Source organism: Bifidobacterium tibiigranuli (genome assembly GCF_022655035.1).
Taxonomy (GTDB): domain Bacteria; phylum Actinomycetota; class Actinomycetes; order Actinomycetales; family Bifidobacteriaceae; genus Bifidobacterium; species Bifidobacterium tibiigranuli_A.
In genome coordinates, this window is record NZ_JALCUA010000009.1 from 57,672 (window position 1) to 100,256 (window position 42,585).

Sequence of the window (42,585 nt, forward strand, 5' to 3'; positions counted from 1 at the left end):
CCAACAGGAATCCGGTCGTGGGCGCGACGGTGACGCTATCCGGCAAGGAAAGCGCCACGACGACGACCGACGACACCGGCAAGTGGGCGTTCAGCGTCACGGCCGACGGAAAGTACACGGCGACCATTGACGCCGGGGTGGCAAAGGACCACGGCCTTAAGGCCAACGCCGAAACGGTGGACATCGAGAAAAGCGACTTCTCCAAGCAGCGCGGCGTCGTACGCTTCGACAAGCCGGGCGAGACGACTTCGAGCCCCAGCGCAAGCGGCAGCGCCTCAGCGAGCTCTGGATCTTCCTCCAGTTCCAGCGCTTCCACGCAGAGCAGCTCAGGCAACTCCGCAGGTGCCAATTTCGGGGCACGCGTATGGCAGCAGCTGTATTCGGGCATCATCTTCGGTCTGATGCTCGCGCTGATGAGCGTAGGCATGAACCTCGTCTACGGCACCACGGGCCTGAGCTCCTTCTCGCACGGCGAGCAGGTGACGCTCGGCGGCCTTATGGCCTACGTCGGCGTGCAGATGATCCATATGCCGCTGTGGGCTGCGGCCATCTTCGCGATCATCATCGGCGCGGCCTCCGGACTGCTGCAGAACGAGCTGGTCTGGGCGCCGTTGCGGCGCAAGCATGTCGGCACCATGCAGCAGATGATCGTCACCATTGGTCTGTCGATGGTGCTGCAGTATCTCTTCCAGTTCTTCTTCGGCGGCAATGTCAAAGGCATCACGACCGCGGTCGACCAAGGATTCCAGCTTGGCCCGATCACCACTGATACGGCCACGCTGGTATCGGCGGCGATAGCCATCATCGTCATTATCGGCGTCACCTTCTTCCTGTACCGCACGCGGCTGGGACGCGCCACCAGAGCCGTCTCCGACAACGCCGCGCTGGCCTCCGCCTCCGGCATCAACGTCGAGCAGGTGGTCCGCGTCGTGTGGATTCTCTCCTGCGCGCTCGCCGCCCTGTCTGGCGTGCTCATGGGCATCTACCTCAACGGCATCGCATGGAACACTGGCGCTGTACTGCTGCTGCTCATGTTCTCCGCAGTCACGCTGGGCGGCCTGGGCACGGCGAACGGCGCATTGGTCGGCTCGCTGATCATCGGCATCGTCGCGGATATGAGCTCGCTGTTCATTCCCAACGACATGCGCTACGCGAGTGCGCTCGCGATTCTCATCATCGTCCTGCTGCTGCGGCCGCAGGGTCTCTTCGGTAAGTTGCAAAGGGTGGGCTGATCATGGATTTCATGAACCTGATATCCAATTCACTGGGCGAACTGATCGCCCCGACCACGGCGGCATACGCCTTGGCCGCCATCGGACTCAATATCCACTTCGGCATGACCGGCATGTTCAACATGGGCCAGGCGGGCTTCATGCTGCTGGGCGCCTACGGCTTCGCCATCAGCCAGTCGATGGGCTGGAACCTGTTCGCCTCGGTGTGCATGGCGCTGCTGCTGGCAGGCATCTACGCGCTGCTGCTGGGCATACCGACGCTGCGGCTCGGGCCTGACTATCTCTCGATGGTGACGCTGGCCGCCGCCGAGATTGTGCGCATCGTCGGCAGATCGACCTCGATGACCAAAATCACCGGCGGCTCGGGCGGCATCTCCCCGCAGAACTTTACTACGCAGTTCGAGGGCGCTTCACCCTTCCCTTCGGGCCGGTCGACCTTCCTGCTGTGGACGTATTCAAATAATGTCGCCGATTCCTGGTGGATTCGTCTCGTCGGGTGGGCGCTGGTGCTCATCGCCGCGCTGCTGACCTGGCGCTGGTTCAAATCGCCGTGGGGCCGCGTGCTCAAGGGCATCCGCGAGGACGAGAACGCGGTGCGCTCGCTGGGCAAGCCGGTCACGCGCTTCAAGCTGCAATCGCTCTTCCTCGGTGGCGCGTTCGGTGCTCTCGCAGGCATCCTCTTCGTGCTGCCGAGGTCGGTGCAGCCTGATTCGCTGGGCCGCCAGGTCACCTTCTACACCTGGACGATTCTGCTCATGGGCGGTGCGGCCACAGTGCTCGGGCCTATCCTGGGCTCGTGCCTGCTGTGGGTGAGCCTGACCTTCATCAAGGAGCTGATGCGCGACACGATTCCCGACACCATCATCTCCTCCAACCAGGTCGAGGCGCTGGGCTGGGTGATCATGGGCATCGCGCTGATGTGCCTGGTGATTTTCAGACCGCAAGGATTGATGGGCGACCGAAGGGAGTTGGCGTTCCATGGCTGAGCAAAACATTCCATTCCACGATCTGGCCAAGTGGGCGACGAAGGCGCCGGAAGGCGAGGAGCTTATCTCCACGGCCTTCGGCGACAAGGTGGAAAAGGACCTTGCATTCGTCGACAACACGCCGGGCGTGCCCAAGCCGGATCCGATTCTGGTGGCCGACTCCGTCACCCGCAAGTTCGGTGGCGTCACCGCCGTCGACGTGCAGCATTTCGAGATCGAACGCCACGGCATCACGGCTCTGATCGGGCCGAACGGCGCGGGCAAGACCACCTTCTTCAACCTCATGACCGGCTTCGACACGCCGAATTCGGGCGCCTGGCAGTTCGACGGGCATCCGCTTTCCTCGGTCTCGCCTGAAAAGGTGGCCCGCATGGGCATGGTCCGCACCTTCCAGCTGACCAAGGTCATGAGCCGGCTCACCGTGCTCGACAACATGCTGCTCGGAGCTCCGGTGCAGCCGGGCGAGGGCATGCTCACCTCGCTGTTCCCGGTGCGGTGGCGCAAATACGAGAAGCAGAACATCGAGAAGGCCGAATCGCTGCTCGAACGCTTCCTGCTCATCAAGAAGAAGGACGATTTCGCCGGCTCGCTTTCCGGCGGGCAGCGCAAGCTCCTGGAAATGGCCCGGGCGCTGATGCGCGACCCGCAGCTGGTCATGCTCGACGAGCCGATGGCCGGCGTGAACCCAGCGCTCAAGCAATCACTGCTCGACTGCATCATGTCGCTGCGCGAGGACGGCACCACGGTGCTGTTCGTCGAGCACGATATGAACATGGTGCGCCATATCGCCGATTGGGTCACGGTTATGGCCGAGGGCAAGATCGTGGCGGAAGGCCAGCCGAAGAGCGTGATGAACGATCAGGCCGTGGTCGACGCCTACTTGGGCGCGCGTGCCAACATCGATCTGGGCGATATCGAGGATATCGAAGAGGTGGAGCAGCCTCCGGCAGCTACGCAGGCGGAAGGAGCCGAACTATGAGCGAGACAGCAGTAGTATCCCGCGCCGAAATCCACGTCGGCGAACCTGAGGGCGAGCCGCTTATGGACGCCATCGACTTGGTGGCCGGCTATCTGCCCGGGGTCAACATCCTCGACGGCGCATCGCTGACCCTGCACGACGGCGAGATCGTCGGCATCATCGGCCCCAACGGCGCTGGCAAGTCCACGCTGCTCAAGTCGCTCTTCGGCCTGGTGCACGTATCGTCGGGCGAGCTGATGCTGCGCGGCGAGAAGATCACCAATATGCGCGCCGACAAGCTCGTGGCCCGCGGCGTGGGCTTCGTGCCGCAGACCGAGAACGTCTTCCCCTCGCTCACTATCGCCGAGAACATGCATATGGGCGCCTTCCAGGCTCCGAAGCTGTTCGCTGAGCGCTTCGACTACGTCTGCTCGATCTTCCCCAAGCTTGCCGAGCGCAAGGACCAGCTCGCCGGTTCGCTTTCCGGCGGCGAACGCCAGATGGTGGCCATGGGCCGGGCGCTGATGATGAAGCCTTCCGTGCTGCTGCTTGACGAGCCTTCGGCAGGCCTGTCGCCGATGCTGCAGGACGAGACCTTCATCCGCGTGCGCGAGGTCAACAAGGCCGGCGTCTCCGTCATCATCGTCGAGCAGAACGCATCGCGCTGCCTGCAGATCTGCGACCGCGGCTACGTGCTCGACCAGGGCCGCAACGCCTACTCGGGCCGGGGCCGCGACCTGCTCAACGACCCCAAGGTGATTTCGCTCTATCTGGGCAACCTTGAAGAGGAAGTCGAAGAAGAAGGGCGCTGAGAGCGCTGAGAATTGAGAATGCTGAGAGCGCAATTGGGCGACGATATCGCCTTATTCGTTCGTTACGGCCAAGCGGCCCGACGGGATTGCCCGCCGGGCCGCTTCGTTGTTGTGCAAGCCGTTATGGCCGATCGCGCCGCTGTACCTCTGTACTGATGTGTTCCTGTACCGCTATGTCTTTATGCTGATGTGCCTCTGGGCTGCTGTCTCTCCGCTGCCGTGCTTCTCTACCGCTGACGCATCCATGTGTCGGCAATGTTTCGGGCAGTTTACCAGCATCACTGGGTGGAAACATTCGGCACACGCCCTCGTTGCATCGCCCGCTTACATTCATCACCAAGACCGGCGGCCGTATGCGCTGCCGTTCCCGAACCATCGCCCGCAGATGCGGGCCTGAAGAGGAAAGATAGGGTGATTGCTGATGAATAATGCCCGTTACAAGAAGTTGCCGCTTATCGCGACGGCCGCGGTGGCTGCTGCGCTTATGGCCCTGGCTGGCTGCGGCTCGTCGTCGTCCGGCTCCAGCTCGAGCTCGTCGTCGTCCGGCGCCTTCGTGCTGGGCGCGCTGTTCCCGGAGACCGGTTCGCTGGCCTACCTGGGACCCGCCGAGACCTCGGCATTCAAGCTGGCCACCAAGGATATCAACGCCGCAGGCGGCGTGCTCGGCAAGCCGATCACGACAGCGACCGCCGACGTCTCCGACGCCGATCACGCCGATCAGAACACCTCCGGCGCGCAGTCGGTGCTCTCCAAGAATCCTTCGGTTATTCTGGGGCCTGCTTCCAGTTCGGTGGTGAAGAACGTCTACAAGTCGATCAGCGAGGCCAAGGTCCCGGAGATCTCGATGGGCGCTACGTCGCCCAGCCTCTCCGGCGTCAGCCCGTACTTCTTCCGCACCGTGCCGCCGGATTCCGTGCAGGGCGCAGTGCTCGGCAACGTGATCGCGCAGGATGGCGTGCGCAAGCTGGCCATCGCGGTGTTCAACGATGAGTACGGCACCAATCTCCGCGATGTCGTGGTCAAGACGGCCGAAGCCGCGGGTGTGCAGGTCGTCTATGGCGAGAAGGACACCTTCGACCCGACTGAGACCAACTTCGCGCCGCTGGTCAGCACCATCAAGGCCACGAACCCCGATGCCACGCTGGTGATTGCCTTCGACCAGACCAAGCAGCTGGTCAAGGAGATGTCCAGCCAGGGCCTGAACACCGGTTCCAAGATGTACATGACTGATGGCAACACGGCCGACTACTCCAAGGACTTCACGCCGGGCCTGATCACGGGCGCCACCGGCACGATTCCTGGCGCTCACCCGAGCGATGCCTTCCAGGCCAAGCTCAAGGCCATCCAGCCCGGGCTGTCGGACTTCACCTACTCCGCCGAGACCTATGACGGCTCGATTCTCGCCGCGCTCGCAGCCCAGAAGGGCGGCGCCGTGGACGGCGTGACCGTGCAGAAGAACCTCGCGGCGGTCTCCGGCGCGAAGGGCGGCACCGAGTGCAAGACCTACAAGGACTGCCTCGCGCTGCTCAAGGAGAAGAAGGAGATCCATTACGTGGGGCAGGCCGGCATCGGCCCGTTCAACAGCAATGGCGACCCGAGCAAGGCCAGCATCGGCGTCTACAAGTTCAGTGCAGACAACAAGCCGGTGTACGACCACTCCCAGCAGGGTGCTGTGCCGAAGAGCTGAGCCAGCTGAGGTTACCGGGCGCATCAGCAGTGCAGTTGCAGAGCAGCTGCATTGAACACGCCCGTTAGCCGCCGCCAATCCGATGTGCGCCCGCAGTGCTTCACGCCTGCGGGCGCACTCGTATGTCTGTGTATATTCGCGTGTATCTGCGTTGTATAGCTGCGTATGGTTGCGTGGCTGCATATCGGCAGTACGTGTGCGTTTGCACGAGCGCCGACACGCCAGTAATGTCCACTATGTGGACGCCCTGGCGTGCTTCTGACCAATGCGTCCTATGTTTTCAACCAATCGGGCAGACAGCCCGTCAAGAACCGTACGAAGATGAGAGGAGGTCCGCCACGATGACCATGAATATGACGCTATGCGCCGCAGCTGCGCACGTTACTTCTGAATGCAGTGTCTTTGCACACAGTTTCTCTGCACGCAGTGTTTCCGAACGCAGTGTTTCCGAACGAATTATTATTCCGTCTTCGTTGGCGGATTGATTCGACATTCGTTTCGGCCCCGTCAATGAAGGCAGGGCCGCGATATCGCACATCATGTGACAAGCCCTGCACGAGTTGCGGGGCTTTTTTGTTGCGCCTCACAAGGTCAACGCTCCAAAGAAGCCGAAAGCAAGCAGTACGCAGTACGCATACGTGGTCGCCGCGCAGCCGCCGAGAGCAGTCTCGGTGCGTCGCGCAACGTTTCAGGAGAGATATCGCAAATGACTACAGCACATGTCATGGCAGGCAGCAGGCCGGCAGGGCAGTCCGCATCGGCAGGGCAGCACGAGCCTACGGCCATCGCAAAACTCGGCACTATGGCCCGAGACTCGGTGAGAACCGTCATCGCGGCCTCTATGGTCGGCACCGCCATCGAATTCTATGATTTCTATGCCTATGGGACGGCGGCGGCGAATTACTTCCCCAAGCTGTTCTTCTCGCAGAAAACCAACCCCACCGTGGCCTTGCTCATGAGCCTGCTCACCTTCTCCATCGCCTTCATCGCCAGGCCTTTGGGCTCGCTGGTGTTCGGGCATTTCGGCGACAGGCTCGGCCGCAAGACCACGCTCGTGGTCTCGCTGTTCACAATGGGACTGGCCACATTCCTGATCGGCTGCCTGCCGACGTACGCGCAGTGTGGCGTGGTCGCAGTCGCCGTGCTGTGCCTGTGCCGTTTCGTGCAAGGCATCGGGCTGGGCGGCGAATGGTCCGGTGCGGCGCTGGTCGCCACGGAGAACGCGCCTGAAAGCAAACGGGCCCTCTACGGCTCCTTCCCCGAGCTGGGCGCTCCGATCGGGTTCTTCCTGTCGAACGGCACCTACTTCGTGCTGGAAGCGACCACCAACTCCGCGGCGATGCTCGCCTGGGGCTGGCGCGTGCCCTTCCTGCTCTCGTCGGTGCTGGTAATCGTCGGCCTCATCGTGCGCGTGCGCATGGAGGAGACGCCGATCTTCCGCATCGCCCAGCAGGAGCACCGCGTGGTCAAAGCTCCGCTCACCACCGTGCTTACCAAACATTGGAAGCAGGTGCTCCAAGCGACGTTCGTCGTGGCTGTCACCTACACGCTGTTTTACACGCTGGCCACATGGTCGCTCGCCTGGGGCACGAAAAGCGTGGCGCAGGGCGGTGGCGGACTTGGCTTCACCAATCAGGAGTATCTGCTCATGCTCATGGTCGCGATCTGCGTGTTCGCCGTGTTCATCGTGCTCTCCTGCCTGTACGCCGACAGGGTCGGACGCCGCCGCGTGCTGATGCTCTCCTCGTGCGCTCTCGTGGTGTTCTCGCTGGTGTTCCCGTATCTGCTGATGGGCGAGGGACGGCGCGATTTCGTGCAGGTGATGGTGTTCCTGTGCGTCGGCTTCGCTCTGATGGGCATCGCTTTCGGGCCGATCGGCGCGTTCCTGCCGGAGTTGTTCGACGCGAATGTGCGCTATTCCGGCTCCGGGCTGGGCTACAATCTCGCGGCCATCGTTGGCGCGGCCTTCGTGCCGACTATCGCTACGTGGCTTTCTCACAATTGGGGCGTGCGCTCCGTCGGGCTGTATCTCGCCATTATGGCGCTGTGCTGTCTGGTGGCGGTGGCGACCTGCCGCGAGACCAAGGACGCCGATTTCACCAAGTAGACGTCCCGTGCAGCAATGCGCAGATCGTGCGTCCTGCGACGGCATCACGCCCGAAACGACATGGCGGCACAGTGCCGTCGGGGTTTCGAGTATGATGGGCAACGGTTAGTAGGACAAAATCCGATTGCATACGCCGCTTGAACGGCGGCTGGCCCCGTGTGGGGGCCGCCATGACCTGAATTTTCAACAGCACAAATAAGGAGTGCATATATTATGGCAGCACAAATCTGGTACGAAGACGATGGCGATCTCTCTGTCCTCGCGGGCAAGAAGGTTGCGATTATCGGCTACGGCTCGCAAGGTCACGCTCATGCGCTGAACCTGCGCGATTCCGGCGTCGATGTCGTCGTCGGTCTGCGCCCCACCTCCAAGTCCGTGGAATTCGCCAAGGAGCAGGGTCTTGAGGTCAAGAGCGTGCCGGAGGCTTCCGCCGAGGCGGACGTCATCATGATCCTGGCGCCCGATCAGTTCCAGCGCACCATCTGGGCCAACGACATCGAGCCCAACATCAAGCCGGGCGCCGCAATCGCCTTCGCCCATGGCTTCAACATCAACTACGGCTACATCAAGCCGTCCGCCGATCACCCGGTATTCATGGTCGCCCCCAAGGGCCCGGGCCACATCGTGCGCCGCGAGTACGCTGCAGGCCGCGGCGTGCCGGTCGTGGCTGCCGTTGAGCAGGATCCGCGCGGCGACGGCTGGGCCATCACCCTGGCCTATGCCAAGGCGCTGGGCGCGCTGCGTGCAGGCGCCATCAAGACCACCTTCCAGGAAGAGACCGAGACTGATCTCTTCGGCGAGCAGGACGTCCTCATGGGCGGCATCAACCACCTCACTGAGATGGGCTTCCAGGTCCTCACCGCCGCTGGCTACCAGCCGGAGATTGCCTACTTCGAAGTGTTCCACGAGCTCAAGATGCTCGTCGACCTCATGAACGAAGGCGGCCTGAACAAGGCTCGCTGGAGCTGCTCCGACACCGCCCAGTACGGCGACTTCACCTCCACGGTAATTGACGAGCACACGCGCGCCAACATGGAATACCAGCTCAAGCGCATTCAGGATGGCTCCTTCGCCAAGGAGTTCATCGACGACCAGAACGCTGGCGCTCCGAAGTTCAAGGAACTGCAGGAAGAGTTCTCTCACCCGCAGCTCGAAACCGTCGGCCCGAAGCTTCGTGGTATGTTCTCTTGGAACAAGGGCGAGGCCGCTGACGCCGACGAGAACGAGTCCTTCACCGGCAAGATCGTCCGCGCGCAATCTGAGTGACTGTTAGAGCCGCTACTGGCATCTAAAAAACCGCCGTTCCTTGACCATCGAGGTCAACGAACGGCGGTTTTTGTGTCCCGGTGTGGTTTCCGCGCGACACGCCCGGGCTGCAATACGCAAGTCGGGTGATAGCGATTTCGACCCGCGGAATTCCGCCATCGAAAATCGCTATCACCCGACTTGCGTATTCCCTTATGAGGCTACATCTCCTTGGCGAGCTTATACCCCACGCCGCGCACGGTCCGGATCCATTGGTTGCCGCCGGTGTTTTCGCCGAGCTTTTTGCGCAGGTTCGCGAGATGCACTTCAATCGAACGGCATTCGGCATCGGTGACGACGTAATTGGTCACGAATTTCTTGCCAGTCCGCAGCTCCAAGGCCAGATTCGCCCGTGAACGCACCCGGCTGCCGCTCTGCAACAGCAGGGTCATGAGATTGAATTCGGTTTTCGTCAGCTGCACTTCCACATTGTTCACCAGCAGCTCGCGGCTCAGGGTGTTGAGGCGCAGACCGTTGTATTCAATCCAGGAGCTCTCGTATTCCTGCATATCGAACGCGGTCGAATCGGTCGTCTCCCCAATGTCCACGCGTTCCAGCACCTGGGTCGCTGCGGCGCTTGCGCTTGCTGCGGGCTGCAGCCTTGGCACGGGTCGAAGCTTCGGCATGGACCACGATGTGACGGGGCCGCCGATCGCCTGCTCGAAGCCAGCGTCGGGGTATGTGGGCTGATCCGCTCTGCGCAGGTAGGCTTTGAGCGAGGCCCTGAACTCGTGCGGCCTGAATGGCTTGCGGATGTACTGATCCGCGCCGGCGGCGAGCCCCTCGACGACATCGTTCTCTTCGTTCAGCGAGGTCATCATGATGATATAGGCATCGCTCAGCGCGCGGACGCGGCGGATGGTCTCGAAGCCATCGATGCCATTGCCCAGCATGACGTCGATCGTTACGATGGCGAGACTCTCCGGTCGCTGCTGCAGACTCTCGATAGCGTCCTCGCCGTTGGTGTAGATACGCGTGGTGAAACCCGTGTGCTGGAAGATATCGCTGATAAGCCTGCCGATATCCGGGTCGTCCTCGATAATCATCGCCGTGCGTGCCTGTTGCGGTGCTGTGCCGTTGCTGGACATGAGTATTCCTCTCTCAAACCTTGCTGTGGGGCGAGCCGTGGGACCCGGCCAGTGCGTGTAGTTTCTGTGTGATTCCATTGAACGGCAGATTGGCGTACGCTACTAAAGAAACTGCAAAGACTATCTGACGTGGATAGTGCTTTTGGCTGATAGGCTATCCGCATGAACACTGTCGCTTATCCCTCGCTTCCCCCGGAGGAACAGCCTGAAGCGGTTGCTGCGCGGCTTCGGGCAGGCGGCAGCGAACTCGTTTCGGTGACAGGGCTTCCCGGGGTGGGCAAGACGACCTGGCTGCGGCAGTTTGAACAGGCAGCCGACCGCTTCCGCGTGGTCTCGGTGAGTGCCGACGCTTTCGAAGCTGATTTTTCGTTCGCCCTTATCGACAAGGTCGCACGGGCTGCGGGCGAGCGCACCGGAGTGCTTGCGGGGGTGGGCGAGGCGACCGGCCTTGAATTCTCGGGCGTGGTGCGTTCGCTGCTGTCTGTGCTTTCACGGGGCACCTCGGGGACGCGACGCTTGCTCGTCGTGATCGACAACGCGCAATGGATCGACGACAAATCATTGCGCGCGCTGCGTTTCGTGCTGGGTCGTCTTGCGTTCTCCGGCGCAGGCGTGGTGCTCAGCGGGCATGAGCCGCGCACTGGTGAGATAGCCCAGGAGATTTTCGCCGCCGAACCTGACGCTTGGGCGCGCAGACAGCAGATCGAACTCGCGCCGCTCGATGCCCGTGCGCTGCGCGGATACGTCTCCCGGGTGCATGGCCTTGAAATATCGCTGCGGCTGGCCAGCCGCATTCGCGAGCTTTCCGGCGGTCTGCCGCTCTATATTGACGCGGTCGTTGCCGCCATGGAACCAGCGCCCGGCGCGACCCGCTCGCATTGGGATTCGGGGGTGCATCTGCCGACTTGCCCTGGGCAGGCATTCGCGCAAGGCAGCGCCGATGCGACGCCTGCGGTGCGTCACGCGCTCGAGATTGCCGCCTTGCTTCGTGACGGCGTGGGCGCTCGCGAAGTGGAGGCGATCGCACAGTGCCTCGGCGACACGGTCGATGTGGAGGCCGCCATCGCCGCAGGCCTGCTCGTGCGTTCCGCGCCTGGGAGCGTCCGCCCGTTCCATAGCCTTTTTGCCGCCGCCATCGCCGAAGGGCTCGACGCCCAGCGACGCATCGCCATTCTTGAGGCCGCTTCCGCACAGGTCGCCAACCCGCACCGCGCTCTGCTGTGTCGGCTTGATGCGGCGACGGCGCGCGGCGACGGCCTCACGGCGGATCTCCTGCAGCGTGTGCGGGCGGCGGCAAGCGCTGCCGAAGCGTCCGGCGACCCGGGGCGCGCCATCATCTATCTGCGGCGGGCCGCCATGCTCGTCGACCCGGCTGTGCGCGGCGAGCTGATCGTCGAAGCCTGTGTGCTTGCCGGCGCGAACTTCATCAGTCCCATCGTGCTCGATCTGCTGCCCGAGCTTGAGGCGCTCGACCCCGATCCGGTGCGCGACTTGGCTTTGCTGCAGACCCGGCAGATCACCGGAGACGTGCCGTGGGCGCTCGCGTTCGTGCATGAGCTGCTGGCGCGCGAGCCGCAGCACCCGGATGACACTGTGTTGCGCATGCATATCACGATGATGGCGGTTATGGTACAGCTCACCACCGATGATTACACGCCGGTGCTGGGCCTGCTTGACGATGTGCGCGAACTTGCGCATCGTGTGCAGGATGAGGCGATGCCGCTGAGCGACGCGCGGCTCGCCGTGATGCCTGGTGCCGGGCAGATTCTGCTGCGCGCCACAGGGCTTGCCGTCACCGCAGCCGCCCGCGTGCGCGACCTCGAACGGGTGCAGCGCGAGGTTGGCGCGCTTTCCGGCCTTATTGCGAACGCCAAAGCGTCGCCGGCGCTCGCTGATGCGCTCACCTGCCGTGGCGGCGTGTATGCCGGCATCGGAGCCGTGCAAGCGGCGACGGCCGATTTCGAAGCGGCGAACGCGCTGGCGGCGGATGGCATCATGGGTTGGAGCCTAGGGCATGCAAGAGTGCTGCTGGCCTATTGCTGGTGGCTTGCCGGGCGCACCTCCGAGGCCGGATCGATGCTTGAAGAGGCTGCGGTTGGTGCGCTCGACAGCATCGACGTCTCCTCGCGCCCGCTGGTCTTCCTGCTGCGTGCGGTGCTGGCGGCCCAGGCCGGCGACGAGGACGCCTATGCCGAGAACAGGCGCATCGCGCACGAGGTCACCGTCACCGATTATGACACCTTCGGCGCCGAGCTCGAGCTGCTTGCCCAGGTGCAGCACGCCCGCATGCATGGCGATGCGCAAGCCGTGCTCGATGCGCTCTCGCCCGAGGCGCTGCAAGGGCGATGGCTTGCCGGACGCTCCATCTTCACCTATCGGGTCGATGCGCTTGCCGCGCTGGGCCGGGCCGAGGAGGCCGATCGCGAGCTCGCCGAACTGCACAAGCACGTCGGTCTGGATTGGTCGCCGATCTATGGTTCGATGAGCTGGCTTGAAGGGCGCGTGGCGGAGGCCTATGATATGCCAGAACGTGCGCTGCGCGCCTACCGCGCCGCCGTTCGTGGCGCTGACGATGCCGGGGCGCCGGCCCCGCGCGTGCGGGCTCAGGCGCTCAGCGACGCCGGACGGATGCAGCTGAGTCTGGGCGATGCAGCGGGCGGGGCGCGTACGCTGCGGCAGGCTGCGGAGCAGTTCCTCACCCTTGGTGCCAGACCGGCCGTGCGCCGTGCCCTGGCGCTTATTGACGATACGGATCCGGCGGTGCTTTCGGGCATCGAATCGCTGAGCACCCGTGAACGCGAAATCGCCATGCTCGCGGCCCAGGGCCGGACCAATGCGCAGATCGCGCAGTCGTTGTATCTGGCGACACCTACCATCGCCTTCCACATGCGCAAGGTGCTCGCCAAGCTCCGGCTGTCCTCGCGGCGCGAGCTCAGCAGCGTGCTTTCATAGAAGCACTGCGTCGTAGGGACCCTACGCACTACGCATAGTGCTAACTGCGTAGTGCGCACTACGCGCTATACCATGCCCAGCGCGCGCTCATTCCACCACGTGCCCGCAGCGGGCCCGCCGTTGCATGGGCCGTCGGATTCCCCGGGCGGCTTGATCCACATGAATGCGTCCTGGCTGCCGTATGGCGCTGCCCCTGGAGCCGTGCCGATGCGCGCCCCGTTCGGATTGCACCATGCCGAGGCGGGTTCGTTGCCATGCCCCGCGCCGTTGCGCCCCGAGTCGATAATGTAGTGGGAGCCGGTGAGCTGGCTTATCGCATCCCCATAGCGCTGCTCGTCGGCGTCACTGTTGTAGTTCGACACGTTAAGCGAAAATCCCCGGACCTTGCCCAGGCCCACCCGTTGGAGCAGGGAGGCCATCTGGCGCGCGGGAACCCATGCGGAGTGTCCGGCGTCAATGTAGATCGAGGCGCCGCTGGTCGAGAGCCAGTCCACGGCGATGCGCAGCAGTGGCAGATTCGCGGCGATGGGCCGGCATTGGGTGGAAAGCGCCAGTGCGTCGGGTTCGAGGATGAGGATTGGCGCACTGGCGGATTGTCTGAGCGCGAGCGTGATTGCCTGCACCCATTCGAGGTATTCGTCCGCCAGAATCCCATTGCCTGAGTAGTTGCCGCAGTCACGATTCGGGAAGCCGTACACGACGAATACGGCGGTCTGGTGCGCTCGTTGCGCATCGGCAAGGATCTTGTGCAGATACGGTTCGACGGCGCTCGCAGGGACATGGTCGGGTGTGAGCCATATCGCGGTCGGCGTGCTGGCGAGCACGGAAAGCTGGCTTTGCTGGCTGCTCGAAGCGCTCCGGTAGGCCCGCGCCGCCTGCGAGTCCGGATACACGTAGAGTCCGGCCCCGGCGAAGGGATTTTGGTCGGTGGAAGCATAGCGCGGCGGTGCTTGGGCGAACTGGGCATTCGCCCTGATCGCGGTCCAGGCGCAGGTGACCAGCACGAGGACCAGCACGGTCGCAGCCGCAATCGTCGTGCGCAAGCCGTTGGCGAAGCTGCGCTGGCCAAGGGGGCTACGCTGACCGGACGGTTTGCGCCCGCCGGAAGCACCGTGCCCGTCGAAGAGGCGATGCCTGCCGGACGATCTGTGCCCGCCGAAAGACTTGTGCCCGTCGAAAGACTTGCGCGTGCCGGAAACACTGCGTTCACCGGAAACACTGCGTTCACCGGAAACGACGCGCCTGCCGCGCCTGTTATTGTGCGATGGGAACCAGCGCATATCGCACCTCCTTCCAATCCGCGTTCGCTTGCTGTCTAGAGCTAGGGTGCCCATGTTGTGTTATGTCACAGTATGTCATGTCACGCTATGTCATAGGATGCCATACCGTGACATGACATGCGCCCACGTCAGAAGGCGTCGACCGGCACCGACTTTGAAACCGTGGCCTTCGTCGATGGGGTGATGCCGATCGGCACGTCCATGCCTACCGTGCGGTCATCGTAGAGCGGACTGCCGGCCGTGCGCTGCACATGCACCGAGAATTGCATATGGAGCGTGATGCCGATGGTGTCCAGCGGCAGGTCGCCTATGGTCTGGTTGCGCATGTCGAAAATGCCCTTGGGCGACATCAGCAGTATGCCAGCGTTGCCGTTGACCAGGGGCTCCGGGTCGAAGGTGAGCTGCGCGGCATTGCCGTGGCGTACGAAGGAGGACGAGGAGCCGGTGGCCCCCGACATCGTGGTGAGGGTGCTGGTGATCGATACGGTCGACAGATATACCATGCGCTTGTTGAGATATGGCGCCCGCAGGTCCGTCGACAGGTCGTAGGCCTGCAGGTTCATCGAGAACAGCTTGTCTCCCTTCGGATACCATGCGCTTGGGTCCGGCGTGGTCTGCGAAGGGTAGACCGCCAGCACATAGTCGATGCCTTCGATATTCGTATAGATATGCACGGCACCGTTGGCGCTGAATGGCGACAGGAAGCCGGTCTTGGAATGCTTGCCGCTCGCGTCATCCGGGGTTTTGGAGGTCGCTGCGGCATCGCTTGCCGTGGCGGATGGGCTGGAGCTGGGCAATGACAGCCCGGTCAGGCTTTCCAGACTGGCGCAGCCGGACAAGGTTCCCAGGCCGAGTGCCACCGTAAGGCTTGCAGCGGCGATGGTGAAAATTCTCTTCTTCATGGTTCACTCCGATCGTGTCGAAAATCGTGTCGAATCTTGGGTGTCGTTCGATTGCTCGATTGACGGTTGGTTGTGCGGTTGCTGATAAGTGTTTGTGGTGCTTGGGATGTTTGTAGTGCGCCGCTCGGGTTGCGCCGTGGCGGTTCAGCGGCTCAGACCTTGGCACCGTGTGTCGGCCGCAGCAGCGACACGAGCATGATGCAGGTCTGGGTGACGGTCAGCACTGCCAGCGACCACCATCCCAACGGCAGGATGACGGCGGTCTGCACGGCAATCGGCAGCTTGAACTGGACGAACAGGCACACCGCAAGAACGAGGACCTCGATGATCGGCGCGACCAGGTAGGCGTTGCCGCGGCCGCGTTCGGCCTTGGCCTGAGCGGCCCAATTGTCGCTTTGCCCGCCGAAGAGCGACTTCCACCACGATCGCACGAAATGGCCGATGCGAACCCACAGATAGAGTTCGGCCGGCACGAACAGCACGGCGAACAGGATGTCGCGGAAGTTGCGGCTGCGGATTTTCAGCGCGATCTTCAGGTTCAGCAGAATCGCGACGACGGTGGGCGCTATCCAGATCGGGTAGAACTCGAACGCGCTGATTGAAAGTGAGGAGATGAGCAAAAACGCGAAGGCGAAGCGATTGTAGCCGTTGAAGAACATGGAGATATGCTCCATCCAGCGCTGCGTCAGACTCGGATGCCTCGGATTGGAGCGCATGAGCTCGACGGCGCCGGAGTTCCATTTGACCTGCTGGCCGTCAAGGGAGCGCAGCGTGGTCATGCCGCCGACGTACGCCCGTGCGCTGGCGCTGAGCATCGTCTCATAGCCGGCGGATTTGATCTGCAGCGAGAGCAGGGAATCCTCCACCTCGCTTTTCATGATCCACGGGGTCGCCTGATTCTCCCGCTTCGCCACCTCTTCGAGCGCCCGCACTGAGAAGAGCGAAAACTGGCCGCCGAGCACAGGAATGACGCGATGATGCTGCATCGCCTTGATATTGAACGCCGCGAACTGCGCGCGCTGCCCGGCGACGAGCCACGAGGCGATAGGGCCCTTGATCTTGGAATCATCGACGGTGAAAATTGCCGAGACGCCGCCGATCTTGGGGCCGGACTCGATCTCCTTGAGCAGCGTGGCCACCGCATCCGGCTCGGCCACCGTGTCGCCGTCGACGCCGAGCACGTAGTCGAAAGGCGCGATCATGGAATAGCCGTAGTTGAGCGCGCCGACCTTCTTCTCCGCGTTCTTGCCGATGTCGTGAATGTACACGGCGCACACCATGGTGCGCTCGGCATTCGATTTTCTGTGCACCCCGGCGAATTCACGGGCTTTTTGCAAAGTCCGGTCGTTGGAATTGTTGATGACGACGTGGATTTCGTCGGGGGTGAGCGTCTGGTCAAGCAGGGACTGAATCACGTCCCCGATGGTGCTCTCCTCGTTGTAGGCGGGGATGACGCACCCGATGAGCGGGTGCTCGACGTGGGCGAAGTCTTCGCGCAGCAGCGAAAGGTCGTCGTCCAGATCATGCAGATCGTCATCCTCCGTGGGGACGTTCCAGCCGGCAAAACCATCATCGATGGATGTGACGGGCGTCAGTGTGCGGTCCATGTCAGGTCCTTTCAACAGTGCCTTTTTCAGTGCTTTGTTCAGCAGTGCAACGCTCGGGGTTTGCAACTTAAGACCATGAAAGGATTGTGCTGTTTCGGACGTGATACGAGGCGCTCAGGTTTCGCGCAAATGTCGCGCAGCCTCGCCGCAACTGTGCAGGATTCGCCTAGGATTTACGCAAGGGTGGCGCAGTGTCGGCGCATAAGCGCTGCAAATCCGCAGGCTTCGCTCAGGATTTGCATAAGTCTTGAGCGCGCACTGACCGCTGACGCGCGCGAGCCGATGATTGCGAGAGGCAATGCCTCAGGAGCATGCCGGGGGAATGGGGGAGAGATGCCGGCTGCCTCGCCTCAGGCCTGCTGGGGCGTGAGGGCCTCGCTCGCGCCGAACAGCTGCGGCGATGAGGGGAATCTGACGGTGATAGTGGTTCCCTTGCCTGGCTCGGAGGTGATGTCGAGACTGCCGTGCAGGCGGCGGACGATCATATCGCATGTGTACAGGCCGATTCCGCTGCCATCGACGTCGGAGCCCTTCGCATTGCTTGCGCGATAGTACATGCTGCGGATGCTGTCCAGCTCCTCGTGCGGTATGCCGACTCCGGAATCGGAGATTTCCACGAGAATATTGCCCGAAGCGGTACTGGCGCTGACGAAGATGCTGCCGTTGGCCTTATTGTATTTGACGGCGTTCGAGACGAGATTGGACAGCAGCAGCCGGATCTGGCCTTCGTCGGCTACCGCGATGAGGCTGTCGTCGAGCCTGGTGCGCAGCCGAATGCCGCGCTCGTTCATCTGCCAGCCGAATGATGCCAGCACCTCGTTGATGATCGGGATGATGTCGGTGCGCTGGGCCGTTTTTTCGGCATCCTCAGCCAAGCCGAGTCCCCGGTTGACCATCGTCTGCGGCGCAAGCATGGAGTTGAGGCGTTCGGCGTTGCGCAGCGCGATGTCGAGGTGGGAGCGGGTCTCATCGCTGATCTGATCGCCGTCCAGCTCAAGCGAAATGTACCCGATGATGGAGGTCAGCGGCACTCGCAGATCGTGCGATATAAGGGCATATCTGTCGATGGCGCTGTGGTCGATGGCGCTGTGATTGATAGCGGCGCTGCGGTCGAATTCCCTAGGGTCAGTGGCGGCACTGTCGGAATCGTAGCGGTCGTAGGCGGCGGCATGGAGCGCTTCGGGGCTGCTTTCCGGCCCCACGGCGGCACCGGTACGCTCGGCCGCGGCGGCCGGATTGGCGGCGTTCTCGTCGCCTCCGCGCCTGCCTCCGGTTGCGCCGTTGTTGCCTGCGCCGCCGGCACTACTTGCGCCATCGCGTATATGCCAGATGAATATGGTGATGGTGGCAACAATCAGCATAATGGGGAGCAGACTGGGCAGCCGCAGCAGCATGATGGTGGCTGATGTGCCTTGGAACAGCCCGGTGATCACGATGATGACGGCCGCCAGAGCGATGCACAGGCCGACCTGTCGGCTCATGGCGCGCGCCGACCACAGCACCGGGAATACGACAAGCAGCCACGGCCGGGCAAGCGGAATCGCTATGGACAGCGCCGCCGCCGACAGCAGCATGATCGCGCATATCACGATGCCGCCCACCGGGTGCGCACCGATCGCGGGCACGACGATGCACACGAGCGTGGTGGCCAGCGCCACGACGCCTGCGATCAGCAGCACGCCGGCATTGCTGACCCCGACGCCGATGAAAACCATCGACAGCGTCGCCGCTGCCCCGGCAAGGAACCATGCCAGCACCAAGCCGACGAACTCGCGCTGCAGCGAGGTCGAGGCAGCGTAGAACGGGAATCGCCTGCTGCGTTCCTTCGTGGCCGGAGTCGGCTGCGCCGGTCGCCTGTCTGTTGTCGTGGTCATCGTTTGCCCCGCCTTCTCGCGCAAGGGTGAATGAGTGCTGATAGCTACTCTACTATGAACAGGTTTTGCGTTCCTCGGCTATTCTTCGTCGCTTCCCCTGTGACACGCCCGGGTTAAGGTGCACAGGTTGGGTGATAGCGATTTCTACTCGCGTCAATTGCGCCATCGAAAATCGCTATCGGGCGACTTGTGTATTCCAATCCGGGCGTGTCGCATGTGACGTGGCGCGGTTGTGCGCGATGCCCTGAGCGTGCTAGGGTGTGGCCTTGCAAGACACGGGAGCTGGAAAGCTGAGAGGGAGATAGTATCTCCGACCGTTGAACGTGACACGGCTAATACCGTCGAACGAAGTCAATGCCTATCTTGGTATTCCTTCTCGTGATACCTATGTCTGCCGGTTCCTTTTTGGGGCGGGCGGGCAGCAGCATCGGAGGAGAATAATGTCTGCAAGCAACAATAACCATCAATCTGACGGACAATCGTCTGTGCCATCGTCTGCAAACAACGCGGCGGGCAGCACGGCGCAAGGTCGCGGCGGCAGCGTCGTTACGCGCAGCCGCCACTGGTATCGCTGGCGTCCAGTCGATATTACCGTCGCCTCGGTTATCGGCGTGGCATCCGGCCTGGTGTTCTGGGCCTTCGACCTGATCGTCACCGCCCCAACCGCCGTGCTGAAAGGCTTCGTCCCCGGATTGGAAGGCGCGCTGAACGGCTTCTGGTATTTCGGCGGCGTGCTGGCGCTGATCATCGTGCGCAAGCCCGGAGCCGGGCTGTACGCCGAAACCGTGGGCGCGTTGCTTGAGCTGGCGCTCGGCAACCAGTGGGGCGCGGCCGGTTCGCTGGTCGCCGGAATCGTCCAAGGCGTCTTCGCTGAAATCGGCTTCCTGATCGTGGCGTATAAGCTCTGGAACGTCTGGACCGCAACGCTTTCGGGCGTCATGACCGCAATCGGCGGCGCGGCCTGGTCGCTCGTGACGGCCTACGCCGGCATGGACAGCATGGGGGACTTCGGCATCATATACATCGTGGCCAGCTGCGTTTCCGGTGCCATCGTCTCCGGCGCACTGATGTGGTTCCTCTACCTTGGCATCGCCCGCACCGGCGCGCTGTCGCGCTTCGAATCGGGCCGCATCGCCACTGCTAGGTCGTAAACGGAACAAATCGGCCGCTGACGAGCAATCAGCGGCGTATTCCTGCCAGTTGCCCCAAGGGTGACGCTATACAACGGATGCTGCGCTGATGCCCAGACAGGCACCAGCGCAGCGCGTGCTCTCAGCCGATATAATCCGAGGCGTTGGTGGGACTGGACGGGACCGCGTGGCCCTCGGTCACCGTGCCGAGGCCGGAGCGATATGAGGCCCGGCCGGCTGCGATGGCGTGCTTGAAGGCGCGGGCCATGAGCGGGATGTTGCCCGCGCTGGCGATCGCGGTGTAGGCCATCACGGCGTCGGCCCCCATCTCCATTGCCTCGCAGGCCTGGCTTGGCCGGCCGATGCCCGCATCGATGATGACCGGCACCCCAGCATTGGCGATGATGACCTCGATGAAATCGCGCATGCGGATGCCCTTGTTCGAGCCGATCAGCGAGCCGAGCGGCATCACGCAGGCCGCGCCCGCGTCCTCCAATTGGCGTGCGGCAATCGGGTCGGGGAACATGTAGGGCATGGCGACGAAGCCTTCGTTGGCCAGTATCGCCGTGGCTTTGATGGTTTCTGCGTTGTCGGGCAGCAGATAGCGCTGCTCGTGCTCGATTTCGATTTTCACGAAATCGGTATGGCATACCTCGCGTGCCAGCCGTGCGATGCGCACCGCTTCCTCGGCGTTGCGCGCGCCGGAGGTATTCGGCAGCATGGTGATGCCCTTGGGAATGTAATCGAGCAGATTGTTTTCGGTCGTGCGGCACCGGCGCAGCGCCATCGTCACGATTTGCGTGCCGGCGTTCTCGATCGTTGCCTTGATGAGGTTGAGATCGTAGCGGCCGGATCCCAGGATGAAACGGCTGGTGAAGCGGTGCCCGCCGAGTATCAGCGGATCGCCGTCGCCGGTTTCGATCGCGTCATAGGCGTGTGCGTCCGGTTCCGGCAGAATCGCCGTGTTGGTCGTGGTGCCGACCAGAGCATCAATGTCGATGGTGGTGTCGGATTCGGGTGCCGTGCTTATATTCGTGCTGCTCATAATGCGGTCCTACGCTTCCTGCTCGCCCAGAATCAGGCGGGTGATCATATTCGCCTCATGGCAAGCCACGATTCCTACTCGCGGTGCCATAAGTCCGGCACCTGGCTTCGGGGCAGTGACGCCGTCGCCGCAGAAGTAGAAGTTGCTCGACACCCGCCGCGTCTCGACCAGGTTCGAGCTGCGGAAGCCCGCCATGCCAGAGGCGGAGACCAGCTTCTTGCCGGGCAGCTGCTCAAGCACGGCGTTGACCAGCAGCGTCTTGTTCTCCGGCACATCGAAGGCCTCGCAGATGATGTCGTCGTTGGCGAACAGTGCGCTCACGTTCTCGTCGCTGACTTTCGTGGTGTCGATAGTGACCTCGACAAAGGGATTGATCTGGGCGAGATTGGCCCGCAGCGCCTCGGTCTTGTACTCGCCGACATCCTTGAGGAAGTACTGCTGGCGGTTGAGATTGGTCATGTCGACGCGGTCGAAATCGACCAAGTGCAGATGCCCCACGCCGATGCGAGTGAGCGCCACCGCGATGGTCGAGCCGAGGCCGCCCAGTCCGGCGATGGCGACGTGCGCCGCGTCGAGTTTGGCCTGCGTGGCTGCCGAATGGCGTTCGGTCAGCGCATCGCGCACCTCGCTTTCGCTGACCATAGTCAACGGGTTGGGTGGGGTGATGAACGCGGTGCGGCGCGCTTCGAGCTGCGTTTGCGATGCTGATGGGGTGAATCCCTGTGGTATCGGCATGTCAGCCTCCCTGCACGAAAGTGACGATTTCGAGCGTGTCGGTGCCCTTGAGCGTGGTCTGCGCACGCTGGGCTCTGGGCACGATGGCGCCGTTGAGCTCGACGGCGACCCGGTTGGCGTCCAACCCTTTGCTTGCGATAAGGTCGGCGACGCTTATCGGCGTCGCGACCTCCTCCTGTGTTCCGTTGACGATCATGCGATCTTCCCTTCCGTTGCGCGTATCGTGGCAGCTTGTACTGCGCGGAGCAGCGCGGTGCAAGCCGTCATGATACGAAAAAAGGGTCGCTGGAAAGGCCGTACCCTGTGAGGTGGTGCGCCCCTTCCATGACCCTAATCATGTGATATGCGATATTCAGTTATCGCGAACGGCGGCGCGACGGCAGGCCATGTATGGCATGGCACTGCCAGAATACAAGGATGCGGAAAGCCGCCAGCTATGGCGACATCAACAACTCGTTTCCTTACGGCGGCATTACCCGCGTCAAGTTCTCGGTCGAAGTCCGCGACTTCCTCTCAGCCCTTTCGAGCTCCCGTTCGGTTGTGCCTTCATCATGGCCGCGCCCGCGGACAAAAGTGTCGATGAAAGCGGTGCGGTGCGGCGAACTGAGAACTGCTGCGCTGCGGCGGCTATGCTATGCCCGTCCACCCCTATGCCATGATGGAGGCATGGCAACTGACGATGACGTGCGGCGCGCACGCAACCGCGCGACGGTTGAGACTTTTCTGCATTCCGGTCATGGCGATGCGCTGCTGCGTCGGCATGAGCTCTTCTGCGAGGATGGAATCTCGGGGCTGTGGACCTCCGACACCGGCGAACCGGTGTTCGTGCAGGGGCGCGAGTCGATTGCACGCTACGACCTGTGGTCGGCCAAGCATTTCCCGGATTGGCAATGGCACGATATCGCTATCTGGACAACCAACGACGCCGATGTGGTCTGGGCGGAATGCGACGGTTCGGGCACGCTGAACCTACCCGGGCATGATCCGGTGCAGTATACGAATCATTTCCTGTATTGCTTCGATATGCGCGACGGACTGATCGCCCGCGAACGCGAATTCATGAACCCCGTCGTCGAGATGAAGGCGCTGGGGCTGGCGACGCCGACGATTGACCTCGGCGATTTTCCTGACTGATCAGCAGTTAACCAGCAACTAACCAGCACTGCCAAACAATATTGTGGCAATTGTGGCACATATCGCCAGAAGATTAGGTGAAATTTTAGAAGGGCGCTTCATGCAGCAGGAACAACAGCAGAACGCAACAGATCGCGGTGGTACGGCTGAGCTTTCGGGCTTCCGGGTCCCGCGCATCGGGATGGGCCTGATGGCATTGTCAATCGAGGGGCGCCCGAGTTCGCGTGAGCAAGCCATCGACACGATTCACGCCGCGCTGGATGCGGGCGTGCGTTACCTCGATACCGCGTGGTCGTATTACCTGCCGAGTCAGCCGGGCATCGGCGCGCCGGAGGATATGGGCTACGGGGAGTTCTTGCTTCGTGATGCCCTGCGCTCTTGGGACGGTCCGCGCGATGAGGTGCTGGTCGCCACCAAAACCGGGTTCCGCCGCACCTGCGATGCTGGTGCGGCGTTTGCGCGCGGGGCGGAGAGCGGCGAGAAATCAGGGAATGCCGGCGATGCTGCTGCCTCACGCCAGCAGTTGCAGACTGCGGGCAGCCGCTATGGCTGGCTGGCCGATTCTCGGCCGGAGACGATGATTCGCGACGCGAAGGAATCCGCCCAGCGGCTCGGCGTCGAAACGCTCGACCTGCTGTTTTCGCACGGCCCTGATCCGGCGGTGCCCTACGAGGACCAGATGGGCGCGCTGCGGCAACTGATTGATGAAGGAGTCGTGCATTGCGCTGGAATCTCGCGGGTTGACAACCATCAGATCGATATCGCCGCATCGGTGCTCGGAAGCCATCTCGTCGCGGTGCAGAACCAGTTCTCGCCCTCCTGCCGTGACGGGGAGGGGACCATGCGGCATTGCGCCGAACTGGGTCTGGCCTACATCTGCTTTTCGCCTTTGGGTGGTTTCCTTGACGCCTTCGACCACGCAGCCTACGACCCCTTCCGTGCGGTCGCGACCGAGCGCGGAGTGTCTTACCAGCGCGTCGTGCTCGCCTGGGAACTGACGCGATATCAGCGCCTCTTCGTCATTCCCAGCGCCCGCAACCCGCACGAGATTCGCGATTCCTTCGCGGCCGAAGATTTTGAATTGAGCGAGCAGGAGCTTCGGATATTGTCCGGCAAGTGACATAAGGCTGACCTTTACATAAACAGCCCGATGGGTTGTTCACAGGTGAGGTCAAGCACCTGCTAAGGTGCGGGGAACGGGGCCGTAGACGAGTTGCGAACCAGATAGCTATGGAATCTGGTCTGCCGGTTTAGGTGCTCTGCGAATTTATTAAGCAGATTTGCGGGAATCATAGGTTTTGTGCGCCGAAATGATTATGTGATATTGCCAAAGAATGGCAGTATTCCGCCGAAGTGCTGCACGCTGTATTCGATGTCTACTTTGCCAAGTGCTTAATAGGCGAAAAAAGTGCTGAATAAACGTATTGAATGCCCCTTGGAGAGCTCACAGTGGTATCGGTGCACGATGCAACAGAAATCTTCGGTCGTAAGACAGGCTGACAGTGGCAGCGGCACCCGATCAGCGGGTTCTTATCGTCTATTAAGCATTTTTTTCGTCTATTAAGCAGTTGCACAAGTATGGGCTCATTATGCTTGTCGTGCAATCCTTGCAATTCCGCCGATTCTAAGCGTACGGCAAGTCCTCGGGAGACCGTGTGCAGAGGGCTTCGCAGGGAAATGTGCTTAATAGATGACGGGTGAGCGAGGGGGAACAGCAATTTGCGCGATTTTCTATTATTAATGATAATCGTTTGCGATTTATGAATTTTGAGTGTATGCTCCGAAAATATGACATTTTCAGAGCAGCCGTACGAAGCCGTAGCCAGCCGTCGCGGCAGTCGTGAGACGAGGCGAATCATGGCATCGGGCCATCCGCAGGCGCAGCAACGCGACGGTTCGGTCATTGCTGCGCGCGAATCGCGCAGCAACTTGGCTCAATCTGCGCCAATTGTGCCAAACCGCAGAATCAGTAAACCTGCGAAGCGGCGTGGCGCTGGCAGACCTCCGGTGCTGTCGCCGGAGGAAATCGGCCGTGCGGCGTTGGCGATGGGGATTGAAGGGCTGACGTTCCTGGCATTGTCCAAGCGGCTTGGCGTCTCGCAGGCGACGCTGTATCGCTATGCGCCCACCAAGGATGATGTGCTGCAATTGGCGCTAGAGGTGGGGCTGACTGGGCTCGAGCTTAATGTGCGCGCTGATGACAGCTGGCGCTCGCTGTTCACGCGGACCGTGGAGCGGGTGTGGGATGTCCTCGGTGCCATGCCCGGTGCAGCCGATGCGATCAGCCGAGGCGTCGTGTGCGCCAAGCTGGTGCGTTCCTCGCAAATGCTTGCCGATGCGCTGGCTGCGCGAGGCTTTTCCGTGGCCGATGCGGCGTTCGCCGTCGATATGGTATTCGATATCGTGCTTGATCAGCGGCGCGGCACCGATATGCTCGATCTTGACCACTGCGCCAATGATGGCGATGCAGAGCGTGCATGGGCGTCGCGGCATGTCGATCGCGAGCGATTCAAAGCCGATTGGGCGAAAATGGGGCAGCCTGATGACGCAGTGTCGTCTCACGCTGTGCCAGCTCACCCAGTGTCATCGTCTCAATCGGCGGAATCTCGGTCAGCCGGATCGCAGCCAATGGAAGCTGTATCGGTGTCATCCCCGTCGGCACCGTCTTCTGCGGCAGCCTCGCAGGCCTTGATTGCAGCCGATCAGCGTGCGGTGATGCTGCGCAAAGTCGATATCGCGCTCACCGGGTTTGAAGCTTCGGACATGATTCGCAGTTCCTAGTTTACGACGCATACCTCCAGAAAAGCGGTTGTGAAAGCGGTTATCGAACAACGTGAAAACACGAGAAGCGGTTGAAGAGAAAAGAGCAGGAATGCAAAGGCAAACAGCTGTGGTGACGGGCGATTCCGTTGCCGCGCAAGGAGTTGCGCCCACGCGGCGCAAACGAGAGGCTGCCGTTCGCCAGTCATCGAACGGCAGCAATTCCCAGCGAAACGGCAACGCACAGGCCAAGAACGCGCGAGGCGGCAAGAACGCGAAATCCAGCCAAAGCCAAGCCTCGCTGATGCAGTTCTTCCGCCCGGTGCGTGGCAAGCTGATTGCGGCCATCGCACTGCAGATCATCGCGTCGCTGTTCAGCGTCATGCCATATATCGCGCTGCTCTGGCTCGCTGACGCTATGGCGGTGCCGGCCAGGCCCGATGGGCATACGGCGTGGAATGCGGTGATGCTCTACCTGATCGCGGTGAGCGTGGAATCGCTTATCGCGGCGCTCGGCATGCTGCTCACGCATATCGCCGACATCGACTTGCAGGCGCGGACGCGAATCAATCTGGCCGATACGCTGGGCCGCGTGCCGCTGGGGTGGTTCGATGCGAACGGCGCGGGCCGCGTGCGCAAGGCGCTCAATGACGATGTCGAATCGCTGCACCATCTGGTTTCGCACAGCGTTTTGGATATCATTTCAGCCGTGGTCACGCCGCTGGTGGGCGTCGTGTTCTGCTTCGTGATGGATTGGCGCATGGGGCTGATCGCGCTGATTCCGGCGGTGCTCTACATGGCCACCTTCTCGCTGATGTCGCCGCGCGACAATCGCGGGGTAATGGACGAGATCGCGGCAAGTCTCGCCGCGGTGAGCGAGGCGATTGTCGACTACGTCGGCGGCGTGGCCGTGCTCAAGATTTTCGGGCGTGCCAAGGAAGGTTCGTGGCGATTCAGCAAGACGAGCAACGCTTTCATCAGTGACTTCGCGCGGCTCGTCGGCCCGCAGATGCATGCGCAGGCCGTGGCGCTCATCTGGCTTTCCGCACCGGTTGTGACCTTGATGGTCGCTCTGGGCGGCGTGATATTCGTGGGTCAGGGAAGCATCGAACCGGCCAAGGCGCTGGTCGTGGCGCTGGTGGCGCTTTCGCTGCCCGGTGCGCTGATCACCTTGGCTTCCGGCAATCAGGCTTACAGCGAGGGCCGCGAAGCGGTGGAGCGCATCACCGGACTGCTGAACGAGCCGCCGCTGCCGCAGCCCAGTAAGCCGTTGCGCCCGGCGAATCGGACGGTTGAATTCGACGACGTGCATTTCAGCTATCCGCAGGTGGATGGCGCTGATGGTGCCGGTGAAGATGGCAATAGCTCTGCCAGTGAAGATGCCGTCACAACGAACGGCTCCAATGCTTCTGATACGAGCGAGCCTGCGAATGAAGCCGTCGCAGGCGTCAGCTTCACCGTGCCCGAAGGCGGCACCGTGGCGCTGGTCGGTCCATCGGGAGCCGGCAAATCCACGCTGGCCTTGCTGCTGGCGAGATTCCACGATGTGGACGCTGGTTCGATACGCATCGGCGGCGTCGACGTGCGCCAGATGACGGAGCCGGTGCTGCGGGCGAACGTCGGCCTCGTGCTGCAGCAGGTGCAGCTTCCATCGCTGTCGTTGAAGGAGAATATCGCGCTGGGACGTTCCAACGCCTCGATGGACGATATCATCGCCGCCGCCAAAGCTGCGCATATCCACGAGCGCATCATGGCGCTGCCATGCGGTTACGATTCGGTTATCGGCGAGGATGCGCTGCTCTCGGGCGGCGAGGCGCAGCGTGTGTCGATTGCGCGCGTGATTTTGCAAAACACGCCGATTCTCATCATGGACGAGGCGACTTCGGCCGCCGACCCGGAAACCGAGACGGAGATTCAAAGCGCGCTGTCGGATCTGGTGGTCGGCCGCACGGTTGTCATCATCGCGCATCGCTTGCAAACCGTTCAGCATGCGGACAATATTCTGGTCATCGACCGTGGCCACATCATCCAGTCCGGCACGCACGCGCAGCTCGCCAATGCGCCCGGAGCGTACGCCGATATGTGGCAGGCACAGCAAAGTGATAAGGGCGTTCAAACCAGCGTCGCAAGCAGTGACATAGACAGCGCTACAACCAATACCGCAAGCAGCGCCGCAGCGCCCAACGCAACCACCGCTATCAGCAAGGAGGATCGCTCATGATCAAGGCATTGATGGCAATTGGCGACAAGTCGTCCAGGCGTGCGCTCAAAGTATTTCTCATCCTCGCCGCGATCAACGGTCTGACGCAGGGCGCGGCGCTGGCGGCTCTCGTGCCGCTGCTCGTCTCGATGTTCCGGCGCGATACGCACGGCATGTGGCTGTGGCTCGTGGTGCTCGCCGTGGCCGCGCTCATCAACGCAGTTTTCGTCGTGCTCTCCTCGAACCATTCGTTTGCCGTCACGGTTGATGTCATCCGCGATATGCAGGGCCGGCTCGCCGACCATATGGTGCGGCTGCCGCTGGGCTGGTTCGGCGGCAACGCGCAGGCGGCGGCGTCGGGCATCGCGGTGAGCGGCACGATGTCGGTTGCGCTGACCATATCGGATGCGCTTATCCCGGTCGTCACGGCGGTGACGGTGCCGATCGCGGTGGCGATTGTCGCGCTGGCGTTCAATTGGCAGATTGGGCTGGCGCTCGTCATCGCCATTCCGGTTGTCGCGCTGGTGACGCGGTGGGGCGAACGGCGCAACGCCAAGGCCGAGGCGGGCATACATGAGGCCGAATTCGAAACCGACCGGCGGCTGCTCGAATTCGCCGACCAGCAGGTGGTGCTGCGCTCGGCGGGTATCCACGGCACGCAGTACCAGCCGCTTGCCAGCGCCATCGCGGCGCGGCGCAAGGCCGGCAGGAAGTCGCTGTGGTCATCGATAGTCAGCATGATTCCCCAGCGCATCGTGATCGATTTCGTCTTCGGCATCGCGGCGGGCCTCGGCGTGCTGCAGGCCGTGTCGGGCGATGTGGACCCGGTGGCGATCATCGCCGTGATCGCGCTCACCTCGCAGGTCATCAACCCGCTGCGTGTGCTCGCCGAACTGCTGACGACATTGCGCCGTGCCGAGCTACAGCTCGACGAAGTCGCCGACGTGTTGAACGAGCCGGAGATGGCCGTTCCCGAGCTTTCCCGCGCGCAGCCCGCAGACAACGCCGTGCAGCTGGACCATGTGATCTTCGGCTATGGCGACCGTGCGCCGGTGCTCGACGGCGTGGATCTGGAACTCGAACCTGGCACGGTCACCGCGCTCGTCGGGCCGTCCGGCTCCGGCAAGACGACGGTCACGCGGCTTATCGCGCGCTTCTGGGACGCCAATCAGGGTGCGGTGCGCATCGGCGGCGTCGACGTCAAGGATTTGAGTGACGAAGATCGTGCTGCTCAGCTTTCGCTCGTGTTCCAGGATGTGTACCTGTTCAACGAGTCGCTGCGCGAGAATATCGCGCTGGGCGACCCGGACGCCAGCGAGTCGGAGGTGCTGCACGCGGCCGAACTTGCGCAGGTCACGCCGATTGCCGAGCGCATCCCCGGCGGCTGGGCTGGTTCGGTAGGCGAAGGCGGGAAGCTGCTTTCGGGCGGCGAACGCCAGCGCGTCTCCATCGCCCGTGCATTGCTCAAGAAGGCGCCGATTCTCTTGCTTGATGAGGCGACCGCCGCGCTGGATGGCGTGACCGCCAAGGCCATACGCACCACCATCGAGTCGCTGCGAGGCCAGGTTACGGTGCTCATCATCGCGCATCAGGCCGAAACCATCGCCAACGCCGACCGCGTCGCGTTCCTGGAGCATGGCTGCATCTCCGCGCTCGGCACCCACCAGGAGCTGTTCGCCAGCAACCCGCGCTACGCCGCCTTCTGGTCCGGCCGCGCGCAGGCACAGCAGTGGCAGCTTGGCTGAACCGTTAAGCAGACAGCACTGCGCTGAGCTGTTACATGAGCAACGCAGTGCGTTGCTCATAGGCGAAGTGAGGCCCCGCCAAGGGGCCGAAGGACGATGACGCTGTCATCGTCGCTCCGTAGGTGAGGTGAGCGACCCTTAAGGTCGCGAAGGACGGTGCCCTATTCGGCACCGTCAGTGAATTAAGGGCCGCAGTCCTCTTTGTGCATCTCTACACAAGTCGGGTGATAGCGATTTCGACTGGCGGAATACCGCCAACTGAAATCGCTATCACCCGACTTGTGTATATCATCCCGGGCGTGTTGGGCTTGACCTGATAATTTGATTCCTCGAATAGCACATACTGTGAAAAGTTTATAGTGTGAGGTAATATATCAAGTATATGGAGCTTTGCATGCCGTATATGCGGGGTTATGCATATGAATGGCACGGCCGCTGTGGTGCAAGCAACGTGGCGGCAGGCAATGTGGTAGCAAGCAATGCGCAGTGCATGCCAAACGGCCATGCGCCACACGGGCACATGCTAGAGCTGTATGCCACGAAAAACGGGAAGAGGGAATTCGTATGGGGTTCGAGCAGGAGGCGTACGAGACGCTGCTCGCCAATATCATGAGCAAGCGTTCGCTTGCGGCCAAGCATTACCAGCGGTACTCCAGCGGCGAGCCGTTCGTGCTGCGCCATCTGCGCAAGCAGGGCACGTCGACGCCCTCCCAGCTCGCCTCGGCGCTGCGGGCTAGCTCGGGTCGCGTTTCCGCAGTGCTCTCGTCCTTGGAGAAAAAGGGCTTCATAACGCGCGAGGTCGATGTCAAGGATCGGCGCAATATCCTTGTTTCCATAACCGACGCCGGGCTTGAGCAAGCGCTCAAGGACCGTGACGAGGCCCGGTCGGCGATCTGTTGGATCTTCACGCAGATGGGCGAGCGGCGGACTCGGGATTTCGTCGATCTGGTCACCGAGTTTCATGTCTATATGTCGATCTGCAAGCCAGGCGAGCCGCGCCCGACGCGCGAGGATATCGAGAAGGCCTTCGCGAGCCTGCCGCATGACGAGTAGGGCGCTAGCCGGTTGACAGACCGAGTCGGCATAATCCCGGCAAGACGTCCCTCAATTCGGCACTAGCCAATATCCCCACCGGACATAGCGTCGCAAAAATACGCGCTGGGAGAATTTCATGACGTTTTACCGGAAACGGTGTTTCTTCTCGATTTCCACGCGTATTATCTAACACCGTGAGAAATTAATAAACGAAGCAAATTGCGAATAGAATTTTCAAGAATCAATATTCAATAAGAATCCAAAAGAATCATCACAATCCTTAAGGAAGGATAATACATGCTGCGCATCTGCAAATATCTCTCCAAATCGGAGATCGGGCAGCTGCTGATCGGACTCATATTCATCGTGAGCCAGATCTGGTTTGATCTCAAACTTCCGGACTATATGTCCGATATCACGCGGCTCGTGGAAACCCCGGGCAGCAACATGCACGACATCTGGGTGGCCGGCGGCAAGATGCTGCTCATCTCGCTGGGCTCCGTGCTGTGCGCGATCGCAACCGGCTATGTCGCGGCGCGGGTCGGCGCCTCATTCAGCCAGCGTCTGCGCTCGCTCGAATTCCGCAAGGTCGAATCCTTCGGACCGGCGGAAATGAACCGCTTCTCCACGGCGAGCCTCATCACCCGCTCGACCAACGACATCACGCAGATTCAGATGTTCGTCACCATGGGTCTGCTGCTGCTCGTCAAATCGCCGATTATGGCCGTATGGGCCGTGTGCAAGATCGCGGGCAAGGGCGTTGACTGGACGGTGGCAACCGCCGTCGCCGTCGGCGTGCTGCTCGTGGTCATCGGCGTGATCATGGTTATGGTCGTGCCGAAATTCCGCAGCATGCAGCGCCTGACCGACAATATCAACCTCGTCGCCCGCGAGAACCTCACCGGCCTGCGCGTCGTGCGCGCCTACAACGCAGAGGACTATCAGGAGGCGAAGTATGACAAGGCCAATGCGGAGCTGAGCAACACCTACCTGTTCACCAACCGCTCCATGTCGGTCATGATGCCGCTTATCAACACGGTCATGAACGGCCTGATGCTGGCGATCTACTGGATTGGCGCCTATCTCATCAACGCGGCCGACCTCAAGGACAAGCTCACGCTGTTCTCGAATATGGTCGTCTTTTCCAGCTACTCGGTGCAGGTCATCATGAGCTTCCTGCTGATGAGCATGGTCTTCGTGCTGCTGCCGCGCGCCGATGTGTCCGCGACCCGCATCCTCGAGGTGCTCGACACCGATCCGATGGTGACCGATGGTGACCGATGGCGCTGAGGTGGGCAGCACCGGTGTCGCTGGTGCCGTCACCGCCGCAACCGCAGCTACAACGTCCAAGGGCACGGTCGAGTTCAAGAACGTGAGTTTCGCCTACCCGGACTCGCGCGAAGCGATGCTCGAAGGCATCACCTTCAGCGCTCAGCCCGGCCAGACGGTCGCCTTCATCGGCTCGACCGGCTCGGGCAAGTCCTCGCTGGTCAACCTCGTGCCGCGCTTCTACGATGCGACCGAAGGCCAGGTGCTGGTCGACGGCGTGGATGTGCGCAACTACACGCTCAAGGCTCTTCGCGACAAAATCGGCTACGTGCCGCAGCAGTCGGTGCTTTTCAAGGGCACGGTCGCCTCGAATATCCGCTACGGCGACCGCCCGCAGGATTCCGCGGACGTCGAGCTGGTCGACACGTCCAGCATTCAGGGGCGCAGGCGCGAAGCCGAGCTGATGAAGCATGCGAACGACGTGCAGGACCTCGGCGACGAGCAGCAGGTTCGCAAAGCTGCCGAAGTCGCGCAGGCCGATGAGTTCATCGAGACCATGGACGGCACCTATGACGCCGCGATTGCGCAGGGCGGCTCGAACGTCTCGGGCGGCCAGAAGCAGCGGCTTTCCATCGCCCGCGCGGTGTATCGCCACCCTGAAATCCTGATCTTCGATGATTCCTTCAGCGCCTTGGACTTTAAGACCGACCGCGCCGTGCGCGACGAGCTCGCCAAGGAAGCCAAGGATTCCACGAAGCTGATTGTCGCCCAGCGCATCGGCACCATCATGGACGCCGACCGCATCGTCGTGCTCGACGACGGCAAGGTGGTCGGGCAGGGCACCCACCGCGAGCTGCTGGAAAATTGCAGCGTATACCGCGAAATCGCCGAGTCTCAGCTCAGCCCAGACGAGCTGGCCGCGTGAGGCTAGGCGCGTGATATTGGCCGCGAGACGCTGCGCAGGTGCGCAGATGCCGGCCGACACATGCGCGCATATACGGGCAAACACAAGGTTGTAAGGCTTTAAGGAGAAACACAATGCCAGGACCAAGAGGAGGACGAGGCGCCGTAGTCGAGCGCCCCGAAGACTTCGGGCAGACGATGGGCAAGCTCATCCGATTCTGCCGCAAATACATACCCGCCATGATCATCGCGCTCGTGCTCGGCGCGGTCGGCACGATCTGCCAGATCGTCGGGCCGAACCGCCTGCGAGACATGACCAACGAGATTGTCAAAGGCATGCCGGCCATCGTGAACGGCAAGCCGATCATGCACTCGATCGATTTCAGCGCGGTCAACCGCATCGCTTGGATTCTCGTGGCGCTCTACGTCGGCAGCGCGCTGCTCAACTACGTGCAGTCGTGGATGATGGCGACTGTCACGCAGCGCACCGCCCAGGAGCTGCGCGGCGCGATCAGCGTGAAGATCAACAAGCTGCCGCTCAAATACTTCGACAAGACCAGCTACGGCGACATCCTCTCGCGCATCACGAACGATGTGGACGCCATCGGCCAGACGCTCGGCCAGTCCGTCGGCGCGCTGATCACTTCGGTGACGCTGTTCTTCGGCTCGCTCGTCATGATGTTCGCCAACAACGTGATTCTGACGCTGTGCGCCATCGTCGCGAGCCTGGTTGGCTTCGCGCTGATGTCGCTTATCATGAAGTTCTCGCAGAAGTACTTCGTGCAGCAGCAGAAGGCGCTGGGCGATGTCAACGGTCACGTCGAAGAGATGTACGCCGGCCACACCGTGGTCAAGGCCTACGGCGGCGAGCCGAACTCCATCCGCACCTTCGAGCGCTACAACGGCGACCTCTACGCTTCCGGCTGGAAGAGCCAGTTCTTCTCCGGCCTGATGATGCCGCTGATGATGTTCGTGGGCAACCTCGGCTTCGTCGTGGTGTGCGCGGTCGGAGGCGCGCTCGCGCTGAACGGCAAGATCGAATTCGGCGTCATCGTGGCCTTCATGATGTACATTCGCCTGTTCACCCAGCCGCTCGCCCAGTTCGCGACCGCCTTCCAGAATCTGCAGCGCTGCGCCGCCGCCTCCGAGCGCGTCTTCGGCTTCCTCGAAGAGCCCGAGATGGCCGACGAAAGCGCCAAGCAGCCGCTGCTTGGCCGCGATGCCGCAGGCAACCCCGTGCGCGTGCGCGGCGATGTGGACTTCGCGCATGTCAGCTTCGGCTATTCGCCGGAGAAGACCATCATCCATGACTTCTCCGCCGCCGTTCGGGCCGGTCAGAAAGTCGCCATCGTCGGGCCGACCGGCGCGGGCAAGACCACCATGGTCAACCTGCTCATGCGCTTCTACGAGATCACCGGCGGCTCAATCTCCATTGACGGCATCGACACGAAATCCGTGCCGCGCGCCAATGTGCACGACCAGTTCTCGATGGTGCTGCAAGACACCTGGGTGTTCCAGGGCACCGTACGCGAGAACATCGCCTACGCGCGCACGGATGTCAGCGATCAGCAGATCATCGACGCCTGCAAGGCCGTCGGGCTGGACCATTACATCCGCTCGTTGCCCGAGGGCTACGACACGGTGCTCGACGACAAGGCCTCGCTCTCGCAGGGCCAGAAGCAGCTGCTCACCATCGCGCGAGCCATGGTACAGAACGCGCCGATTCTGATTCTGGACGAGGCTACCTCCTCGGTCGACACCCGCACCGAAGAGCTGATCCAGAAGGCTATGGACGCCCTGACCGTCGGCCGCACGAGCTTCGTGATCGCGCACCGGCTTTCGACCATCAAGAACGCCGACATGATTCTCGTGATGGACCACGGCGACATCGTCGAACGCGGCACCCACGACGAGCTGCTCAAGGCCGACGGCTTCTACGCCGGCCTCTACAACAGCCAGTTCGCGCTTACGGACTGAGTATTATAGGGTCTGACTCTCACGCATAAAGTCGGCCGATAGCGTTGTAGACTGGCGGAATTCCGCCTCTCACAAATGCTATCGGCCGACTTATGCGTATGAGCGGTTCTTCACGTTTGTGTGTGGAATGTCGAGTCCTCGCTTCTGCAGAGTAGCGGAGTCTGAAATCTTGTGGCCGTGCCCCCTCCAAAAAAACGGAAAGACTACGCACCGAAGCATGGGAAACCCGATGTAGCATGTGTTGCAGAGAGGGCAGCGAGTTGTTCGTTCCTCGCTGATGAGATGGGAGATGTGTGCGGCAATGGGCAATGAGCATGTATTCGTCAGGAAAATAGGCGAGGGGTTCCCCATTGTTATGCTGCATGGGTTCCCACTGGATCATCGCTCCCTGCTGCCGTTGGAACATTGCTTTTCGCAGCATGATCAGTGGCAACGGTATTACATCGATTTGCCCGGCCTAGGCCAGAGCCGCAATGGTTTCGACATACGATCAGCCAGCGACGTGCTCAAGACGCTGGGCGATTATCTGATCGAAGAATTCGCCGAAACCGATTTCGCAATCGTGGGGTATTCCTTCGGCGGTCTGCTGGCGTCCGCGTTGGCCGCGCAATACGGCGACCGCATTCGCTCGATGTTCCTCCTGGCACCTGAAACTGTAGCTGCCGATAATGCGCGAACCTTGCCGAAGAAGACGATGTATCACGTTTCGGATCTTCCTCATGATGCCGCCGAGCAGGAAGTCGCAGCGTATCGGGCCACGGCGGTGGTGGAAAGCGCCGAGAATTTCGAACTGTTCAAACGCTATATACTGCCCGGCCTTATGGGCAACAGCGAGAATGTGGCTGTGCGGTACTTGGCCGAAAATCCGGCGCTCGCGAAAACGCCCGCCGAGTACATGAGCCAGTATCGCCGCCCGGTCACCATCGTGGTCGGGGAAAACGACACCATGGTCGGCTACGAAGACGCCTTCGCGCTCTACCGGACGCTGCAGGAGGCCACATACGTGTGCCTGCCGAAGGCCGGCCACACGCTGCACCTCGATCAGGCGAAATCAGTGCAGTGCATCTTTCGGCGCTGGTTGTCGGATCTCGGCCAACAACTGCATTAGACCGCGCGCGTCTGGGATTGCGACGTCGAGTATCTGGTTCTCAGCGACGGGTTCGGTAGTTTTAAGCGAAGCCGTTAGATAGATGATGTGACATTACAAGTATTCGCAAAATAGGATGTATCTGATTTCTGTATTATGTGGGAATTGCAATCCTGCCGTATAAAAGGTTACGGAATTTCGTTGTTTTGCGTAGCCTTTTGTACGGTAAGGTCGTGTTAGCGATCAAAAGGCTACTCCGCTGTGAAGAACGTTGCCGGGAAGTCGTGGCTTGCGACCATGCGGCGGTCGGCGAGGAGCTGGGCGCATGAGAAATCGGCCACCGAGACCAGACGGCGAGGCTCGGTTACGAAAAGCGCGGTCGCCAGGCCGTCTGCTAGGGCAGTGGGGTACTCGACACCGGGGAAGGCGGCGGTAGGGAGGCGGGTGCCGGCGTGGGCGGCACTCGGTGAGTCGGCATTGGGTGAATTAACGCTGGATGAGTTGGCATTGACATAGGCCCAAGTCGCGGCGATATCGTTCACTAGCTGCCCGTCGATGGCGTTGAGCAGATGGTGAAGCCGCAGCCCATGCGCCTCGCCCCAGTGTCTTCGACTCGGCGCGCTGGCGCAGAACGCGCCCGAGCTGATATGCGCGATGCCGATTGCATTGTTGGTGCCAGAAGGGTCTTCAAGCGCGATATCGATGGAATCGCGCGAGTCGATAAGCATGTCGCCACCTGCGTCGATGAGGAATTCCGAAGCAGATCCAGATTGCTTGCGCAGCATCATGCCTAGCAAATCCACCAGGTAGCCTTTGCCGCATGCGCCGAAATCCAGCTGGACGGGGCGGGTCGTGCGCAGCGTCGCGCCATCGCGAGCCACGTCGCGCTCCCAGGTCGGGCGACCATGAATAGCGCCGAGGTGATTGGCGGCATCGGGCTGCATGGTGAAGGTCAGATCGGCTCCATAGCCCAGCCGAATCATATCCTCGCCGATGCAGGGGTCGATTGCGCCTGCGCTCGCCGCTGCCAAGATGTCATACAACTTAAACAGCGGCAGCGTCCAATCAGGGAAGTCGAAAGTGCCGCCAAACTCGGCGCTCGCCATCGCTGCCACGAGGGAATCGCTGCGGAAACGCGACAGCACCGATTCGTATTCGTCAATGAAGTCGCCGATGCGCCGATGCAGCTCGTCGTCCAAAGGCCGAGTGGTATGAATCAGCAGCCCGGTGCCCAAGGCGTGGGGGAACGCGGTGACGTGCGGCATGCGCCTGCTCAGCTCGACCATGATTGCATCATAGGCATCGCGCAGCATATTGCTGCTTGTGATGCACTGGTTCGTTGTGTTAGCGAATGGAAACGTGAGTTGCGGAGAATCTTGCAGTGGAAACGACAAAGCGACGGGGCGACTGTCTAAGATTCGGTTTGCATATGATCCCAAAACTTGAGTCGACTGCGCTCAAGTTTTGGGAATAGAATGGTGACTGTCTTGGTTGAACATATCAGACATTGATGTGATGCGCTGCGGACGCGCCTCGGGACGCGATTGCGATTGCGACCGGGGCTGGCTGCGGCGCTTGACGACGGAGGTTGATATGGAACAGAAGTTCACCACGATGGCCCAGCAGGCGATAGGCGACGCCATTCAGAGCGCGTCGGCGGCTGGCAACGCGCAGGTCGATACGCTGCATCTTGCGGACGCTTTGCTGCGTCAGGAGAACGGCGTGGTTCCGGCGCTTATTCAGGCTGCCGGGGGCGACACGCAGCATATCGGGGCCGAGGTGCGCAATGCGCTGGTGGCGCTGCCGAGCGCCAGCGGCTCGACGACATCCCAGCCGGATGCCAGTCGGCAGCTGTCGTTGGCGCTGACGCAGGCCGAGAAGGAAATGCAGCAGATGGGCGACGATTACGTGTCCACCGAGCACTTGTTTATTGGCATCGCGCAGGCCGCGCCGAATCGGGCCGCGGATATCCTCAAATCCAACGGCGTGACCGTTGAGGCGCTGCGCAAGGCCGTGCCGCAGATTCGCGGCGGCAAGAAGGTTACGAGCGCGGACGCCGAAGGCAATTACAAGGCATTGGAGAAGTATTCGACCGATCTGACGGCGGCGGCGAAGGACGGCAAACTCGACCCGGTGATCGGGCGCGATCAGGAAGTCCGCCGCGTCATGCAGATTCTGTCGCGTCGCACCAAGAACAATCCAGTGCTGATCGGCGAGCCGGGCGTCGGCAAGACGGCCGTGGTCGAAGGGCTGGCGCAGCGCATCGTGGCCGGCGATGTGCCGAGCACGCTGCAGAACAAGCGACTTATCAGCCTGGATCTCGGCTCGATGGTGGCCGGTTCGAAGTATCGCGGCGAATTCGAGGAGCGGCTCAAGTCGGTGCTTGAGGAGATCAAGAACGCCGACGGGCAGATCATCACCTTCATCGACGAGATTCACACCATCGTCGGCGCGGGCGCTGCCGAGGGCTCGATGGACGCGGGCAATATGCTCAAGCCCATGCTGGCCAGAGGCGAGCTGCGCCTGATCGGCGCGACGACCTTGGACGAATACCGCGAGAACATTGAGAAGGATCCGGCGCTTGAACGCCGCTTCCAGCAGGTGTTCGTCGGCGAGCCGAGTGTGGAGGACACGGTCGCGATCCTGCGCGGGCTCAAGCAGCGCTACGAGGCCCACCACAAGGTGACGATCGGCGACGATGCGCTCGTGGCTGCGGCCACGCTGTCGAACCGCTACATTTCCGGTCGTCAGCTGCCCGACAAGGCCATCGACCTGGTCGATGAGGCGGCAGCGCATCTGCGCATGGAGCTTGATTCGCAGCCTGAGGAGATCGACGAGCTGCAGCGCAAGGTCACGCGCTTGGAAATGGAGCAGATGCAGCTCAAGAAGGCGCAGGATCCGGCTTCGAAGGCGCGGCTTGAGAAGATCGAGTCCGATATGGCCGATGCGCGCGAGAAGCTCAGCGGATTGCAGGCGCGGTGGGATGCGGAGAAGGCTGGCCACAACAAGGTCGGCGAGCTGCGCGCCCAGCTCGATGCCAAGCGCGTCGAGGCCGACAAGTTCACTCGCGAGGGCAATCTCGAAGCGGCCAGCCGCATTCTGTACGGCGAGATTCCGGCGATTCAGAAGGAGCTTGCGGCGGCTGAGAACGCCGACGACGCTGCGGGTGCTGACGGTGGCGTGAGCGGCGCTGATGGAAGCGTGACTGGCGATATGTCTGGCAGCGAGCCGATGGTCCCCGACCATGTGGACGCCGATTCCGTGGCGGGCATCGTCTCCGAATGGACCGGCATCCCAGTGGGCCGCCTCATGCAGGGCGAGAACGAGAAGCTGCTGCATATGGAGGACGCGCTTTCCAAGCGGGTCATCGGCCAGAGCGAAGCCATCCGCGCCGTCTCCGACGCCGTACGCCGCTCGCGTGCGGGCATCTCGGATCCGAACCGCCCGACCGGCTCCTTCCTGTTCTTGGGGCCGACCGGCGTGGGCAAGACCGAACTGGCGAAGGCGCTCGCCGACTTCCTGTTTGACGACGAGAAGGCCATGGTGCGCATCGACATGTCCGAGTACATGGAGAAGGCCTCCGTGTCCCGCCTGATCGGTGCGGCGCCGGGCTACATCGGCTACGAAGAGGGCGGCCAGCTCACCGAGGCCGTGCGGCGCAGGCCCTACTCGGTCGTGCTGTTCGACGAGGTCGAGAAGGCCAATCCGGAAGTCTTCGACGTGCTGCTGCAGGTTTTGGACGACGGTCGTCTGACCGACGGCCAAGGCCGGACAGTCGACTTCAAGAACACGATTCTCATCATGACCTCGAACCTCGGCTCGCAGTTCCTCGTACAGCCGGACCTCGATGACGACGCGAAGCGGATTGCGGTAATGGACGCGGTGCACGCGCAGTTCAAGCCCGAATTCGTCAACCGCCTGGATGATCTCATCATCTTCCACCCGCTGACACGCCAGGAGCTTGGCGGCATCGTCAGCATCCAGGTCAAGGAAGTCGCCGCGCGGCTCACCGACCGCCGCATCACGCTCGACGTGACCGATGCGGCCCGCGAGTGGCTGGCGAATATGGGCTACGACCCGGCGTATGGCGCGCGGCCCTTGCGTCGCCTAGTGCAGACCGAGGTCGGCGATCAGATGGCGCGCATGCTGCTGGCGGGCCAGGTGCACGATGGCGACACCGTGCTGGTGGATCAGACCGGCGGCGAGCACCTTGAGCTGAGCACCATGCCCGAGGATCCGCTGAAAGAAAGCTGATTGACTACCTGAACGCAAAGGGCTTGTGGCTGTGAAGTATTCCCAGCCACAAGCCCTTCCTAATACCGCATTCCCCGGGATTATAACTGAATCGCGCCTCCCAGCACGGTGTCGGATTCTTGAGGCGGCCGGTTCGCGGTGGGTTAACCCTTGGCTGGTACTGCGAATCGCTCCAAAGCGAGCCAGGCCGCCGACATGATGAGTCCGGCGAGTATGAGCACGATTGAGGCGAACATGACGGCCAGTGCAAGGCGCGGCTGCGGGCCGAACACGATTTCGATGGCGAATGCCCAAGTGGCGACGAGCAGGACTGCAGGCACGACGATGCGCGAGATGCGGGCTCGGCCTGCCAGCACCCGCTCCTTGGCTGGCGACATTGTTTCCGCGTTGAATTGATGGCACAGCAAAGCCAGTGTTATGGCTACTCCCATCAGGGCGAAGCCCCATTCGTACAGTGCTGCGGGCAGCAGATTCGGCGCAATGCAGAGCACGAGGCTGTAGGCGTAGGAGAGCGCCGAGCCGAGCATCACCAGCGAATCGGTGTTGGCGACGCGATGCGACAGGGCCGTCCAGCCGACGCGGTGAATCGGCCTGCCGCAGTAGAACAGAATCGGCGTGGCGAATATGGCGCGCAGCCAGACGCTCGTGACCCATGACGGCGCGACGTGCGTATTCGTGGTGTCGAGCAGCGTCGTGGCAATAATCGCGAGGGTGAGCACCGCGCTCAGCAGCATGAGATTGCGGATATGACTGGTGCGTTCCGGGCCTGCCTCCGACGCGCCTGAACGCTGATTGCCGCCGTTTTCTGTGGCATCGGTGGCGTTGTGGACGGCTGTGGCATCGCTGGCGGTGCCATTGTCGGTGTCACCGAGATTCTGGCCGAAAAACAGCCACAGCGTCAGCCATGTGAGGAAAATGGCCAGAACGATGGCTACGACGGCCATGAACAGATCGAATCCCACCGGTTCCTCCTTATGATTCCCAACTTCTTATCATCGCAGTTCGAGTGGCCACAACCAAACGGATACGGTCGCTTGTTGCAAAATAAACGCATGCGCTTCGCTCGCGCGGGGTGTCGTGCGGCGCGGAGCTTTGTGCTGTGGCGTTCCGCTGAGGGCGCGGAGGCTGGTTTGTTGGGTTGGGTAGTGCCTAGAATGAACTGTAAACATACCCTAGGAGGGTATAGGCAAATCCGAGGCATATGGTGCCATATGCTGTTCGGAGAGTCGGTAGCCGATGTGCCGAGCGCGTTATCGTTTCGCGGGCCATCGGCGCGGCGGCGAGTCGTCAGTGAAGGAGTGTGAGGCAACATGCAGGGATATGGGGAGGACGAGGCCAAGGTGCTGGCCAGGCTGCACCGCGTCGAAGGGCAGGTTCATGCCATCGCGCAGATGGTTGAGGACGACAAGTACTGCATCGACGTGCTCACGCAGATTGCCGCAGCCAATTCCGGTCTTAAATCGGTCGCGCTGCTGCTGCTTGACGATCACCTGAACCATTGCGTCCGGCAGGCTTCGGCGCAGGGCGGTGAAGTGGCCGATGAGAAGCTGGCCGAAGCCTCTGCGGCCATCGGCAGGCTGGTCAGATCGTAGCGTGTGGTGAGTGTTGTGGCGGCGGGCCGTGGTGGGGTCGGTTATATAAAGACAGTTGACTTTTAGAGGCTGATTGCCAGCTGTTGGATGCTGGCGAAATCATGGTTGGGGTACTGTCGGCTTTGGCGATCCCGCCCGTTTCGGCTGTTTTCGCGGCGTGTTTCCTGCGTCCACGGCATGCATTGTAATAGAACATATGTTCGATAATCCTGTGGTGCTTGTGATACTGATATTGCTCGTGGCGGCGTTAGCGCTGTTCGCGGGTTTTGTGCTGGGCAAGGCGAAGGGGCAGGACGCGGCGCGAGGGGCAGGCGATGAGCAGCTTGCCGAGCAGAAGGCGCTGAATGAGCAATCAGTTCGTCAGATCGGCGAGCTTACCGCGCAGTGCGCCCAGTATCGTGCCCAGTGCGAAGGACTGAACCAGCAGCTGTCCTTCGTCACCTCGCAGCTTGCGCAGGCGCAGCGCGCCGAGCAGATTCGCCTGGAGCATGAGCGCGAGCGTGCTGAAGCTGAGGCGAAGCGAAAACAGGAGGCGCAGGCCAAGACCTTGGCCGAGCAGAGCAAAGTGCTTTCCGCGCTTGCCCCGGTGCAGAAGAACCTCGATTCCTTGCAGCTCAAGGTCGCGCAGATTGAAGAGGGCCGCAAGCATGAGATGGGTGCGCTTGGCGAGCAGCTCAAAGGGCTCGGAGAGCAGCAGACCCGGCTCGACAAAGAGACCAGCTCGCTGTCCGCAGCACTACGCAACAACAAGGTGCGCGGCGCTTGGGGCGAGGCCCAGCTCAAGAACATCGTGGAATCGGCCGGTTTGCTGGAGCATGTGGATTTCGACACGCAGGTCGTCGTCACGGATCCGGAGGGCCATATTCAGCGCCCGGATATGGTCGTTCGGCTGCCTGGCGGCAAGTCGATTCCGATTGATGCGAAGGTAC

General features: G+C 61.9%; 30 protein-coding genes and 1 pseudogene (1 of these 31 cut by a window edge). 21 read left to right on the forward strand and 10 right to left on the reverse strand.

Annotation, left to right across the window (positions count from 1 at the left end; all coding sequences use genetic code 11):
* The 7 genes from LKK40_RS08925 to ilvC all read left to right on the forward strand — a co-directional run.
* On the forward strand, positions 1-1,232 hold the 3' portion of the coding sequence (locus tag LKK40_RS08925; protein ID WP_304310331.1) for an ABC transporter permease subunit. It extends 124 nt beyond the left edge of the window; 1,232 of the gene's 1,356 nt are visible here — the last part of the coding sequence; the start codon falls outside the window, past its left edge; the stop codon is at positions 1,230-1,232.
* Between the two features lie 2 nt (positions 1,233-1,234).
* Complete coding sequence (locus LKK40_RS08930) at positions 1,235-2,218, forward strand: branched-chain amino acid ABC transporter permease (protein ID WP_152580447.1); 984 nt, start codon at positions 1,235-1,237, stop codon at positions 2,216-2,218.
* Complete coding sequence (locus LKK40_RS08935; protein ID WP_304310302.1) at positions 2,211-3,197, forward strand: ABC transporter ATP-binding protein; 987 nt, start codon at positions 2,211-2,213, stop codon at positions 3,195-3,197. Before LKK40_RS08930 ends, LKK40_RS08935 begins: the two co-directional genes overlap by 8 nt.
* Positions 3,194-3,988 (forward strand): ABC transporter ATP-binding protein, encoded by a 795-nt coding sequence (locus tag LKK40_RS08940; protein ID WP_152580445.1) that lies wholly within the window; start codon positions 3,194-3,196, stop codon positions 3,986-3,988. Before LKK40_RS08935 ends, LKK40_RS08940 begins: the two co-directional genes overlap by 4 nt.
* A gap of 421 nt (positions 3,989-4,409) precedes the next feature.
* On the forward strand, positions 4,410-5,675 hold the full coding sequence (locus LKK40_RS08945) for an ABC transporter substrate-binding protein (RefSeq protein ID WP_304310303.1): 1,266 nt from the start codon (positions 4,410-4,412) through the stop codon (positions 5,673-5,675).
* An 802-nt stretch (positions 5,676-6,477) separates the two neighbouring features.
* Complete coding sequence (locus LKK40_RS08950) at positions 6,478-7,782, forward strand: MFS transporter (protein WP_304310332.1); 1,305 nt, start codon at positions 6,478-6,480, stop codon at positions 7,780-7,782.
* Between the two features lie 213 nt (positions 7,783-7,995).
* Positions 7,996-9,048: a ketol-acid reductoisomerase gene (gene ilvC / locus LKK40_RS08955; RefSeq protein ID WP_304310304.1), complete on the forward strand. Its 1,053-nt coding sequence runs from the start codon at positions 7,996-7,998 to the stop codon at positions 9,046-9,048.
* Positions 9,049-9,248: 200 nt separating this feature from the next.
* On the opposite strand, the gene LKK40_RS08960 is transcribed toward ilvC, so the two are convergent.
* A complete protein-coding gene (locus tag LKK40_RS08960) occupies positions 9,249-10,175 on the reverse strand; it encodes a response regulator transcription factor (RefSeq protein ID WP_304310305.1) in 927 nt (308 codons plus the stop codon).
* Between the two features lie 162 nt (positions 10,176-10,337).
* Here LKK40_RS08960 and LKK40_RS08965 point away from each other — a divergent pair, with 162 nt between their 5' ends.
* Entirely contained in the window at positions 10,338-13,127 is a 2,790-nt protein-coding gene (locus LKK40_RS08965; protein ID WP_304310306.1) for a helix-turn-helix transcriptional regulator, read from the forward strand.
* A 65-nt stretch (positions 13,128-13,192) separates the two neighbouring features.
* On the opposite strand, the gene LKK40_RS08970 is transcribed toward LKK40_RS08965, so the two are convergent.
* From LKK40_RS08970 to LKK40_RS08985, 4 genes are all read right to left on the reverse strand, one after another.
* A complete protein-coding gene (locus tag LKK40_RS08970; protein WP_304310307.1) occupies positions 13,193-14,407 on the reverse strand; it encodes a glycoside hydrolase family 6 protein in 1,215 nt (404 codons plus the stop codon).
* 128 nt (positions 14,408-14,535) lie between these two features.
* Positions 14,536-15,309: a hypothetical protein gene (locus tag LKK40_RS08975; protein ID WP_304310308.1), complete on the reverse strand. Its 774-nt coding sequence runs from the start codon at positions 15,307-15,309 to the stop codon at positions 14,536-14,538.
* A 152-nt stretch (positions 15,310-15,461) separates the two neighbouring features.
* Positions 15,462-16,916 carry a glycosyltransferase family 2 protein gene (locus tag LKK40_RS08980; RefSeq protein ID WP_304310309.1) on the reverse strand — a complete coding sequence of 485 codons (1,455 nt, stop codon included), beginning with the start codon at positions 16,914-16,916 and terminating at the stop codon, positions 15,462-15,464.
* 350 nt (positions 16,917-17,266) lie between these two features.
* Positions 17,267-18,790, reverse strand: a complete 1,524-nt coding sequence (locus LKK40_RS08985) for a sensor histidine kinase (protein WP_304310310.1) — start codon at positions 18,788-18,790, stop codon at positions 17,267-17,269.
* Positions 18,791-19,230: 440 nt separating this feature from the next.
* Here LKK40_RS08985 and LKK40_RS08990 point away from each other — a divergent pair, with 440 nt between their 5' ends.
* On the forward strand, positions 19,231-19,941 hold the full coding sequence (locus LKK40_RS08990; RefSeq protein ID WP_304310311.1) for an ECF transporter S component: 711 nt from the start codon (positions 19,231-19,233) through the stop codon (positions 19,939-19,941).
* Positions 19,942-20,062: 121 nt separating this feature from the next.
* On the opposite strand, the gene LKK40_RS08995 is transcribed toward LKK40_RS08990, so the two are convergent.
* From LKK40_RS08995 to thiS, 3 genes are read right to left on the reverse strand one after another with little or no spacing between them, the layout of a single operon-like run.
* Positions 20,063-20,965 (reverse strand): thiazole synthase, encoded by a 903-nt coding sequence (locus LKK40_RS08995; protein ID WP_304310312.1) that lies wholly within the window; start codon positions 20,963-20,965, stop codon positions 20,063-20,065.
* Between the two features lie 9 nt (positions 20,966-20,974).
* On the reverse strand, positions 20,975-21,700 hold the full coding sequence (gene thiF / locus LKK40_RS09000) for a sulfur carrier protein ThiS adenylyltransferase ThiF (RefSeq protein ID WP_304310313.1): 726 nt from the start codon (positions 21,698-21,700) through the stop codon (positions 20,975-20,977).
* 1 nt (position 21,701) lies between these two features.
* Positions 21,702-21,896, reverse strand: a complete 195-nt coding sequence (thiS, locus tag LKK40_RS09005) for a sulfur carrier protein ThiS (RefSeq protein WP_304310314.1) — start codon at positions 21,894-21,896, stop codon at positions 21,702-21,704.
* 470 nt (positions 21,897-22,366) lie between these two features.
* Between thiS and LKK40_RS09010 the strand changes: the two genes are divergently transcribed.
* The 9 genes and pseudogenes from LKK40_RS09010 to LKK40_RS09050 all read left to right on the forward strand — a co-directional run bounded on the left by LKK40_RS09010 (position 22,367) and on the right by LKK40_RS09050 (position 35,831).
* Complete coding sequence (locus LKK40_RS09010; protein WP_304310315.1) at positions 22,367-22,834, forward strand: PhzA/PhzB family protein; 468 nt, start codon at positions 22,367-22,369, stop codon at positions 22,832-22,834.
* 100 nt (positions 22,835-22,934) lie between these two features.
* On the forward strand, positions 22,935-23,954 hold the full coding sequence (locus LKK40_RS09015) for an aldo/keto reductase (RefSeq protein WP_304310316.1): 1,020 nt from the start codon (positions 22,935-22,937) through the stop codon (positions 23,952-23,954).
* 668 nt (positions 23,955-24,622) lie between these two features.
* Complete coding sequence (locus LKK40_RS09020) at positions 24,623-25,615, forward strand: TetR family transcriptional regulator (protein ID WP_304310317.1); 993 nt, start codon at positions 24,623-24,625, stop codon at positions 25,613-25,615.
* 91 nt (positions 25,616-25,706) lie between these two features.
* Entirely contained in the window at positions 25,707-27,815 is a 2,109-nt protein-coding gene (locus tag LKK40_RS09025) for an ABC transporter ATP-binding protein (protein ID WP_304310318.1), read from the forward strand.
* Entirely contained in the window at positions 27,812-29,539 is a 1,728-nt protein-coding gene (locus LKK40_RS09030; protein WP_304310319.1) for an ABC transporter ATP-binding protein, read from the forward strand. Before LKK40_RS09025 ends, LKK40_RS09030 begins: the two co-directional genes overlap by 4 nt.
* A gap of 564 nt (positions 29,540-30,103) precedes the next feature.
* A complete protein-coding gene (locus LKK40_RS09035; RefSeq protein ID WP_304310320.1) occupies positions 30,104-30,592 on the forward strand; it encodes a MarR family winged helix-turn-helix transcriptional regulator in 489 nt (162 codons plus the stop codon).
* Positions 30,593-30,871: 279 nt separating this feature from the next.
* Positions 30,872-32,768: pseudogene (locus LKK40_RS09040) on the forward strand (ABC transporter ATP-binding protein).
* Positions 32,769-32,881: 113 nt separating this feature from the next.
* Positions 32,882-34,723, forward strand: a complete 1,842-nt coding sequence (locus LKK40_RS09045) for an ABC transporter ATP-binding protein (protein WP_304310321.1) — start codon at positions 32,882-32,884, stop codon at positions 34,721-34,723.
* A gap of 301 nt (positions 34,724-35,024) precedes the next feature.
* Positions 35,025-35,831 (forward strand): alpha/beta fold hydrolase, encoded by an 807-nt coding sequence (locus tag LKK40_RS09050; RefSeq protein WP_304310322.1) that lies wholly within the window; start codon positions 35,025-35,027, stop codon positions 35,829-35,831.
* Positions 35,832-36,061: 230 nt separating this feature from the next.
* On the opposite strand, the gene LKK40_RS09055 is transcribed toward LKK40_RS09050, so the two are convergent.
* The gene (locus tag LKK40_RS09055) at positions 36,062-37,096 is read right to left on the reverse strand and encodes an FAD:protein FMN transferase (protein ID WP_304310323.1); all 1,035 of its coding nucleotides are present in this window, start codon (positions 37,094-37,096) and stop codon (positions 36,062-36,064) included.
* A 307-nt stretch (positions 37,097-37,403) separates the two neighbouring features.
* Between LKK40_RS09055 and clpB the strand changes: the two genes are divergently transcribed.
* Positions 37,404-40,064 (forward strand): ATP-dependent chaperone ClpB, encoded by a 2,661-nt coding sequence (gene clpB / locus LKK40_RS09060; RefSeq protein WP_304310324.1) that lies wholly within the window; start codon positions 37,404-37,406, stop codon positions 40,062-40,064.
* A gap of 143 nt (positions 40,065-40,207) precedes the next feature.
* Here clpB and LKK40_RS09065 read toward each other — a convergent pair whose 3' ends face one another.
* Positions 40,208-41,026 carry a hypothetical protein gene (locus LKK40_RS09065; protein WP_304310325.1) on the reverse strand — a complete coding sequence of 273 codons (819 nt, stop codon included), beginning with the start codon at positions 41,024-41,026 and terminating at the stop codon, positions 40,208-40,210.
* A gap of 348 nt (positions 41,027-41,374) precedes the next feature.
* Between LKK40_RS09065 and LKK40_RS09070 the strand changes: the two genes are divergently transcribed.
* Together LKK40_RS09070 and LKK40_RS09075 are read left to right on the forward strand one after the other, a co-directional pair.
* Positions 41,375-41,656, forward strand: a complete 282-nt coding sequence (locus LKK40_RS09070) for a metal-sensitive transcriptional regulator (RefSeq protein WP_304310326.1) — start codon at positions 41,375-41,377, stop codon at positions 41,654-41,656.
* Between the two features lie 196 nt (positions 41,657-41,852).
* Positions 41,853-42,585 (forward strand): DNA recombination protein RmuC (locus LKK40_RS09075; RefSeq protein ID WP_304310327.1); only part of this gene is annotated, 733 nt, incomplete at its 3' end.

Bases quoted from the DNA above. Each gene is read 5' to 3' on its own strand.
- thiF (WP_304310313.1), bottom strand. From the start codon at position 21,700: ATGCCGATACCACAGGGATTCACCCCATCAGCATCGCAAACGCAGCTC.
- thiS (WP_304310314.1), bottom strand. From the start codon at position 21,896: ATGATCGTCAACGGAACACAGGAGGAGGTCGCGACGCCGATAAGCGTC.
- LKK40_RS09025 (WP_304310318.1), top strand. From the start codon at position 25,707: ATGCAAAGGCAAACAGCTGTGGTGACGGGCGATTCCGTTGCCGCGCAA.
- LKK40_RS09030 (WP_304310319.1), top strand. From the start codon at position 27,812: ATGATCAAGGCATTGATGGCAATTGGCGACAAGTCGTCCAGGCGTGCG.
- LKK40_RS08985 (WP_304310310.1), bottom strand. From the start codon at position 18,790: ATGACCACGACAACAGACAGGCGACCGGCGCAGCCGACTCCGGCCACG.
- LKK40_RS09050 (WP_304310322.1), top strand. From the start codon at position 35,025: ATGGGCAATGAGCATGTATTCGTCAGGAAAATAGGCGAGGGGTTCCCC.
- LKK40_RS09070 (WP_304310326.1), top strand. From the start codon at position 41,375: ATGCAGGGATATGGGGAGGACGAGGCCAAGGTGCTGGCCAGGCTGCAC.
- ilvC (WP_304310304.1), top strand. From the start codon at position 7,996: ATGGCAGCACAAATCTGGTACGAAGACGATGGCGATCTCTCTGTCCTC.
- LKK40_RS08940 (WP_152580445.1), top strand. From the start codon at position 3,194: ATGAGCGAGACAGCAGTAGTATCCCGCGCCGAAATCCACGTCGGCGAA.
- LKK40_RS08970 (WP_304310307.1), bottom strand. From the start codon at position 14,407: ATGCGCTGGTTCCCATCGCACAATAACAGGCGCGGCAGGCGCGTCGTT.
- LKK40_RS08965 (WP_304310306.1), top strand. From the start codon at position 10,338: ATGAACACTGTCGCTTATCCCTCGCTTCCCCCGGAGGAACAGCCTGAA.
- LKK40_RS08975 (WP_304310308.1), bottom strand. From the start codon at position 15,309: ATGAAGAAGAGAATTTTCACCATCGCCGCTGCAAGCCTTACGGTGGCA.
- LKK40_RS08935 (WP_304310302.1), top strand. From the start codon at position 2,211: ATGGCTGAGCAAAACATTCCATTCCACGATCTGGCCAAGTGGGCGACG.
- LKK40_RS09015 (WP_304310316.1), top strand. From the start codon at position 22,935: ATGCAGCAGGAACAACAGCAGAACGCAACAGATCGCGGTGGTACGGCT.
- LKK40_RS09010 (WP_304310315.1), top strand. From the start codon at position 22,367: ATGGCAACTGACGATGACGTGCGGCGCGCACGCAACCGCGCGACGGTT.
- LKK40_RS08950 (WP_304310332.1), top strand. From the start codon at position 6,478: ATGGCCCGAGACTCGGTGAGAACCGTCATCGCGGCCTCTATGGTCGGC.
- LKK40_RS09020 (WP_304310317.1), top strand. From the start codon at position 24,623: ATGACATTTTCAGAGCAGCCGTACGAAGCCGTAGCCAGCCGTCGCGGC.
- LKK40_RS08960 (WP_304310305.1), bottom strand. From the start codon at position 10,175: ATGTCCAGCAACGGCACAGCACCGCAACAGGCACGCACGGCGATGATT.
- LKK40_RS09045 (WP_304310321.1), top strand. From the start codon at position 32,882: ATGCCAGGACCAAGAGGAGGACGAGGCGCCGTAGTCGAGCGCCCCGAA.
- LKK40_RS08945 (WP_304310303.1), top strand. From the start codon at position 4,410: ATGAATAATGCCCGTTACAAGAAGTTGCCGCTTATCGCGACGGCCGCG.
- LKK40_RS08930 (WP_152580447.1), top strand. From the start codon at position 1,235: ATGGATTTCATGAACCTGATATCCAATTCACTGGGCGAACTGATCGCC.
- LKK40_RS09035 (WP_304310320.1), top strand. From the start codon at position 30,104: ATGGGGTTCGAGCAGGAGGCGTACGAGACGCTGCTCGCCAATATCATG.
- clpB (WP_304310324.1), top strand. From the start codon at position 37,404: ATGGAACAGAAGTTCACCACGATGGCCCAGCAGGCGATAGGCGACGCC.
- LKK40_RS08995 (WP_304310312.1), bottom strand. From the start codon at position 20,965: ATGAGCAGCACGAATATAAGCACGGCACCCGAATCCGACACCACCATC.
- LKK40_RS09055 (WP_304310323.1), bottom strand. From the start codon at position 37,096: ATGGTCGAGCTGAGCAGGCGCATGCCGCACGTCACCGCGTTCCCCCAC.
- LKK40_RS08980 (WP_304310309.1), bottom strand. From the start codon at position 16,916: ATGGACCGCACACTGACGCCCGTCACATCCATCGATGATGGTTTTGCC.
- LKK40_RS08990 (WP_304310311.1), top strand. From the start codon at position 19,231: ATGTCTGCAAGCAACAATAACCATCAATCTGACGGACAATCGTCTGTG.